Genomic DNA, 55,561 nt, shown 5'->3' with positions numbered 1-55,561 from the left:
GTCCAGTCAAGCGGCGGCCTGCGGATTTTGTGGGCTGCCGCAAAATTTCCCTGCGGATTTTTGCTAACCAAAAGGAACGTTGTTCCGATAACCAGAAGTGACAGGCCACGGACGGCCTGGAGTACCAAGAGACCCAATCACGGAGGAAACACCATGGGCATGGCAATCAACACAAACCTGATGGCGAACAACGCCTACCGCAACCTCAGCAACACCCAGAACGACGTGGCCAGCTCGATGCAGAAGCTTTCCAGCGGCCTGCGCATCAACAGTGCTGCTGACGATGCTGCCGGACTGACCATCTCCGAGGGCCTCAAGTCCCAGGTGTCCGGCTCGGCAATCGCGGCCCGCAACGCCCAGGACGGCATCTCGGTCATCCAGACCACCGAAGGCGCCCTCGGCGAAGTCACCTCGATCCTGCAGCGCATGCGCGACCTGGCTGTCCAGGGCTCGTCCGACACGAACAACGCCGACGCGCGCCAGGCCATCAAGACCGAAGGCGACTCCCTCGGCAAGGAACTGGACCGCCTGACCAACGGCACCAACTTCAACGGCATCGACCTGCTCAAGGGCAAGCTCGGAACCGGCGTTAACTCGACTACCGGCACCCTGAGCATCCAGGTCGGCACCGGCAGCACTGGCAACGACAAGATCGACGTCACGGTCGGCGACGTGGCTACCGCAGTCGGTGCTCTTTCCGGTGCTAACGGCGCTACCGACTTCAACGTGCAGGACACGTCCCTCAACTCCGGCGATGCCGCAACCAACGCTCAGGCGACGATCGCCAAGATCGACACGGCGATCAAGAACGTCTCCACCCAGCGCGCTGGCCTGGGCGCGACCCAGAACCGCCTGCAGCACGCGATCAACACCCTAAACGTCTCCGGTGAGAACCTGCAGGCCGCTCAGTCCCGCATCACCGACGTCGACATGGCCCAGGAAATGGTCAAGTTCACCAAGGCCAACATCCTGCAGCAGGCCGGTACGGCCATGCTGGCTCAGGCCAACCAGTCCGGCCAGGGTGTCCTGAAGCTCCTCGGCTAAACCCGGAACCGCCTGGCGGATCCATCATCGCCGGTGGCGGTCAGCTCGGGCCCTATACCCGACTGGCCGCCATTGGCGGTTAGCAGCAGCATAACTTTGGAAGGAACACCCGAGTGGGAACATCGATTGACGGCCTCGCCAGCGGTCTGAACACCACCTCCATGATCGACGCGCAAATGGCGGTGGAAGCACTGCCCCAGCAGCAGTTGCAGTCCAAGGTCGCCACCGACCAGTCGATGATCACCTCGCTCACCAGCCTCAACACCAATCTGACGGTGCTGAACTCCCTGGCCTCCTCGATCTCGGCGCCCGGCGCGACCAATATGTTCACGGCCACCACGAACAACCCCGCCGTGACGGCCACCGCCTCCACCACTGCGGCCGCAGGCTCAATCGATGTCACCGTGACCCAGCTGTCGTCCACGAAGATCGGCGTCACTCAAGCTCTCACCACCTGGCCCACCGATGCGACCGGGAATCCGGCACACCTGACCCTGGTGGACAAAACCGGCAAGGCCACCGAAATCACCCCTGCCTCGACCAGCCTTGACGATGTAGTCAAGGCCGTGAACGCCGCCGGCGGTCCAGCGACCGCGGTCAAAGTCCCGGCCGGAAACGGCACCTACCGCCTGCAGCTGACTTCCACTACGGGCGGCGCTGCGGGCGACTTCCAGGCGTACCAGGGCACCGCTGCCGATGTCACGGCAGGGACCGCAACGGACTTGTTTGCCGCACCCACGGCTGCCATCGTCAAACCAGCCCAGGACGCCCAGGCTGTCCTGTATGCCGGCACCGCTGCGCAGCAGACCATCACCTCCTCCAGCAACACGTTCAGCGAGGTCCTTCCCGGTGTCGCGGTGACCGCCACAGCCGTGAGCTCCTCGCCGGTCACCGTCACGGTCGCCAGCGATACCGCGGGAATCACGAAGAAAGCCAGCGACCTGGTCTCGTCCGTGAACAACCTCCTGGGCCTCATCTCCAGCAGCAGTGCAGTGAGCACGACCACCAACTCCGCCGGCGTCGCCAGCGCCCAAGGAGGTGTCTTCACCGGAAACAGCTCCGTCCGCGCCGTCAGCGATGCCGTCACCGAGGCGGTGGTCGCCCCGGTGAACGGCAAGTCGCCCTCCGACTACGGCATCGTCATCGAAAAGGACGGCACGTTCACCTTCGACAAGGACAAGTTCGCCTCGGCGTTGGCGGCCGACCCGGCCGGAACCCAGTCGGCCCTGTCCCAGATCGCCGCCCGCGTGGCGACGGCAACGACGAACGCCTCGGACCCGGTCAACGGCTCCGTTCCGCAGCTGATCAAAGGCCAGCAGTCCGAAGTGTCCGACCTGACCTCCCAGATCGCCGACTGGGACACCCGCCTCGCCGACCGCAGGGCCTCCCTCAAAGCCGTCTACACCAACATGGAAGTCATGCTCGGGAACCTCAAATCCCAGTCCTCCTGGCTTTCCGGCCAACTGGCTTCCCTCGCCCCCGCACCCTCCAAATAAGGATCATCCGTGACCGCCACAGCACTTCGAGCCAGCCAGCTCAGCAAGTACAACACCGACGCGATCCTCTCGGCCCCACCGGCCAGGCTCCTCACCATGCTGTACGACCGCCTCCTTCTGGACCTGGGCCGCGCCCAATTCGCCCAGGAGAACGCCGATTGGGGCGTCGCCAGGGAAAACCTCCTGCATGCCCAGGCGATCGTCACGGAGTTGTCCTCCACCTTGAAGACCGACGCTTGGGATGGCGCGCCCGGACTGCTGAGCATCTACCAGTACTCGATGGAAGCCATGATCGGGGCCAACATCTACCGCGACGTCAACCGGACCAAGGAATGCATCGCGCTGCTGGAACCGCTTCGGCAAGGCTGGCATGACGCCTCTTCGCAGCTTCCTGCCCAGGGTGGGACCGCCAGTACGATGGGCACCCTCGGTGTCGGCTGACCCGATGCGGGAATGGTCCGACATCCTGGACCGGCTGGAAGCCGATATCGCCGTCGCGGTCTCCGGGGGAGAGCCCGTGCCCTGGAATCCCCCTGCCGAGGCCGGGCCCCTTCCGCAGGCTTTGGTGGACAGGGCGCGGCGGCTCCTTGACGCGCAGCTGGAATCCGTGAACATCCTCGGCAAAATCCGGAACGACGCCCTTGCCCACCTGGATGCACTCAGCACAGTCCCTGGAAGCCGCGATGCCTCCCGTCCGTTGATCCTCGACGTCCAAGGCTGAAGAAAAGTACCGAAAACTATCCCTGAATCGACTAACGGATCCCCGGCGCGTGCCGATGGTGGAAGTTGAGCAGGGATTGCTCGATGCACGGCCACGGATCGGCCTCTTCATATCTATTCGCGAAGGCAGGCCGACGTGTTCGACTCAGTGACTTCTGTTGCGCTTGGCAGCGCCCTGGATGGGCTCTCCTTGCGCCAGAACACCATCGCCAACAACATCGCGAACATCAATACCCCGAACTACCACGCCAAAAGGGTGCAGTTCGAGGACGCGCTCGCGGCCTCGGTGAGCGCCGGTAATGGTTACGCTGCACCCACGGTGTCAACGTCGCAGGAACCCACCCAGCTCAACGGCAACAACGTGAACCTGGACACGGAAACCCTCTCCAACGTGGACACCGTCCTGCGCTACCAGTTCGCGGCCCGGGCCGTCGGAGACGAATTCACCGCGATCCGCACGGCACTGAGGACCAGCTGATGACTTTCGACGCGATCGGCATTGCCGGCACCGCCCTGACTGTCCACCGCAAGTGGCTCGATGCCGTCTCGGACAACCTCGCGAACATCAACGACGTGTCCCGCACCAGCGGCAAGGCCTTCCAAGCCCGCTACGTCGAAGCCGCCGAAGGCAGCGATGGAAACGGCGTGTACGTCAAGAGCACCCCCCAGGGCAGTGCCACCGGCAGGCTGGTGTACCAACCGGACCATCCGCTTGCCGACTCCCAGGGGTACGTGCGTTACCCGGACATCGACCTCTCCGAACAAATGGGTGCGCTGATTGTGGCGCAACGCGGCTACCAGGCCAACGCGCAAGTTGTCGACCGTGCCCGTGAGACTTACCAAGCAGCGCTCGAGATAGGAAAATCCTGATGGCTTTGGACCCGATCGGCGCAATTCAGGGCAGCGGGGGGTTTTCCGTACAGGGAGTCACCGGCACCGGCTACCTGGGCGGCACAGACAGCGTCAGCGGAACCACCGGGGCGGCGGGCGGCAACGGCTTTGCGACGGCGCTGACCGGTGCCGTGGACAACCTCCAGTCACTGCAATCGACGTCGAACCAGCTGGCGGTATCTGCGGTGACGGGCAACCTCGACGACATCCACAAGGCGACGATCGCTGCCACGCGCGCCCAGATCACCATGGAGCTTGTCTCCACGGTACGGAACAAGGGCGTTGACGCGTTCAACGAGATCATGAGGATGCAGGCCTGATGCCCCCACAGATTGCCGCCTTCTTCCGCAAGATAGGCGATGGATTCAAGGGCTTCACCGCCGGGCAGCGCACCATCGCCATCATCGGCATCGCCGTCCTGGTGCTCGGCGGAGTGGCCCTGTCAGCATGGTTGGGCAAGCCGTCCTACTCGCCGCTGTTCTCAGGCTTGAAGGACACGGACGCCAACAGCATCGTGGAGCAGCTGCGCAAGGACAATGTTCCGTACGAGCTCAGCAACGGCGGTTCCACCATCCTTGTCCCCGACGACAAGGTCAACGACGAACGGCTGAAAGCAGCCGCGGCGGGCCTGCCGGCGGCCGCGGCCACAGGCTATTCCCTGCTCGACAAGCTCGGGGTGACCTCGTCCGAGTTCCAGCAGACCGTGACGTACAAGCGCGCGCTTGAGGGCGAACTCGCCACCACCATCCAGGCGATGGACGGCGTGAAGACAGCCGCCGTGCAGTTGGCCCTTCCCGCCAAAACCGTCTTCGTGGACAATGCTCCCGACGCCACGGCATCCGTGTTCGTGGAAACGCAGCCGGGTATCACCCTGTCCGCAGACAAGGTCCAGGCAATCGTGCACTTGACCTCGGCGGCGATCGAAAACCTGAAGCCAACGAACGTGACCGTGGTGGACTCCCAAGGCAACGTCCTCTCCACTGTGGGAGGGGGAGCCACAGGGTCCTCGTCCAAGCAAGCCGCCGACTACCAGCAGCGCACCTCCGATTCGGTGAAGGCCGTCCTGGACCGGGTAGTCGGCCCCGGCAACGCCACCGTCGCCGTCGCGGCCGATGTGACGGGCGAGTCTGCGCAGCAGCGCAGCGAGACGTTCTCCACCGCCAAGGATGCCGCTCCGCTGAGCGAGACCACCAAGACAGAGAAGTACACGGGAACCGGCGGCGGCGCCTCCGGTGTCCTGGGCCCGGACAACATTGCCGTGCCGGGCGGCACCAACGGCAACGGGACCTTCGACTCCAGCGACACCACCAAGAACAACGCCGTCAACAAGGTCACGGAGGACCGCACCATTCCGCAAGGCGCCCTCAAACGCCAGACGATCTCCGTCGCCATCAACCAGGCCGCGGCGGCCGGACTCAACGTCAACTCCGTCAAGGCGCTCGTCACTTCCGCGGCCGGCGTCGATCCCACCCGCGGCGACGTGGTCACGGTTGAGGTGCTGCCCTTCAGCACTTCCGCTGCAGACGCAGCGACACAGGCGCTGGGCGCGGCAAAAGCGCAAGCCGATGCCAAGCAACAGTCGGATTTGATGAATACCCTCATCCTGGCCGGAAGCGTCCTGCTGGCCGTGGTCGCGCTGATTGTGCTGGTGCTGATCCTCCTGCGCCGCCGGCAGCGCCGCGAGCCCGTCGATCTTGGCGAGCGGATGGACTACGAGATGCTGCCCCAAGCGGTGTCCGTTCCGGCGCTCGAAGGGCCCCCCGCCACGTCGGCGATCGAACTGCCGCCTGTGCATCCGGTTCCGGCGTTGCCGATGTCCGGAGCCGAAGCTCTCGACGGCGAACGGCGGCGGGCGCAGATTGAGGCCATGGTTGCCGAGAACCCGGCACGGACCGCCGATTACCTGCGGGGACTCATGGATGAAAGGCAGCCGGTATGAGGGCCGGGGAGTTGGACGTAGGCGGCTTGACCGGTGCCCAGAAGGTGGCCGTGGTGCTGATGCAGATGAGCCCGGCCAGCGCAGCCTCCCTCATGACCCAGTTCTCCGAGTCCGAGGCCGAGGACATCGCGGGCGAGATCGTGCGCTTGCGCCGCGTCTCGTCAGCCGTGGCGGACCATGTCCTGACAGAATTCCACGACCTTGCGGTCAGCGGGCGCCGCACGGCCCGCGGCGGCCAGGAATTCGCCGTCGGGCTCCTGGAAGCGTCCTTCGGTGCGGACAAAGCCGCCGGTTTCATGGACCGTCTCGCATCCACGATGGCCGGGAAGTCCTTCGAATTCCTGGAAATGATGGATCCCGGCCAGCTCCTGGCCCTCATCGACGGCGAAATGCCGCAGACCATTGCCTTGATCCTGGCGCATTTGCGGCCAGGCAAGGCATCCGCCGTCATGGCCGGCCTGGGCGACGTGCAACGGAGTGAGGTGGCCCGTTGCATCGCCACCATGGGGATGGCTTCGCCGGAAGCCGTGGGCATCGTGACCGAGACCCTCAAGGTTCGCGCCGGAGCCGTCATGTCGCAAAGGAAGTCGAGTGAGATTGTGGGCGGCATCCAGCCCCTCGTCGACATCATCAACCGATCCGACATCAACACCGAGCGCTCCGTGTTGGAAGGCCTGGAAACCCTCGATCCGGAGCTGGCCACGGAAGTGCGCGCCCGGATGCTGACGTTCGTGGACATCGTGAAGTTGGAACGCCGCGACATCCAGCAGATCCTGCGCGGCGTCAATGCCGAAGTGCTCGCCGTCGCCATGAAGGGTGCGCCCTCCGCCGTGCTCGAGGCAGTGCGCACCAACGTATCCGGGCGCAACCTCGAAATCCTCGAAGCCGAGATGGCTTCCGCCGGGCCTGTGCGCGCCTCCCAGGTTGAAGAGGCGCGGGCAGAGATTGTCCGTTCCATCCGTGAGCTTGAGGCCGAAGGCGCCATCGTGGTCCGGCGCGGCGAAGAAGACGACTATGTCTACTGAAGCCGGACTCCGGAGGGTGGTCTTCCCGGACATCCAGCCGGCCACGAGCTCACGCAAGGAGGACCGGGGGTACACCCAGGGGCACGCGGCAGGCTACGCGGCCGGAATCCGGGCAGCGGCCGCCGAACAGCTGGGTCTCCGGGAACAGCTTCAAGCCGAACACCGCGCAATGCTCGACGCCGGGCGCCTGGCCGTGGGGCACGCTGTCCGTGCGCTCGAAGCGGCGGCCGCCGAGTCCCGGCAGCGCCGCGGCGCCGTGCTGGAGGAAGCACAGGACGTCTTGGCAGCCGGTGCGATGGAACTCGCCGAAGCCATCCTGGGCTACGAGCTCAACGACGGCGCGAACACCGCCCGCGCCGTCTTGGCCCGTGCCCTGGCAACGGTCTCCGACGTGCAAACAGTGACCACTGTCCGGCTCCACCCGGAGGACCTCGCCGCGCTGACCGCCGTCGACGTCGGGAGCGTGGCCGGCGTCGAACTCAAGGCCGATCCCGCACTGGGCCGCGGCGATGCGATCGCGGAGTATCCGCAGGGCTGGCTCGACGCCCGGCTCGGTACCGCGGTGGACAGGGCCAAAGCAGCCCTGTTGGGGAACGACGCATGAGCCTTACCGCATACCGGCCGCACGCAGGCCGTTTCCGCGCAGCCCTCGCCGCCGCGGCACCGCAGCGGGTGGGCACTGTGACGTCCGTGCTCGGCCTTGGCCTGGAGGTCTCCGGGTTGGACTGCGCGGTGGGAGATCTGGTCACCATCGGTGAGGCCCCGGGACTTGACGCCGAAGTGGTCGCCTCAGTCAGTGGCGCCGTGCGCTGCATGCCGCTGGGACGGTTGACCGGAGTGGCCGCGGGAGACCCGGCCCGTTCCAAGGGCGCTCCGATCCTGGTCCCTACCGGCCGCGGCCTTTTCGGGCGGGTATTGGATGGGCTCGGGCGTCCGATCGACGGCAAGGGCCCATTGCCCGCGAGTCCCATGGTCCCCCTGGACAACGAAGCCCCGTCCGCGATGCACCGCGCCCGGGTGGACACACCGCTCCAGACGGGCGTCCGTGTCCTGGACACCATGGCCACCCTTGGCCGCGGCCAGCGCATGGGGCTGTTCGCAGGCTCGGGCGTCGGCAAGTCCTCGCTGCTGTCCATGATCGCCCGCGGCACCGACGCCGAAGTCTCCGTGATTGCCTTGGTGGGGGAGCGCGGGCGCGAAGTGCGGGAGTTCCTGGAAGATGACCTCGGTCCCGAAGGCCTGGCCCGTTCAGTGGTGGTTATTGCAACGTCCGATGAACCTGCCCTGATGCGCTTGCGCGCCGCCGTCACGGCCACCCGGATTGCCGAATCCTTCCGCGAGGCCGGCCAGGACGTGGTGCTCATGATGGATTCGCTGACCCGTGTGGCCATGGCCCAGCGCGAAATCGGCCTCTCCGCCGGAGAACCTCCCGCCACCCGCGGCTACCCGCCGTCGACCTTTTCCGTGCTGGCCCGGCTCCTGGAACGCGCCGGCACCGCCGAAACCGGATCCGTGACCGGTATCTACACGGTGCTGGTGGACGGCGACGACCACAACGAACCGATCGCCGACGCCGCCCGCTCGATTCTCGACGGACACGTGGTCCTGGACCGGAAGCTCGCCGTCACGGGGCACTTCCCCTCGGTGGATGTCCTTGGATCGGTGTCCCGCGTGGCTTCCAAGGTCAACTCCGCTGATCGCACGGCGCTCGCGGCCTCCCTGCGCAGGGTCCTCGCCGCGCGGCGCAGCGCGCAGGACCTGATCGACGTCGGGGCCTACCACCGTGGCAGCAATCCCTTGGTTGACTCGGCGCTGGACCATGAAGCCGCCATCAACGGGTTCCTGCAGCAAAGCATGGACGATTCCACCCCGTACAGCGAGTCGTGGCCGGAACTCTTCCGGCTCTCCGCAAGCCTCGAAGGAGCCGCGTGAACCGTCAATTCTCCCTGGCCGGGCTGTTGCGCCTGCGCCAGACCCAGCAGGATGCCGCTGCCAGCGGCCTGGCGCGCGCCAACTCCCGGACCGCGTCCTTGCGATCCCGGCGCGCTACGGCCCGGGAAGAGCTGGCCGAATCCGCCGGAGATCCCGGAAGCTCCGCGTCGCTCCTGGCCATCGCGGCCTCCCGCGCGTCCGCGCAAAGCATGTTGGCTGAGCTTGACGCCTTGGCCGCCAGCGCGGAAGCTGAAGCCGCCGAGGCCCGTGCCGAATACACCGAGGCAAAGCGCCGGGCCGTGGGACTGGAGAAGCTCGAAACCCGTCACGGCGCCGCTTTCGAGGCTTACGCGCTGCACGCCGAACAAAGCGTGCTCGACGAGATCGCGTCCTCCGCGTGGCACCGGAAGGCCACCTCATGAGCATGGCGGAGGCCATCGGGCGCATCCAAAGCATCCAATCGATGTTGCAGCAACTTAGCCAGGGCATCAGCCCGCAAGCAACTTCCGCGACGGCCGACCCTTCCGCGGGTACGGCCTCTTCGACGGACGCGGCGTCCTTCGCGCAAGCGCTGAGCACCGCCGTCGGGGGATCGACGACGCCGGACGTCAGCCAGCTCGCTTCTTCCTTGGGCCTCGACGGCACCGCGGGTCTCGCGGGAACCGCGGGCCTCTCCGGCGTTGCAGCCCTCCCCGGCAATGCCGCGCTCTCCGGCATTGCGGGCCTCGGAGTGCTTTCGGGGGTCGGAACCGGCACGGCCGCCGGCGGTGTCACCGGCGATGCCGTAGTGGCTGACGCCAAGAAATACGTGGGCGTGCCCTACGTGTGGGGCGGCACGGACCCGGCCGTGGGCATGGATTGCTCGGGCTTCGTGCAGCGTGTCTTCAAGGATCTCGGCGTCAATCTGCCGCGCGTCGTCAGCGATCAAATGCGCCAAGGCACGCCAGTGGCGTCCTTGGCCCAGGCCAAGCCCGGCGACCTCCTGGTCAGTTTCGGCGGCGAACACATCTCCATCTACCTTGGTAACGGCAAAGCGATCGACGCTCCCGTCCCCGGCCAGACCATCCAGATCCGCGATGCGTGGGAACAGCAGTCCAACTTGACCGCGATCCGCCGCATAGTCCCGGCGGGAGGCTCGTGATGCAGTTGCCTCCCGCCGTTGCGGCCTCCCCGCGTCCGGCTGTTCCGGGCTCTCCGCTGGTGCCGCAGCTTGGCGCCTCCGCCGGTTTCGAGGCGGTGATGAACGGCGTGCTGGCGTCGGGTCCGAAGACCTCCGATGGGACCGCGCAGCAAGCGCCCGACGGCGGCGCGCAGGGGAAGCCCGCGGCCGACGCTACCGTGCCGCTCGCCCGAGCTGCCAAGCCGGAGGGGACGAAGGTCCCCAAGGACACGGTTGATGCGGCGGGTGCTGTGGATGCGGCAGGTGTCGTTGCGGGTGTTGTTGCCGCTGTTGCGGCAGGTGCTGTTGCGGGCGCGGCCGCCGTTGCCGGCGGTCCCTCAGCCGGGACCGCTGCTCCGCAGGCGAGCAGCTCGGGCGGCGCTGTGCCGGTCAAAGTCGGCGTGGTTGACGGTACGGCGCCGGCCAGAGTGGTTGCAGGCACGGTGGCAACGGCAGGCCTTGCCGTAGGGATGGATACGGGCAGCATTCAGGCGGCGCTGACGGCAAACCCGGTGCCTTCGAAGGCCTCCGGTACTTCGGCCCAAGCGCCTGCGGTCCCTCCTCTTTTGGTCCCTGCTCCGCCTGTGCCGGCAGTGCTGCTCGGAAAGCCTGGTCAAAGCTCACGCCAGACCGGTCAGATCCCGGCCAGCCTATTGCCGGCCAGTCTGCAGCCCGCCGGCACTCAACCGACGAGCCCGTTGCCCGCGAGCCCTCTTCCCGGAACCGCGCTGCCCACCAAACCGTTGCCCGCCGGCCCCGAACCCGGGGTCGACGCGACCGCGGCCCCGGCAGGCGAGTCCGCCACCGCCGTCGCACTTCCCGCCGGGAAACCTACGACGCCGCAGGAGCCACAGCGGATCCTCGGGGAGGACACCCCGGCGGCCGCAGCACCCCCGCTTCCTCCGGGGATTCCGGCTGGGATACCGGTGGTGGTGCAGCCAGCGTCGCCGCTCCAGGAAGCTCCTTCGGCGGCCCCCGCAGACATGGCACCCCTCACGCCCCAGGCAGACCCAGCGAAACTGCTGCCACAAGTGTCCGGGCCGCTGTTCTCCCTTGCCTCGGCGGCGCCCGGCGCCCATGTCATGACCTTGAAGCTGTCCCCGGAAGACCTCGGCCCGCTGACGGTCCGGGCCCATATCGACGGTTCAGGGGTGCGGATCGAATTGTTCGCCCCCGGAGAAGCAGGCCGCGAGGCAGTGCGTAGCGTCCTGCCGGAACTGCGGCGCGGACTCGGCGAAGCAGGCTTCGGCGCCAGCCTCGACCTGTCCGAACACAACGCTCCGGCCGGTGCCGGCGCGGGAGGCTCGGACCCCCGGGACCGACGCCCGGCCGATAGCTCCGCCTTCCCGCGCGGCAGCGACGGCGAGCCGGTTCGCCTGCCGCGGACCGCCGTCGTACTTCCCCGAAGCAGTACCAGCAGCCTGGACATTCTTGTCTGATGAAGGAGAGCCAATAGTGACCATCCAAGCCATCGCGGCAAGCAGCGGAGTCCAGCCTGGAACCACCGCAGCCGGAACCGCCGCGTCCGCGCCCGCGCAGTCCATGGACTCGAACATGTTCATGTCCCTGCTGGTGACACAACTGAAGAACCAGGATCCGAGCTCACCCATGGATACCAACCAGATGATGAGCCAGACCGTCCAGCTGTCCATGATGGAAAAAATGACGGAACTCACCGCCGACGCCAAGGAGAGCTTTTCGCTCCAGATGCGCAGCGCTGCGGCACAGGTCATCGGCCACAACGTCAGCTACGCTCTCCCGGACGGGACGAAGGGCTCCGGCGTCGCGAGCTCTGTTTCCTTCGCTGCCGGAACCCCCACGGTGGCGGTCGGGGGAGTGAACGTTCCGCTCGATTCCATCAGCGGGATGACGGCCGCAACGTCGCCCACACCGGCTCCTTCGCCCACCGCCTGACGCTCCATAAGACTCCCCGAACCACCCGAAGAAAGGCAACACCATGCTTCGTTCGCTGTACTCCGGAATTTCCGGCCTCCGTGCCCACCAGGCCATGCTGGACGTCACGGGAAACAACATCGCCAACGTGAACACCGCCGGCTTCAAGGCTTCCTCCACCCAGTTCCAGGACACGCTTTCCCAGATGACGCAGGGCGCCGGCGCCCCGCAGACTGAAACCGGTGGCACCAACCCCGCCCAGATCGGCCTGGGCGTGCGCGTGGCGGGAATCAGCACCAACTTCAGCCAGGGCTCGTCGCAGAGCACCGGGCGCGCCACCGACATGATGATCTCCGGCGACGGGTTCTTCATCACCAGCAAGGCCGGCCAGCAGCTCTACACGCGCGCCGGCGCCTTCGACATGGACGCGGCCGGCCGGCTCGTGAGTCCCGACGGCGGCATCCTGCAGGGCTGGTCCGCCGCCAACGGCGTCGTGAACCAGGGCGGTCCCATCGGCCCCATCGCCCTCTCGCCCAACACCACCTCGGCGGCGGTCGCCACCACCAAGGCCTCGCTTGACGGAAACCTGCCGTCCGACGCGGCCGTGGGGACCAGCGTGGAGCGCCAAGTCAAGGTCTACGACGCCGACGGCGCTTCCCGCAGCTTGACGCTCACGTTCAGCCGCTCTGCGGGCGGTTGGGATGTGGCCGGGGCAGACGCCAACGGCGCCGCAGGCAACACCACCCTCACGTTCGCGAACGGTGCGCTGACCTCGGGCGGTGCCATGACCGTCGGCGGCATCACGGTGGACATGTCTACTGTGACCGGCTTTGCCTCCATGAGCACGCTCACGGTCGGCAGCCAGAACGGATCCGAGGCAGGAAAGCTGGAGTCCTTCACCCTGGGCGGCGACGGCTCACTCATCGGCTCGTTCAGCAATGGTGCCAAGCAGGTGTTGGCACAGGTGGCCCTTGCCCGCTTCACCAACCCCGGAGGCCTTGAAAAAGCCGGTAGCTCGACTTACGTGGCTACCGCCAACTCGGGCGCGGCCCAGTTGGGTGCCCCGGGCGCCGCGGGACTCGGTACCCTGACTGCCGGGGCCCTCGAAATGTCCAACGTGGACCTCTCCCAGGAATTCACCAACCTGATCGTGGCCCAGCGCGGCTTCCAGGCCAACGCCCGCATCATCACCACCTCGGATGAGGTTCTCCAGGAGCTGACGAACCTTAAGCACTAGTGATGCTGCCCTTTAAAAGCAAGGTGGCCGGCATCCTTGGACGCCGGCCACCCTTCGGGCGATTACCGCATATTTAGAGTCCTGCGACCCCGTTCGGAGTGCCGACGCCTGTGGGCCCGTCCCATCCGGTGCCGGAGAGGCACCACTGGCTCGTGGAGCAAGTGCCCGTCGAACCCGAGGCGACGTCATTGAAGTGCCCCGAGTTTGTGTAGGGGAGGGAGTTGGCCAGTGCCGAGGAGCTGCCGGTGTTCCCGGAGAGCGCATACATGGCCGCGATCAGGGGCGAGGAGAGGCTAGTGCCTCCGTACTGGGCCCATGACGAGGTGGTGCTGCTGCTCGGTGCGTACACTGCCAAGCCGGTCTGCGGATCTGCGACGGCGGACACGTCCGCTGAGGCGCGCTTGCTGCAGCCGGTGCCGAAGGTGGCAGCCGCCGGCAACGCGGCGTTGACACTTGAGCATCCCGATCCAGAGCCGGACCAGGCAGATTCGCCCCACCCGCGTGAACTGGAGTTCTTGACCAACGAGGTGCCTCCCACCGCGGTGACGTAGCTCGAGGAAGCAGGATAGGACGAGCCGGTGTACCCGTTGTCACCGGTTGACGCTGTCACGGCGATGCCCGGGTGGTTGTAGTACGCACCGTAGCTGGAGTCCGCCGAATCCCCGCCGCCGTAGCTGTTGGAGATGGCCGCGACGCCTGGCTGCTTGGCAGCCGTCGATACGGCTGTACCAAGATTGGTGAGGCTGGCTGTTGTCGCCTGTACCACCAGGATTTTGCAGTCCGGGCACGCTGCCGAGATGGCGTCGACGTCGAGGGAGGTCTCGTCAGCCCACCCGGAATTGAACCTGGGGAGCTTGTTCCCGCCGTTTTGGTCCATGATCGTGAGGCAGCCGTTGCTGACCGTGCATGCCGGAAGGCCGAACTGTGAGCGGTAAACGCCGAGATCGCGTTCAAGGTTCGGATAGCCGTAGGCATCCACGACGGCGACCGTTCGGCCGCCGGACTGGAGGCCGGTGATGTTGTAAGCGCTCTGTATATCCGCAGGGGTCTTGCCGGTGGCGGGTGGCGTGCTCGAAGCAGGCTTGGCTTGTCCTCCATGCGCTTGGCCCGCGTTCGTTGAATCATCGACGTACTTGAGCGCAAAACACGAGGCAGAGCCGGCTGGGACATCGGCGCAGGCCTTCTCCGCATGCCAATTGGCGGACGGAGATGGTTGGGCAACTGCCGCCGGCGCTGTTGCTGAGACCGCACCCAGCAACAGCAACAACGCCCCGGAAACGCTAAGAATCTTCTTCACGAATTCTCCCTGAGGATCAAATGAGACCCGGGTTGACAGAATAGTCAACTCGCGTGACAAGCTTCGCACCAAACGTCACTATTGTCACCCATGTCACATCCACCTCCGCGGTCCCATGCGCCACGGCGATGCGGAGGTGCACCGTTGGGTTACCGGCACTTGCAGTACCCGTTTCAGCAGGCACGGCCAAAGCCCCGACGGAGAGGTTCACGGGAGACGTCTACCTCAACCCCCTCCACAACGGCGAGGCGCCGTCGCGTCTCGGGGCGGCGACGGGTCCGCTTCACCCCCGGCGCCCGCACCAACTGGCATTCCCACCCCTTTGGCCAGACCCGAACACTGGCACGGCGGCGGAACACGTGACAACATGATGTGCCACGTGGCCTTGGTGGAGCACGACAACGGAATGAGCGCCACGTGGATCGAGCCCGTCAGCGACCCGGACTACCAAGCCGCGCACGCCAACCTCAACCAACAGTCCGCCTCCACCCGCGTCACGTGAGGCAAATTTCTGGCAATGCGACTCCGCTGAAACCCCGGAATCCCGGGCTCGCGGTGGATGAGAGGGAACAAGAACCTGCTCCGCGTGACGCCGTGACAGACCCCGCCACACACCGAGGTCCCGCTCCGCGCTCTTACAGCAAACTTGCAGCTTCTGTCCGGTTCCCGTGCCGTATTCCAGTTCTATCCTGAGGGGATGGAGCAGAACACGGAGTCTGGGAGTGGCGATCGGGCAGACTCGCGGGAACACCGCGGGTCCCGCTTCAGGGTCAGCCGGCGTGGATTCCTCACCGGGGCGGGGATGGCAGGCGCGGGAATAGTCGCCGGACTCGGCATCGCGAGGACGGGCGTGTTGCCCGGCGGAACGGCCCCGGTCAGCGCGGCGACACCGACGCCGGCAGCGTCACCGACGCCGTCGGCGGGCAGCACAGCTTCCGCTCCGGCGATCCGTAGCTTCGTCTCAACCGCTTTGACCGCTGCCCGCGTTGCCAGCTGGGCCACCGGACCCACCGGCGCGGGCCTGCTGTTCGTGGGACCGATGGGCCATGGCTCGAACGGGCTGATCATGGACAACCATGGGGAACCGATATGGATGGAACCGACCGGCTCCGGCGTGACGGACCTTCGCGTGCAAGCCTTCGAAGGCCAGCCGGTACTGACTTATTGGACGGGAATCGGAACCGGCGGACACGGCGCGGGGAAGGGCGTCCTCAAGGACGTCCACTATCGCACCGTGGCCGAGGTCAACACAGGCAACGGGATGCAAGCGGATCTGCACGAGTTCACCATCACCCCCGCCGGGACGGCATTGATGATCTCCTACCCGACCGTCCAGCATGACCTGACATCAGTGGGCGGTCCAGCGCAGGGCTACATGTTTGATTGCCATGTCCAGGAAGTCGCCATCCGTTCCGGCAAGGTCCTCTTCGATTGGACGGCCTCGGACCATATCGACCTGACTGAGTCCCATTTGCGCCCGTCCGACAACCCCAAGGCCGACGGCTCCGATGCCACGAAAGCGTTCGATCCGTTCCATCTCAATTCCGTGGACGAGAGCGGGGACGCACTCCTGGTTTCGTCCCGCCACACGCACACCGCCTATTTGATCGGCCGTCCCGACGGGAAGATCCGTTGGCGTCTGGGCGGGAAGCGCAGCGACTTCTCGATGACCCCTGAATCGGTCTTCGCTTGGCAACATGATGTTCGGCGCCGGCCCAACGGCATCATCAGCATGTTCGACAACCACTACAACCAGGGCACCACCGGAACGTCGCGCGGGTTGCTCCTCGCCGTCGACGAAAAGGCTCGCACCGCCGTGGTGAAGCAGGAGTTCAGCCGGGGCGGCCACCGGGGCGACGCCGAAGGGAACCTGCAGTTCCTCGATAACGGGCATGTCCTGGTCGGCTGGGGCGCAGATCCGGCCGCCACCGAATTCACTCCCGATGGGAAAGCGGTATTCGAGGCGACCGGACTGGGTGACGCCTCCTACCGCACCTACCGCTCGCCGTGGACAGGCCGGCCGGACACCGTCCCCGACTTGGCCGCGGCTCCGGGCAACGGGTCCACGATGCAGCTCTACACGAGCTGGAATGGCGCAACCGAGGTCGCCAAGTGGAGGTTCCTGACCGGAGCCGGCTCCGGGCCGCTGTCCGAAGCAGTGACGGTTCCGCGTCGCGGCTTTGAAACCTCGACGGCGGTGGCCGCCGCGCCGAGGGCCGCCGTCGAGGCCTTGGACAAGTCCGGCAACGTTTTGGCGAGGTCGACGGTCATCGCAACCGCCTGAGATCGCAACGGCCTGAGTCTGTCGGGACGCGTTACGGCAGCAGGTGTTCGTGCGCTGCTGCCTCCACCTCCTCCGCTTCTGCCGTGGCCAGGCGGGTCTCTGCGTCGACGTCGATGCGCCGCGTCATCAGCCAGTACAGCCCGGCAGAGACGGGGAGTCCGATGAACAGCGAGATATCGGCGCCGTCGAGGGCGTGGGCTATGAATCCGACGAAGAGCTTGCCGGCAGAGAAGAAGGGGATCATCACCACAAAGCCGACCAGGTAGGAGATGATGCCGGGCCAGCCCCAGCGTCCGTAGATCCCGTCAGGCTTGAAGATCTCCGCGATGGCATAGTGGCCCTTGCGGACAATGAAGTAGTCGGTCAGGTTGACGGCAGTCCACGGGATGAAGAAGTAGAGCACCAACAGCAGGAAGTCGTTGAAGTTGGCGAGGAAGTCGGCCGAAGCAAGGTTTGCCAGGACCACGGAAATCAGGGCGGTGATGGAGATCGTGATGATCCGGATCCTCAGCGTCGGCCGGATCTGCCGCACGCTGTCGATGGACGAAATCAGGGTCAGCGAACCGCCGTACATGTTCAAAGCCGTCACGGACAGCAGGCCCAGGGCGGCGACGAACAAGGCGATTCCACCGAACCCGCCGAAGAGCTGGTCGGCGGTGGATTTGATCGAGCCGATGGTTTCGAAGTTCTCCCCGGCCGCAGCGCCGATGTACGCGCCCAGGAACATCACCCAGATACCGCCGAGTGCGCTGCCCCAGAACGTCCACCGGAAGGTGCCCCGTCCGCTTGCCGGCGGAAGGTAGCGGGAGTAGTCCGAGACGTAGATGGCCCAGGAGATCTGGTAGCCGGCCGCGACACCCAGCTGGCCCAGGAACGGCACCAAGTGGAAGTCAGCCAGGTTGTATGCGCCGGCAGGCATGACCAGTTTGACGGCTGCAATGGTGAGCAGCGCCAGCATGACAATGGTCAAGTACGTGAGGTATCGCTCAAAGGCGTGGATGAGGTCGTAGCCGAACAGGGCGACGACGACGGCGAGAATGGTGACCACCCAGAACCACAAGTTTTGGGAACCGAAGTTGACCGATTCCGAGATGGCTTGGCCGGCCAGGATGGTGTTGAAGATGTTGAAGCCAGCGTACTGAAGATAGGCAAAGAGCCACACCAGCAGGGCGCCGATATACCCGAATTGAGGCCGGGACTGGATCATCTGCGGCAAGCCGAGCTGCGGGCCCTGCGAAGAGTGCGCCGCCATGAAAAGCGTGCCGACAAGCACGCCGATGGCGATCGCGAGCAGGGACCAGATCAGGTTGCCGCCGGTGGTAATGCTGATCAATCCCACCGCCAAGGTGGCGATCTGGGCGTTGCTGACGAACCACAGCGGTCCGATGTGGGAGACCTTGCCGTGCCGCTCGTTCAAGGGAACATAGTCGATCGAGCGGACCTCCAGCCCTCGGCCTGCTCCTTTGTCCGTTGTAGTGCTCATCGCGTTTCTCCTTCGGAGCATCGTGCATCTTGACTTTGGTTTAGCACAGAGTGGGGCGGCCTAGAAGAGGTCGCGGGATTACCAGGGGAGCCGGTGGTGCCGCCACGTAGGGAACTGGTCCCGCGCTGCTTGGACGGCATCCGGTGAAAGGTCAAGCGTCGCGAAGGCCGGCTCCGTGCCGAGGCCATGCAGGACAATGCCCAGGGGATCAATGAGCATGCTGTAGCCGATGGACACCGGAGGAGTCTGGGAGACCGCCGCCACGTACACCCCGTTCTCGATGGCCCGGGCTTTGGCCAGGGTTGCCCATTGCTCCGTCTTGGCCGTGCCGGGAACCCAAGAGGAACAGACGAGGAGCACCTCGGCGCCGGCGTCGGCGAGGATGCGCGCCAACTCGGGGAAGCGGAGGTCGTAGCAGGTCATCAATCCGAAGGTCATGCCGCCGCAGGAAAAAGTGACGGGCACGGGCTCCTGCGCCGGTTTGATGTAGTCCGATTCGCGGAAGCCTTGGCAGTCGAACAGATGGATCTTCCGGTAGCTGGCAAGGCGGGAACCGTCCGGACCGATCGCCACCAAGGTGTTGAACGCCCGGTCCGGCTCACCGGACGCTTCGGGCTCACCGGACGCTTCCAGGAGGCCCGCGACGACGGCGATCCCGTCACGTGCCGCCGTCGCGTAGAGTCGTGCGGCCACCGGGCCGTCAAGGGGTTCGGCCATGTCCACGAAGCTCCGGTCCACCCGGCTTTTCTCGTATGTTGAGTACTCCGGGAACACCACGAGTTCAGAGCCCTCGTTGGCTGCCCGTGCGCAGTAATCCGCGATGAGGTCGAGGTTACGGCTGACGTCCGTGCCGGAATCGATCTGGGCTAGGGTGATGCGCACGCACTCCTCATTTCTCCCTATGTGCTGTGACCCTGGAAACACTGTGGCCAGTCTTCACACCAGTGCGGGTTCTTTTTCCTCCATCACCATCTCCGGCGGCGCCTTCCGGAACCCCTTGGTGATGATGCCCAGCACCACGACGCCGACGCAGAGCCAGATCAGGCCCAGCGTGATGGCATTCGAATCGAGCTGGGAGAGCAGGAACCCGTCGATGATGGCTCCCACCGCCGGCATGACCACATAGAACAATACGCTGAGCCGGTGGCCCGAGCGACGTTGGCGCAGGTAGTAGGCAATGACCGAGACGTTGACGAGGGTGAAGGCGGTGAAGGCGCCGAAGTTGATGAACGACGTCGAGGTGGCGACATCCAGGAACATGGCGATGAGTCCCACAGCGCCGGTGATGACGAGGTTGAATACCGGCGTGTGGAAGGACTTGTTCAGCGCCCCGAAGATCTTCTTCGGCAGGACGGAGTCCCGGCCCATGGCGTAGAGCAGTCGTGAGGCGCTGGCCTGTGCCGCGAGTCCGGAGGCAAACTGGGACACCACGAGGCCCGCCAGGAAAACGGCGCCGAAGAACTGCCCGCCGATCTTCAGGGCAATGTCAGACGCCGCCGACGCCGAATCGTCGAACACCCCGCCGGGATGGATCAGCTGGGTCGTGTAGGACACGACCACGAAGATCGCGCCGCCGATGAGTGCCACGAGCATGATCGCCTTCGGCACGGTCTTCTTTGGCTCGATGGTCTCCTCGGTGAGGGTGGACACGGCGTCGAAGCCGAGGAACGAGTACGCGGCGATGGCGGCGCCGGCCGTGATCTTGTCGAAGCTCGACGTGTCGTTGAAGAACGGAGCGGTGCTGACCAGGGCGCTCGCGCCGGAGGTCGAGACCAAGGTTCCAACCGACAAGGCCACGAAAAGGACTATCACCAGAAGCTGAAATGCCATCAGGAGGTAGTTGGCCTTGTCAGCCACCTTGACGCCAACCACGTTGAGCAGCGTGGTGATCGCGATGAATGCGACAATCCAGACCCCGATGGGAATGTCCGGGAACTGCGCCGTGAGGTAGGAGCCCCCGATGAGCCAGATGACCATCGGCAGGAACAGGTAGTCCAGCAGGACGGCCCAACCGGCCAGGAAGCCGATCCGGGAGTCGATGGAGCGCCTGATATAGGTGTACGCGGAGCCGGCCACCGGATAGGCAACCGCCATGCGGCCGTAGCTTTGTGCGGTGAAGAGCATGGCGACCATGGCCACCAGATAGGCCGACGGGGATGCTCCGCCGGTGGTTTCTGCGATCACACCGAAGATCGCCAGCACGATGAGCGGGGTCAGGTAAGCGAGGCCGAACAGGACCAGCGAGGGCAGTTTCAGGGCGCGCGTGAGGCTCGGTTGTGTTGTCACCGGTGGTTCCTTAGGAGTTGGAGGACCGCGGGGTCCACGTGGTCGGGTCGATGCGGCCTTGGTAGACGGGCAGGTCAATGGGCGGCTCGCCGGGGCGGAATTGGGACCAGGGACGGTTGAGGTTTTCGGTCCCGTGCGTGCGGACATGCTCGACGGCGGAGAGGTCCAGTTCCGCGGCGAGAAGGGTTGGGGCGTCGTCGTCGGCCTCGGCTATCGTGTTTCCCTCGGGGTCGACGATCAGGCTGAGTCCTGTGCCGGTGGGGCCCGCGCAGTTGACGCTGACCATGAAGACCTGGTTCACAATCGCGTTTGCCTTGGCGAGGACGAGTTCCTGCTTGCGGTCCGGCGTCGTGGTTTTGACGACGTTGAGGATGACTTCGGCGCCCATCCACGCCAGCTGGCGGGTCACCTCGGGGAACCAGGCGTCGTAGCAAATGTTCAGGCCCACCCGGCCGATCCCTTCCAGGTCGACGGTCGTGAACCGGTCGCCGGGGTCGTAGGGCTCAAAGGGGCGCCAAGGGAAGATCTTGCGGTAGTACCCGGCAAGGTCGCCTTCCGGGGAAAGGACCAACTGGGTGTTGAACAATTGTCCCTCGGGTCCGCGCTCGCAGACGCTGCCCGGAACCAGCCAGATCCCCAGGTCCGCGGCGAGCTGCCGTAGCTCGCTGACGCTGGGACCGTCAAGCGGCTCGGCCGAGTCCTGCAGCACTTCCGTGCGCTGCAGGTCCGGGTTGGAATCCCCGAAAAGGTGCAGTTCCGGGAAGACCACGAGCTTGCTTTGCGGTTGGATCGCGACGGCGGCCGCGACCTCGTCCGCGAAGGCCTGGATCGGCTCGCCGATCAGTCGGGGTGCCGCTTGGGCGGCGATGAGGGGAAGGATGCGTTGCACTGGTTTCTCCACGTTGTCGTTGTGACTCGCCTCATATTAGATCATAATGATCAAATAAAAGGAAGGTGGATTTTGCCACGTAAAGTAGCGGATATGACCCGTCAGCTCGAGGACGCCACCGGCGACTCTCCCATCGATGCTGCTCCTTTGCTCGGTATCGACCGCCGGAGCGCCATCGACGCCGTGCGGTTGCGGATCGGCATGGCCATATCCTTGGGGCTGCTTCAGCCGGGGGAGAGGCTGCCCGACCAGCAAGACGTCGCGCTGGGCCTGTCGGTCAGTCCGATCACCGCGCGGAGGGCCCTGGCCAGTCTGGCTGACCAGGGCGTCGTTGTCCGCCGTCGAGGGCGCGGCGGCGGAACCTTTGTCGCTGATGAGCCGCCGCAGAAGGTGCTTGAGCAGCTCGCTGCTTCGCCCGCGGAATCCCTTGCCGTGAACCGGCTGGTGGACCGCCGGCTGCTGTTCGAATGCGCGGTCACCCACTTCGCCGCAGTCAATGCCACAACGGCCCAACTGGACGAGCTGGAGCGGCTTACCCGGGAAATGGCCGGATCAAGCAATTGGTCCGAATACCACCAGGCCGACGAGCGGTTTCACAGGTTGGTCGCGGCGTCGTCGGGCCTTGGAGCGGCGGTCGACGTCTACAACGAGGCGTTGGCGGAACTCTATGCCTACTTCATCCCGTACCCTATCGAGTTCCTCCACGAATCCAACCGGGACCACATTGCGCTCGTCAACGCCCTGCGGGACGGCGACGATCGCGCGGCCGTGGAGGTATCGCGGCGGCACGTGGACGTGTTGCACAAGACGATGTTCATGGGCCTGGCCGGCGGCGATGGCCGCAAAATGGGGTAAACGACGGCGCTTGCCTTATCGTCCGGGATCTCGGACTAATCCTGGACGCCTTTCCGTGATCGGTATCACTTGGCGTGCTCTGATTGATTCTCAGTTGGGGACATCGGACTTCGGTTGTCAAAGTGAGGATTAGGCATGCAGGCCACAGGAAAAACGGGATCGGGCGGGCCACGCGTTGAGCGTCGTTCCATCGACTTTGTCCCGGAAAATGAACGCCATGGTTCGCCGGGCCAGCAGTTCACGCTCTGGTTCGGGGCGAACATGCAGATCACGGCCATTGTCGACGGCGCCTTGGCCGTACTGTTCGGCGCCGATGCGCTGTGGGCGATCATCGGCCTCCTGGTCGGAAACCTCTTGGGTGGCGCGGTCATGGCGCTCCATGCGGCCCAGGGGCCGAAGCTGGGCTTGCCGCAGATGATTTCCAGCCGTGCGCAGTTCGGGATCTTCGGGGCGGTGATTCCCTTGGTGCTCGTGGTCGTGATGTACCTCGGCTTCGCAGCGACCGGAACGGTCCTCTCAGGACAAGCAATCGGCCTCATCCTCCACACGGACACCCCGGCGGTGGGCATGGTGGTCTTCGGGGTGCTGACCATCGTCGTGGCGACCCTGGGCTACAAGTACATCCACATGTTGGGCCGCATTGCGACCGTCGTGGGTGTCCTCGGCTTCACCTACCTGGGCATCAGGTTGTTGACCAGCCAGGACGTCGGCGCACTCCTAGGTGCCGGCGGCTTCGAGTTCCCCACCTTCCTGCTCGCCATCTCGCTGGGGGCCGGATGGCAGCTGACCTACGGCCCGTACGTGGCCGACTACTCCCGGTACCTGCCGTCCAAAACACCGGCACGCAAGACCTTCATGTCGGCGTACCTCGGCACGGTGATTGGGTCCCAGTGGTCCATGACCCTGGGAGCGCTCTTCGCCGCCCTCGCATTGCCCAAGGGGGCACGGTTCCTGGACGGCCAGGTCGCTTTCCTCGGGAACCTGAGTGGTGGCGGACTGGTCGCGGTGGTCATCTACCTGGTGATCGTGATCGGAAAACTTACCGTCAACACGCTGAACGCTTACGGCGGCTACATGACCATGCTCACCTCGGTCACGGCGTTCACCCGCAAGTCCGCAGTAGCTTCATGGACCCGGTTTGCCTACGTGATCGGCTTTATCGGGCTCTCGGTGCTCATCGCCGTCCTTGCTTCCCCGGATTTCATCGCCAACTTCAAGAACTTCGTCCTTCTCCTGCTGATGGTCTTCATCCCGTGGAGCTCCATTAATCTGGTGGACTACTACCTGGTTTCCAAGGAGAAGGTGGACATTCCGGCTCTGTACGACCTGAACGGGCGCTACGGGCGCTGGAACAAGACCGCGCTGCTCAGCTACGCGATCGGTATCGTCGTCCAGATCCCGTTCCTGGCGCAAAGCCTCTATACGGGACCGATGACCGACCTTCTGGGCGGGGCCGACATCTCCTGGCTCGTAGGCCTCGTGGTCACCGCAATCGTGTTCTATCCGCTGGCCAAGAGGAACTCCAACGCTCCGGCCGAGATGGTCTACCCGACGGAACCCGACTCGGAGGCAGAAGCTCCGCTAGCCGGTTCCGTGGCGAACGCCGCGTCAGTTTAGTCTCTGCCCCCTCCGACGCTCGCTCACCTTTGGGGTGTTTTCGGCGGACGCTCGCTCACCTGAGGTGAGCGGGCGTCCTTTCTTTTGGCCGTATATGTGAGCGGGCGTCCCGACGCCAAGGAGGGAACGACGTCGGGATCAGGCTTGGGTGCCTAGCCTGCGGGAGATCTCCCTGGCGCACCGGGTCACTTCCGGAATCCACTCCCTGGCGACGTCTTCGATGCGGACCGCCCGTTCCTCTGGCGTCTCGGCGTCCTTTGCCCTGTGCCTCGTGCTCCCGCCGGGGAATGCCCGGTTCGACACCGTCAATGTCACGCTGGCCACGGGATAGCGTTGCCGGTCGAGGACGGCGACGGCCACTGAGGAAAATCCCGCTGTGACCTCGTCCTGCTCCCAGGCGTATCCGAGCGACCGTGCCCGCGCCAAGAGATCCTGCAGCGCTGGCAAGGATTGCGGGCCGTTGCTGTGGCGCTCCGCGAAGGCCTCCGGTCCTGGGAAAAGCGCGGCCACCTGCGCGGGGTCCATTTGGGCCATCATCGCCCGGCCGCTCGCCGTGAGATGGGCGGGAAGGCGCACTCCTGTGTCGGTGACCAAGGGGCTTTGCCGCGGGGCCCGCTCCTCGATCACGTAGACGACGTCCCGCCCGTGCATCACGGCAAGGTGTGCAGTCCGGCGGGTCCGGGCGACGAGCCGGGACAGGGGGAACCGGGCGATCCGCTGAATGGGAGCCTGCCGCGAATACCCGGTCCCCAACTCATGGGCGGTCACCCCCAAGGCATACTTCCGCTCCTCGGGAAGGTGGACCAGGAAGCCGTCGTCGATCAATGAGGCAATGAGCTGATATGTGGTGGACCGAGGCAGGCCAACATCGCGCGCAATGATTGATGCGCTGACCGGGCCGGCCTGGCCGGCGACGTATCTAAGAACCGCCAGCACCTGGGCCGCGGCCGGCGCCTTGGGCCGCACGGAGTGACTGTACATCGTCCCAGAATACGCCTCGGATTGTCCGGTATACCGGACGTTCGACCCGCTAAGACAACCCCGCCAGCCGGGCCCGCGCCGTCTCCGCGGCCCGACGCTCCCGCTCGGCTAGCCGGGCTGCCAGCTTGCGGTTCCGCTCGGCCAGGGTGATCGCCCACTCCGTCTCGGCAAGCTCCTGTTGCAATGCGGCCAGCTTGTCCTTGGCGGCTTTGACGTCGACGGCGAGTTGTTCGCTCCGGCGCACGGCCTCCGATTTTTCGCGCTCGGCCTGGGCGAGTTCCAGGTCGGCCTTGTCCGCGCTGCGCTCTGCTTCCGCGAGTGCGGTTTGCGCCTTCTCGCGTTCGCGCTCCGAGTCGGCGCGAGCCCGCTGTGAGTCTGCCCTCCCGCGTTGCCGCCCGCCGTCGTCGGGCTCTTCTTTGCTCGGGCCCACCACGGGAAGCGCGCCCGCAATCGCCACCGCGCCCGAGAGATCCACGGGTTCCAATCCATTCGTGGCGAGCGAACGCACAAGCTGCCCGCCGCGGAGCGCCGCGGCAGCGCCGGGATCGGTCATGGCGGCCCTCAAGGTTGCCTCGATCTCCATGGCGGCAGCGCCACTGACCTTGACGCCGAGGCCTTCCGCCACTGTCCGGGCCTGCTCGACGGCGGCACCCAGGACGCGGGGGCGCTGTTGGCCGAGAGTGCGGAGACGGTCGTGATCCTGCTGCTCCTGTGCCTCCCCGAGCGATGCCCCCAGCTCCAACACCCCCGCGAATTCCTTGGTGCCGTGCCGGACGAGCATGTTCACCGCCCACGCCGCGGTCGAGGGCTTGGGCAAGTGGGCGATGTGTTTCGCCAGTTCGGCGTCCCCCGCGGACTTGGCTTCCTTGGCCCGCGCTGTGCGGGCTGCCGTGAAGGCCGAGGGAACCAGCGTGTAGAGCTCGACGGCGACCGCGGCCAGTTCCATGGTGGAAGCGGTTGCCGTACTACTCGGCGAGGAACTCGGCCAAGGCGTCGGCCATGACGCTAGGTTCCCAGCCGTGGTTGGCGCCTGGAATGGTGGCCTTTCGGGCGCTGGGGATGTTGGCCACGATGGAGTCGGCCGCTTTCGGCATGATCGGAATGGTTTGCTCGCCGACGATCGCGAGAGTGGGCTGGGTGATGCCGGACCACAATTCAGCGCGAGGCGCGGACTGGGACCACGCGAGGGATTCGGCATCGGCCAAAAGGCTTGGGCCCAATTCGATCATGATGGGCCATCCTGGACTGTTCTTGGCGCCGGCCAGCCACTCCGGCGGCATGTCCTTCATGTAGTACTCGATGGTGCCGGCCTTGTCGCCGGAGTTGACCCGTTCCTGGAGCCCGGCGAAGAATTCAGCCCCGCCGGTGCCGAGTTCTTCGCTCAGCGGAGTCTCCCAGAGCGCGAGCTTCGTGACGGGCAGGCCTGCTGCCGCGGCGGCCAGGGAAATAGAGCCGCCGGAAGAGCTCCCGAAGAGCGCGGCCTGGCCGCCCGCAATATCGATGAGCGTGGCGAGATCGTCGATGTTGTCCTTCAGGGTGAATGACGGAGCCTCGGCGCTTTCCCCTCGGCCGCGCCGGTCGTAGTTCAGCACCGTGAATCCCTTGGCGGCCAGGAGTTTGGCCATTTCCACCGTGTTGGCGTCGAAGCCCCTGAATTGCATCGCACCGCCGACCAGAATCACGGCAGGCCCCTCGCCGTGTTGGTCGTAGCCGATGCGGGTACCGTCTTTCGAGATCGCAAATTCGGACATTCCAGACCCTTCGATGTGGCGGACAGTCGGTCCCTAAACTCTGCGGCCCAGCCACGTGCGGGTCAAGGGGAAGGGCGGTGACAAGGAGTTCTTAAGAGCTTCTTAAGTGCTGCGCGCCAGAGTGGAAGCAGGCCGTACCACGGCCGTCACCCCCGAACCGGAGACACCATGCGATCACACCCCAAGCACAACACTTCCACGGAAGGCCGCCCTTCCGCCGTCGTCCGTCACAGTGTGCCGCTGCTTCCCCAGCCCAGGTACTGGCTTCTGTGGGGCATTGTCCTGGCCGCGGCAGTACTGGCCATTGGCTTCAGCGTTCAGTCTGTTGCGGGCCTGACCACCAGTGAATTCGGTGTGGACCAGGAACTCAGCCGGCATCACGTGGGTGCACTGACTACCGTGGCCATGGCACTGAATTTCCTCTTCGCCCCTGTAGCGGGAGCTTGCATTGTCCTGGTGATCGGCTTGTACCTTCTCCTGGTCCGCAAGTCCTTCGTGCGTGCGGTCATGTTTGTGCTCTTCGCATGTTCGGGCTGGGTTGCCAGCGAGGCATTCAAACTGATCGTTGCCCGCCACCGGCCCAACCCCGCGCTTCTTTTCGACCCCCTGGCTCCGGAGACGGGTTCCAACAGCTTTCCCAGCGGCCATACCGCCTTTGCCGTGGCGCTCGCCTTCGCCCTGTACTTCCTGGTCCGGGGAACCCGGTGGGGAGTCATCACCGCTTGGGCCGGTGCCGTGCTGGCAGTGGTAGTGGCGTGGTCCCGGATCTACATCGGAGTCCATTACCCCAGCGATGTTGTGGCGTCATTCCTGGCCACCAGCGCCGCAGTGATCGTCTTGGCAGGGCTTTGGAACCGGTACTCACCGCGCGTTTTCGCGCGGTTGCCGTTTGGTGCTGGTTCTGAAGCCCGCCCGGAAGCAACCGCGTCGGAAGCCACCGCAACCAACGCACACGGATCCTGAGGAGGACCCCATGCACGTACTTTCTGCCATGCCCGCGTTCCTCGATCCCACCACCCTCCTCCAGGGCATGGGCCCCGCGGCGCTGGGCGTCGTGGCACTGATCGTTTTTATCGAGTCCGGTCTCCTGTTCCCCTTCCTGCCCGGTGACTCGTTGCTCTTCACTACCGGCTTGCTTCACCAGCAATTGCAGCTTGAATTGCCGGTATTGATCGCCGTCGTATCGGCCGCCGCCATCGCCGGAGACCAGATCGGCTACATGCTCGGGCGCAAGTTCGGACGGCGCTGGTTCAAGGACGACGCACGCGTGCTGAAGACCGCCCACCTCGACACGGCCGAAGATTTCTTCAAACGCCGCGGCGGCCCGGCGATCGTCTTGGCCCGCTTTGTCCCCATTGTGCGGACATTCGCGCCGCTGAGTGCAGGCATCGCCCGCTACAACTACAAATCCTTCACACTATGGAACATCGCCGGTGCCGTCATTTGGGCGACCTCCGTGACGCTCCTGGGCTCCTGGCTGGGACACTACGAGTTCGTTGCCAAGAACATTGATGCGATCGCCGTCATCATGGTCCTGATCTCAGTCCTTCCGTGGGGAGTCGAGTTCCTCAAAAAGCGACGCAAGGTCAAAGTGGGGGCCGCAAACGGGCACGCCGGGGAACAATAGACAGCATGACAACAGCTGAGCGGCCGTGCCTCCTCCTGGTCGAAGACGACGCCGCTTTGGGGCCGCTTATCAGCGAACTCCTGGAGCCGGACTTCGCTGTCCACTTGGCTGTGAATGGGGGCGATGGGCTCCACCTCGCGTTGACCCAGGGTTGGGATGCGATGGTCATCGACCGGGGGCTGCCGGTCATGGACGGCATCGCACTGATCAAGGCCATCCGTGCCAAAGGGATTGCCACCCCGATCCTCATCCTGACGGCGCTCGGTGCCACCGATGAGAAGATCCGGGGCCTCGACGCGGGTGCGAACGACTACATGAGCAAGCCGTTCGATGCCATGGAACTTGCCGCCCGCTTGCGTGCCCTCACCAGGACGTACGCCCAGCCGCCCCAGTCCCTGGAAATAGGGGATTGGGAGCTCGACGCCGGTGCACGCTCCATGCGCTCCGTGTACGGTTCAGTCGTTACGCTGACGGCGAAGGAAGCCGGGCTCCTCGAAACCTTGGCGGGCGAACCCGAACGTGTCTTCACCCGTGAAGACCTCATCAACACCTTGTTCCACCCCACGGACCAGCCCGGCGTGATCGACACCTACGTCCACCACTTGCGCCGCAAGATCTCCAAAACGGTGATCCGGACGGTCCACGGCCTCGGATACCAGATCGGCGAGCCCCATGATTGAGGACCATTCCCATGAGTGAGAACCCGGACCAGGCGACGCTCCGCAAAGCGTCGCTCAAGATCGCGGTGCGTATCAGCGCGGCGTGTGCGGTTTTGGTTCTTTGCCTGCTGGCGGCCGCGGCGATCTACCTCTTCAACCAAGCACAGCATCCATCCCTGCCTGGACCAGGCGAATCCGACTCCGTCTACGCGTATCTGGACACCAAGGACCTCCTGAAGGCCATGATCGTTGCCGGGATTGCGGGGATCCTTCTTGCCGGGGCCATCGGCTGGCTCAGCGCTCGGAGTGCCATCAGGTCCCTGGGAGAAGCGTTGGCCTTGCAACGAAGGTTCGTGCAGGACGCCAGCCACGAATTGCGCACACCCCTCGCCATCCTCGACGCACGCGTCCAGCTCGCCCAGCGCGATGCCCCCGCGGACTCCAAAACCGGGGAAGCACTCGCTCGCATCCGCAATGACACCGCGACCCTCACCGGCATCGTCAACGAATTGCTTGTCGCGGCGACAGGCTCGCCGGCGGCTGCCCCCGCAGAGCCGAGCGATCTCGCCAAGGTGGCGCGCGCCGTCGTCGAGAGCCTGCAACAACTCGCAGGGGAGAAAAACGTCCGCGTCATCCTGACGGAAAAGGACCGCCCGTTCGCGCTCATAGACGGCAATGGCTTCCGCCGCGCCCTCCTTGCCCTGGCCGACAACGCGCTGGCGCACACCCCTGCCGGCGGCGAAGTAGGAATTACGACGGCGGTACTCGGCAACCGTGCGGTGGTCACGGTCGCGGATTCCGGGGCCGGGATCAAGGGAGTGGACCAGACCCGGATCTTTGACCGCTTCGTGAGGACACACAGTCCTGAGGGCGCACCTGGGCAGCGCAGCTTCGGAATCGGCTTGGCGTTGGTCCGTGAAATCATCACGGCAGCCCGCGGTGCCGTGGAGGTTGAACGCAGCGGGCCAAAGGGAACGGTCATGAAGATCACGCTGCCGCTTGCTGGGAAAGATACGGCTGCGAAAGACGCCTCTCCGAAAGACACGGCGCCGGGCCCGGCATAGTTTACTCACGCGGCCTGCGGTTTGGCGGGTTGGCCGTATTTGAGCGCTTTGGCGTGGTGCCGTAGCTTGCGTCGGTGGCGCCTGGAATCTGAAGCGACGGTATAGGGCGGATCTGTGCCCTGCATCCCGTCTCCTGGCAGGGGCGGGGCTGTTGATTGGTAGGTATGGCCGGTGGGGGTGCGGATGTCGAGGACGTGCCGTGTTCCGGGGCTGGTTGTTGCTGTCCCGTTTTGCGCTGTCCGGGTTTGTGTTGTCCAGCCGGGGAGTTCTTTGGTGTGGTTGCAGGCTTCGCAGAGTCCTGCCCCGTTGGCCAGGCTGGTGGTGCCGCCGTGGTGCCAGGGGATGATGTGGTCGATGTGCCTGATCGGTGCGTCGCAGTAGGGGGTGCGGCAGGTGTCGTCGCGGGCCTGGATGAAGCGCCGCAGCCCGGCCGGGTACAGCCGGGCACGGGAATCGGCGCCGACCAGTTCGCCGGTTGCGGGGGCGGTGTAGAGGCGCCGGAGCCAGACCTTCAAATCGTGATTTTGGCCGGGACCTGTTTGGCCGTCCTCGGACTGACCTTGTGCGGACGTTCCATGGCCGCTGCTGTCGTTGAGGAGTTTCCGTGCCCAGCCGGCGGGGACGATGCCGTAGCCGCGGAGCCTGGCCGGTTCGGCGTCGCCTTGGAAGAGGGTGCGGTCGGTCATGACAAGCTGGATTTCGACGCCGCCGATTCCTGCGGGGGTGCCGGTGGTGCGTTCGACGAGGGCGTCGGCCATGATCTGTCCCCGGGTGCGGGTCTCCCCGCCGGCGTTGCGGAGGGTGTCGGCGTGCCGGGACAGAGGGCCGCGTGCACGGCCACGCCGTGGGCGACGGGAAGCAGCGCGGTCAGGTAGGTCATGGTGTCCGGTGCCGGGCGGAGGCTGACGTGCCGTTCGGTGGCGGCGTGGCTGGCTCGTTGGGTGACGGTGCGGGGGTCCCGCCGGTAGGCCGCGGCCCGGGGCGCCGCGAGGATCGCCCGATCTCCCATGCCGTCGAAGGTGCCGGTGTCGGCGGCCAGTTCCTCGTCCACGGCGCAGCGGTCTTCGGCGGACAGGCAGGCTGTTTCCTTCACGAGCAGGGTCGCGCGCCATTCGTTCAACCGTCCCGATTCCAAGGCGGCGAGGGTGCGCGGCATTTCGGTGACCAGCGCCTTCGCGAGTCCGAGGAGCCGGGATCCTTTGGCGGGGGACTCCCGCCGGGCCAAAGCCACCTGGGCTGCGACGCCGCGTCCGCGTTCGTCGGCCGGGACACCGGCCGCGGCGTCGGCGCTGCGCTGGACGGCGTCGAACGCCACGGCGATCCTCGCCTGCGCGCCGGCGATGGCCGACTTCAAGTCCTCCAGGCCACGCAACTGGTTGATCAGGTCAGTACTGTCGGCGCCTGGCCGAAGCGATCTCACGGAGTCGATCAGCTCGTGCACGCGGACGCCCGGCACGGCAGCATCCGGACCCGCGCTGCCCGAGGGCGCGCCGGTTCCGATCAGCTGCGTTCCCCGAATACCGGCCATAAGAAAGCCTCGCAGGGACCTACGACATTATTAGCTCGAAGATCGTCTGCCCGCCGAAAATCCCGGAATTCGACGGAATTTTTCGAGAACGGACCTTGCGGGGCCGCCGTCCGGGCTCACCTATGGGGTTTCGCGGTATCGCCGGCTAGCGGACCAGCCTCCTCGGGCTCTGGCGCGCGCTGCCGAAGCGGACGAGAATGGCCACGTGGTTGCCCCTCGTCAAGGCGGGGACGTCGCCCCGATGAACCCTGCCGCCCGAAAGATCCAAAGCATCTTTCTCACGTTGACCCTTGGCAATACCCTTGCGGCCTCGTTCATCTGGGGTATCAACACCCTCTTCCTGCTGGATGCGGGACTCAGCAACCTCGAGGCCTTCTCGGCGAACGCCTTCTTCACGGCCGGAATGGTGGTGTTCGAAGTGCCCACCGGAGTGGTGGCCGACGGTTGGGGACGCCGCGTTTCGTTCCTCCTGGGCACCGTGACGCTGGCCGGTTCCACCTACCTTTACTATCTGCTGTGGCAGTTTTCGGCCCCGTTCTGGTGGTGGGCCGTGGTGTCGCTGCTGCTCGGCCTGGGCTTCACCTTCTTCTCTGGTGCGGTGGAGGCTTGGCTCGTGGACGCGTTGCGCTTCACCGGATATGAGGGCGGCCTGGAGACGGTGCTCGGGCGCGGGCAGATGGTGTCAGGTGCTGCCATGCTTGCGGGCTCGGTGGCTGGCGGGGTGATCGCGCAGGCCACCAATCTCGGAGTGCCGTTCCTGATTCGCGTCGGGGTGCTCCTCGCTATGTTCGTCGTCGCCTTCTTTCTCATGCGCGACGTCGGATTCACCCCGGAGCATTCTGCCCATCCGCTCAAGGCGAGCCGCGCCGTCGTCGACGCCTCGATCGAGAACGGTTTGAAAAATCCTCCCGTACGCTACGTGATGCTGGCAGCCCCGTTCAGCGCCGGCGTCGGGATCTACGTGTTCTATGCCCTGCAGCCGTACCTGCTTCAGCTCTTCGGAGACCCGCACGCATACTCCGTTGCGGGCCTGGCGGCGGCCATCGTGGCAGGAGCACAGGTGCTGGGCGGGTGGATTGCACCGCGCATCCGGCGCCTCGTTCGCAAACGCACCACAGTGTTGATTCTGAGCGGAGTGGCCAGCGCATCGATTCTGGTGGTGCTCGGGCTCACGGGTGTCTTCTTGGTCGCTTTGGCGCTGTTGACGTTCTGGGCCATGGTCGCCTCGGCGGCCACACCGGTGCGGCAGGCCTACGTGAACGACATGATCCCGTCGAAGCAGCGCGCGACAGTCCTTAGCTTCGACTCGCTCATGGGATCAAGCGGGGGAGTGGTGGTGCAGCCGCTGCTCGGCCGGGCCGCCGATGTGTACGGCTACCCCGCCTCGTTGGCGATCAGCGGGGTCATCGAGTTGATCGCGGTGCCGTTCCTCTTGGCGAGTCGTCGGCAGCGTTCATTGGCTGATCAGGCCAACGCCTCGATCGCTGCCTCCGACGCGGGACCCCCGGCAGGAACTGAGCTAGGGAAGCCGTGAAGCCCGGAGGAGCGTGGCCGTACCGGCCTTGTCGGGATCAAGGGGCACAGGGCTAATTAACACGGCTGGGCCACGACGCAGGATGCCATCCGAAAGTGGTTGGCAGCGCACGCCGCCGCGCCCGCGCATGGCGGCGTGCGCGCCCGGAGCAAGGACCTGGTCCATCCAGGCGCACGGATGGGCAGGCCGCCCGCCCCGAAGCCGCACAAGGCCGCCACCCGATTCCAACGCGAACTCCTCGCCCAGCAGGGGAGCCAAGTGGGCTCCCCTGACGACTACATTGCGGCGGGTGAGGAGCGGGTCAAAAGGTGCGACCCCCAGCTCAGCAGCCATCGCTTCGAGCGACTCGATGGCTATCAGGGTGACTGCGGCATCCATGTGCGCGGCCTTGCCGAAGAACCGATCACCGACGATGCCCTTTCCGCTGACGACGTCGACCTGCTCGGCATCCGTGGTGGGCACCTCGGCGGCACCATCACGTGCACGGCCGAAGTAGGCGTGGCCGGATGACACGAGCAGATGCAGGATCTCCACGTCGTATCTGTAGCTTGCGGTCATGCCATAAGGCTATGCCTCTCCCGGGTCAGCAACCCAAGGCGCTCAGCTCCAGAACCCGGTGAGCTGCCCGGCAAGGGTTTTGCCTTGCTCGTAACCCGCCTTGGCGGCGGGCGGACGCAGTGACAGATCCATGGCATTGGCACCGAACATGTGCCCGGAGTTGCTGTCCGGGAAGATCGTTTCGACCCGGCTTCCGCGTGCCCGGAGTTCGTCGACCTGCGTTGCTAGATGCGTGCCCCACTCGAACGGTTGCAGGGATCTGCCACCGAAGGGCGAGAGCACCAGGACGCGCTCGTATCCGGCAGCCAGATCGGCATTCTCGGCGTTGGATCGGTAACCGCCGTCGAGGTAGAGGTTGCCTCCGATCTTGTAAGGCAGGCCACTGGAACAGCTGGCGGCGATTGCGTCCACCAAATCGACCCCACAATGGCGGTCGAATGCGACCGGCTCACCGGTTCGCGCATCGACCGCGGTAATGAGCACCGCCCGTTCAGGCCAGTGTTGGCTGGGTAGCCGCGTGGCGACCGTGTTGCGCCACTGTGTTGACCAGGCGCCGTCCGACGCCGCATCCATATCGAGCGCCGCCGCGCCCAGTCGCCGACGCATGTCAGCCACATCCTGGGCATCGGCGATGATCTTGTTGATCCGCTCAAGGTGGTTCACCACCGGCCTGGCTGATGCGCGTCCGGCTCCGGACCCGACCGGCGCGGGCCTTTGCGGTGGGACGGCGTCAAGGATGTTGGCGAACAGTTCAGTCGGGCTTGCGCCTGCAACCTGGGCCGCGGCCGTCGATCCGGCCGACGTGCCGATGGTCAGATCGGCATCGGTCACATCCAGTCCGGCCTCGAAGAGGCCAGCAAGGACGCCGATCAGCCAGGCATTGCCTGTCGATCCGCCGCCACCGAGGACCAGCGCTCGCTCGCGGGAGTGCAAAGGTAAGGAAGATGTTGTGTTCATGGGAGTCGCCTTTCGCGAATTGCCTGTTTGGCGCTCCCGAGTGGCGACTATTTCGGTCGCGAGATCGTGGACTGCAGGGGAGCACCCATTGCGGATACTGCGTTCATGGGACTCACCTCCTGCCGATTGATCACGATCGGCACGATGCTAGCACGGCGCGCGGCGGCGCGCCATCGGCGTCGTGCTGTCTTCCTAGTCCTCCACCGGGAAGGCCACGCCTTCGCCTACAACGCGGAGGCTCAGTTCAGTGCCTGGCCTGGTGATGGACGCGTTCCAGTGGCGGATGGTGATGACCTCTCCGCCTCCTGGGTAGGTCCGGGCGGCACCTTCGGCGGGAACGCGGGGAGCGAGCTTGATCCGCACCGTGGTCTCCGGGCCGAAGTAGTCCGTATCGACCACGACGCCGCGGATGGGACCATCCGGAGCAATCCGGATCTGTTCCGGACGGAGCATCAATTGCACCAGGCCCTGCGCGGGGGGACGGCGTACGGGTATGCCCCCCAGGGAACACGTGGCGAGGGAGCCTTCCATCCAGGCGTCCAGGATGACCGCATCACCGAGGAATTCGGCCGTGGCCCGGTCGGCGGGACGCGTGTACACAACGAACGGATTGCCGATCTGCGCCAGCTTTCCGCCGCGCATGATCGCCACCTGGTCCGCGAAGGAAAGGGCCTCGGCTTGATCGTGGGTCACCAGGATGGTGGTGACCCCGGCTTCGTTCAGGACCTTGGCCACGGCACGCCGGGTGGCCACGCGAAGGCCGGCGTCGAGCGCGGAGAATGGCTCGTCGAGCAGCATCAGTTGCGGTTCGCGGGCCAAGGCACGGGCGAGAGCCACCCGCTGCTGCTGGCCTCCCGAGAGCTGGTGGGGCCGCCTTTTCGCCATGTCCGCATCGAGGGAAACCATGTCGAGCAGTCCCTGGACGCGCGTCTTGACGGCGCGGCGGCCGCCGTCGAGCGCCGACCTGTCCAGTCCGAACGCGATGTTCTGCCCCACCGTCAGGTGCGGGAAGAGCGCGCCGTCCTGGGCAACATAGCCAACGTGCCGCTTGTGGGCAGGTACCCAAATACCGTCGCCGGCTACCTTGTTTCCACCGAGGCTGATGGAACCGGTGTCCGGGTGCTCGAATCCGGCGATCAGGCGCAACAGGGTGGTCTTGCCGGAACCGGAGGGCCCGACGATGGCGGTTGTTCCGCCCTTGGCCACGGAAAGGTTCACGCCCTTCAGCACAGCCTGGGAGCCGAAGTTCTTGGTGACCTCGGCGATGTCCAGATGCGTGTTGGTAGTGGGAGCCACAGAGGCCGCCACACGCGGTGACGGAAGCCTTGAGGGGGATTGTTCAGTCACTGTCCGGCTACTTTCTTGGACTGTTGGAAAAGCAGGTACGTCATGGGTGCAGACAACAAGATCATGAGCAGGGCATAGGGTGCCGCGCCCGCATAGTCGATCTCGCTGCTCTTGCTCCAGAATTCCGTGGCGAGGGTATGCGTGCCGTTGGGGGACAGCAGCAGCGTGGCCGTCAGTTCGTTCACGATGGCGAGGAACACCAGCGCGGCACCGCCGGCGGCGGCTGGAGCCGTGAGGCGGAGCGTCACTTTCAGGAAGGACACCAGAGGAGCCTTGCCGAGCGATTGCGCGGCTTCGTCGAGTTCCTTGGGGGCTTGGGCCAGTCCGGTGCGGATATTGACCAGCGCCCGCGGGAGGAACAACAGAACGTAGGCGGCAATCAGGACCCCGGAGGTCTGGTAGATCCCAGGCACCATGCGGATGCTCACCGTGACGAAGGCGAGGCCCACCACGATGCCGGGCAGGGAGCTTGTGACGTAGTTGGACAGTTCCAGCATCTTGGTGAACCAGCTCGGGTGCCGCACGGCCAGATAGGCCATGGGGAAGCCGACGACGATTGTCGCCGCGGCGCCCACGGTGCCGTATGCGAGGGTCTGGAGCAGCGCCGGAAGGAACTCGTCGGCCGACCAGACCTGGGCGCCTCCAGCTATCACCCAGCGCAGGACAAAGAAAATCGGCAATCCGAAGGCCAACACCGTAAGGGCAAGCAGGCCGAGCTGTGAGGGAAGTTCGTAGAGGCCCAGGGGCAGCTTGGTCGGCTTGGCCTGGGCGCCGGAACCGACGCGTGCGTAGCGTGCGGTTCCCCTGCTCCTGACCTCCGCGAGGAGCAGGATGAGGCAGAAGAACACCAGGACGCTTGCCAACATGTTCCCGGCCGTGCCGTTGAACGTGGACTGGAACTGGGTCATGATCGCGGTGGTGAACGTGTCGAAGCGGATCATCGCGAACGCACCGTATTCGGCCAGCAGGTGCAGCGACACCAGGAGGGCGCCACCCGTCATGGCGATCCGCAGTTGTGGCAGCACCACCCGGAAGAAGATGGCCCACGGACCCAAGCCAAGGGACGCCGCCGACTGCTCAATCGCGGGGTCGAGACGCCCCAGGGTCGCCGCGGCTGGAATGTAGACGAGGGGGAAATAGGACAGCGTGGCGATGAGCACGCCGGACCAGATGCCCTCCAAGGAGGGAACGGCGGTTACCCACGCATAGCTGTTGACGAACGCCGGGATGGCCAGCGGGGCTGCCAAGGCCACGGCCCACCAGCGATGCCCGCGCAGCCTGGTCCGCTCCACGAGCCACGCTCCGCCAACCCCCAACACCAGGCATATGGGCACCGTGAAGACCACCAGCATGACGGTGTTGAGGAGCAACTCGCCGACGCGCGGCCGGACGATGAGCGCGACGGCGGTGTCCCACCCGGTCGCGGCCGTCATGTACGCGACGTACCCCAGCGGGATGAGCGAAAACAGCGCGATCAGCACCGCCAGGAGGGATATTACGGAAACGCCGAAAGGCGGGCGGGGGCGCTTGCCCCTGCCCGCCGTCGTCGTGCTCGCCGAAGCTTCCGGGATGTTCGGAGAGATGCGAGCCGATAGATCAGTGGTCACGGAATTACAGCAGTCCTGCCTTGGTCATCAGGTCGGTGACCTTTGCGGAGTTCAATTTGGCCGGATCGACGGTGGGAGCCTGCAGATCCTTGATGGGAACGAGTTTAGCGTTCGAGTCCACGTTGGAAGCGATCGCGTATTCGTAGGAGGTGCCGTTCTTGAGGACTTCCTGGCCTTGCTTGCCGGTGATGAACTTGATGAAGGCCTGGGCAGCCGCCGAGTTCTTGGAGGATTTCAGCACGCCGCCGCCGGAGACGGACAGGAAGGCGCCCGGATCCTGGTTCTTGAAGAAGTACGGAGTGACCTTGTTGGAGTTCTCGCCGGTCTTGGCCTGGTCGCCATAATAGTAGTAGTGATAGATCAATGCGGCGTCGACTTCGCCGGCATTGACTGCCTTCATGGCTGTGCTGTTGCCCTTGTAGGCCTTGAAGTTGTCCTTCATGCCCTTGAGCCACTCAGTGGTGGCTGCCTCGCCCTTTTGTTCGAGGAGGGCTGCAACGATGGCCTGGAAGTCAGCCCCGGAGGGCGAAGCGGCCCACCGGCCCTTCCACTCCGGCTTGGCCAGGTCCAGCATGGACTTGGGCAGCTTGTCGTCGCTGATCTTGGTCTTGTCGTACACCAGGACGGTGGAGCGGGCGGCGATGCCGGTCCACTTGTTGGTGGACGGGCGGTATGCGGCCGGGACCTGGTCCACGGTGGCCTTGTCGATGTCCGCGAAGAGGCCGGCGTTCTCAACCTGGGCCATGGCGGGGGAGTTCTCCGTGAGGAAGACGTCGGCCGGGGATGCCGCGCCTTCCTGGATGATCTGGTTCGAGAGCTCGGTGTCGGAACCCTGGCGGATGGTGACCTTGACGCCGGTCTGCTTGGTGAACGCGTCCACCCATTCCTTGGTCAGCGTATCGTGCTGGGCGTTGTAGACGGTGATTTCGCCAGCCACTTTAGTGGAAGTAGCAGCGTCGGCTGCAGCGGACTCGGGGGCTGCGGAGGAGGCGGTGCCGTTGCCGCACGCGGCCAGGCTCAGGGCTGCAGTGGCGGCGAGTGCGATGCCGGCCAGCGCGTTAGCGCGAATCTTCATGAGGGCTTCTTTCTGCGAGCAAATCCGAGGGAGCCCGGGGGAAGTAAAAGCGGGCTCACAGCTTGAAACTTTAGGTTAGCCATACCTAAATTTCCATCCAGAAAGCCCCATCGTGACCGGAATCACATGTATTACGCAAGATTTACGTGCCCTAATACGCGGATAGTGGATGTGCCCCCTTGGGCGGGTGCCCTTGCGGCAGTCGATAAGCTGGCTCCATGCCCGGTCTCGCCGAATTCCTGCCGACCTTCCTCGGCGTCGGCATTCTGATGGTGGCCACGTTGGCGCTGCTCCTGGTGTTCCGGACCCCGCACCCTTTCGCGCCTGCACTGGCCATCCTCCGCGGGGCCATTCAGCTCGCCGCGATCAGCTTTGTTTTGGGGGGTGTGATCACCAGCCCGCTATGGGTGGCCGTCGCACTTCTGGTGATGTTTGCGGTAGCCGCGATAAGTGCCACGCGACGCATTGGCTGGAGCCTGCCGCATTTGGGCCTTGTCAGCGGCTCAATGGCCACGGGCATCGGAATAACCCTCGCCGTCATTTTCGCGACGGGAGCCATCGCGTTCACTCCCCGCTACGCGCTCGCGATTGGCGGGATCGTCATCGGCAACGGCATGACCATCGCAGTCCTGGCCGGCCGGCGCTTCAAGGAATCCGTTTACGAGCACTGGGAGGAAGTCGAGGGGTGGCTTGCGCTCGGCGCCACCCCGAGGCAGGCAACCCTTGATCTTGCCCGGCGGACCGTCTATTCGGCTCTGATCCCGTCAACCGATCAAACCAAGACGACTGGACTTGTCACCCTGCCCGGTGCGTTCGTCGGGGCGATCTTTGGCGGAGTCTCTCCCTTTGAGGCAGGCCGTTTCCAAATAGTGGTGCTCGCGGCGATCATGGCGGCAGGTTCGATGACCGCCGTCATGATCATCGGAATCCTCGCGCCAGTACGCGTGCGTCCAGCGACGTTGCGCTGATGAGAAGAGGGCTGAGGCCGAGTTTCCTGAGCTGCGTGCATGGTGAGCCTGCGAGTGTGACTGCTCGGCTTATTCGGCCTATTTGACGGCGGCATCCAGCAGTTGCCGGAATTGTCCCTCACTGTTGAGGGTTAGCTTTTCGCCGTTGAGGAAGAATGTCGGAGTTCCTGTCACGCCCAGGGCGGTGCCGTCGGCGACGTCCTTGCGGATCCGATCCCGGGTTTTGTCGTCCGCTACGGCGGCGTCGTACTTGTCCATGTCCAACCCGAGTTCTTGGGCGAAGGTGCGGAACAGTGTTGCCTGGGAGTCCTGTTTTTCGCCCCACTCGGGTTGGGTTGCGAACATCTTGCCGGACATCTGCCCATATTTGCCTTGCTGCGCCGCGGCTTCGACGGCGAGGGCTGCCGTGCCGGAGTTCCGGTGCCCCGGCAGGGGGAAGTATCTGTTGACGAAGGTGATCCGGTCCCCGTATTCCTTTTTCAGCTCCTCCACCAAAGGCGCGGCGGCTCGGCAGGATTCGCATTCGAAATCGAGGAACTCGACGAGCTGGGCCTTTTCGGTGGACGTTGCGGTGACACGGTGGCTATCCTCCCTGACCAGCTGCGCCTCGGAGGCGGGCTGTGCGGCTGTTGGGGCGGGTTTCGTGGCCAAGAATACGGCGTACCAGATCAGGCCACCGCCGACGATAATGCCCACGATGATCCAGAGGATGATCCGGACTCTTTTGGCTGGGTCCCTTGCGGTGTCGCGTGGTTTCCCGTTGCTCGGTGTTTGTCCTATGAGGTTCACGCGTCAGTCCCTCCGCAAGGGAAGGGAGTGGATAACGGGTTTGCAGGCTCCGTTCCGGATCCGCACTCAGCGCAGCAGCCATCCGCGCCGGATACCCGGGCTTCTTGCCCGCGCGGCACCGCGCCGCAGCCATCTCCGCGCCAGGCGTTGAAGCCTTCCCGCGCCGCTATTGCTGCGATCACCAGGGCGGCGCCGGCGTCTGCCCACCACCAGCCCAACAAGCTGTTCAGGATCAAGCCCGCGAGCAGGATGGCGGCGAGGTAGGTGCACAAAAGAGTTTGCTTGGAGTCGGCCACGGCGGACTTGGAGCCTAGCTCCCGGCCGGCCCGTCGCTGAGCCCACGACAGAACGGGCATGATGGCCAGGCTCAGGCCGGCGATGATGATCCCGGGTGTGGAGTGCTGGGCTTCGCCCGCGCCAGTGAGGGAGCGGACCGCGTCGACCGCCACGAACGCTGCAAGGGCGAAGAACGATACGGCGATGATCCGCAGGGTCAGGTGTTCGCGCCGTTCCGGATCCTTCGCGGAGAACTGCCAGGACAGCGCCAGTGCAGAGGCGACCTCGATCACCGAATCCAGCCCAAACCCGATGAGCGCCGAGGAATCGGCAACACCACCAGCCCAGAGCGCCACGACGGCTTCAATGAGGTTGTAGGTGATGGTGGCCGCGGCGAAAAGCCGGATCCTCAAGCCCAAGACAGCCCTGCGCTGCGGCGTCGGGGCGAGCAGTTGACCCGTCATGCCAGGCAACGCCCGTCCGGGGCGCAGCAGGAGGGGTCCACCGCGAGCACCACTCCGATCAGGTCCTTGATCGCGTGGCCCAACCGCTGATCAGCCAGCTCATAGCGGCTGCGCCGCCCGTCCGGGACGGCGATCACGAGTCCGCATCCCCGCAAGCAGGTCAGGTGATTGGACATGCTCTGTCTCGAGACGCCCAGGGACTCGGCGAGGTCGGACGGATAGGCGGATGCCTCCGCCAAGGCCAGGAGGATGCGCGCGCGTGTCGGATCCGACACCGCGTACCCGAAGCGCGCCAGGACGGGCGCATGAGTCAAAGTCTGCATTGCCTCAAAGTACAGCGTCGGATGTATTCACGCAATTCTGTATGAAAGTGATGCGCGCGGATGGAGGCTGGCTGCAGGAACATTTCCGCTGATTCCGGTCAACGCGCGGGCTGCAAGCTAACGCAAGCGTGCGGCTGGCCGACAGTAGGGACTGAACCGCCCTCCTCGCAGCGCCTCCCTACCTAAAGCAGAAACGGCCCATGATCGTTGTCACCCGCCTGAACGGCACCCGCTTTGCCGTGAATCCGGACATCATTGAACGGATCCACGAAAGCCCGGACACCCATCTGGTGACGCTCGACGGCGCCACGTATGTCGTGCGGGAAAGCCTCGCGGAGGTCGTGGACCTGATTGCGAACTACCGGGCCTATATTCTTCGGCGGGCACAGGATCCCCCCATCGTGACGGGCTATCCCCTGAGCCTCGTGCGCACCCCGGACACGGACGGAAGGTAAGCCATGGATCCCTCGACAATAATCGGCCTGTTCCTGGCCTTCGGTTCGGTGGTCGCCATGGTGACCCTCGAAGACGCCAACCTCATGGCCCTCCTGCTTCCCGCGCCCATGGTCCTGGTTTTCGGGGCCACCTTGGCCGTGGGACTGGCCGGGAACACGTTCCGCGATACCGTCCGGGCGTTCAAGGACCTCCCCAAGGCGTTCAAGGGAAAGACGGACAAGCCCCAGGACAGCATCGACCAACTGATCGGCTTCGCCGAGAAGGCGCGCAGCGAGGGTCTCCTCTCCCTCGAAGAGGCGGCCACGGAGGAGAAAGATCCCTTTCTGGCCCGTGCACTGCAGAACATCGCCGACGGCACGGATGCCGAAGAGCTGCGCATCCTCATGGAAGACGAGATCGACTCCAAGATGCGCAGCGACCACGTCTCCGCCAAATTCTTCGCGAGCCTGGGGGGCTACGCGCCGACCATCGGAATTATCGGCACCGTGGTATCGCTGACCCACGTCCTTGAGAACCTTTCCTCGCCCGATCATCTGGGGCCGATGATCGCCTCCGCTTTCGTGGCAACCCTGTGGGGTTTGTTGTCCGCGAACTTCATCTGGCTGCCTTTCAGCTCGAGGCTCAAGCGACTTTCCGAGCTGGAAATCGAACGTATGACCCTCCTGATGGAGGGCATGCTGGCGGTGCAGAACGGGACCCAGCCCCTCCTCCTCGCCGAACGGCTCCGCGCCATGGTTCCCCCGGACCGGCTCGGCAACGCGAAAACAGCAAGCAAGAGCGACGACGACGAAACGCGCCCCGGCAAATTCGCTTCGTCCAAGGCCGCATGAGGTCCCGACGCCGCCGCGGCTCACCTCCCGCGGAAGAGCACGTCGACGAACGCTGGATGGCGTCCTACATGGACATGGTCACCGTGCTCATGTGCATGTTCATCGTGCTCTTCGCAATGTCCACCGTGGACCAGGCCAAATTCGACAAGCTCCGCAACTCGCTGGCCACGGGATTCGGCACGGTGGTCAGCCAGAAGGTGGACACCGCCACCGGGACCGTCGTTCCGCCGGAATACACCAGCGCCGACGCCCAGGGATTCTCCAACTTGGACCTCGCGCTCAAGGAAGCGGCCCGGCTCACCGCTTTGCGCGACGACATGAAGTCCAAGCTCGACGCCGCGGGGCTGGGCGCCAATGTGCAGTTCCAGATCAACGAACGCGGGCTCACGGTGAAACTCGTAGGATCGCAGACCTTCTTCGAACCCGACCGGCCGGACCTCACGCCCCGCGCGAGCCAGGTTCTTGGCATGATTGCCCCGACCATGGCCAAGGCGGCCCTCGAAATCATGGTGGAAGGCCATGCAGCCAACGGGGTCACCTCGTACCCCTCCACGTGGGAGCTTTCGTCCGCGCGTTCCGTCAACGTCCTCAGGTACCTCGTCGACCACGGGGGCATTTCGGCAGGGCACATCGGCGCAGTCGCGTACGGATCCGCCCGGCAGGTCAACGACGATTCCACCGAGGCGCTCATGGAACTCAACCGCAGGGTCGACGTCGTCGTCCTCTCGGACAAGCCCGAAGTGGTCCGCGCACTGATCCCCGAGGCGCTCAAGGCGAGGGCCGGTGGCCAGTAGCGGCCGTGTGCCATGAGCGGTCGGTGACCGAGCGGCGTCGCGCACCATGGAAGTGGTCGGCGTGCCGAGGTACGCTCGTGGCATGACTCCGGAAGACATCGCCCGGCTCACGTACTTGCGAAAGGCCCGTGACCTGATCGACCGCGAGTACGCCAAACCCCTCGACGTACCCACCATGGCCAGCCATGCGTTCATGTCACCGGCACACTTCTCCCGGCAGTTCCGGGCCGCTTATGGCGAGACCCCTTACAACTACCTGATGACCCGCCGCATCGAGCGCGCGATGGCAATGCTGCGCGGCGGAATGAGCGTGACCGACGCGTGCATGGAGGTCGGTTGCACGTCACTTGGCTCTTTCAGCTCGCGGTTCACCGAACTTGTGGGGGTGCCGCCCAGCACGTACCGCGCCCGCGAACACCTGGCCGTGGCCGCCATGCCCGCGTGCGTGGCGAAGATACGCACGCGGCCCAGCCGGAACGAAGCCAGCAAGAACCGCGAAGCGCTTGCGGTTGCCGCCGACTGACTACTTGATGCGCCGTCGCCGGCCGATATACGCCAGAGGTTCCGTCCTGACAGGGCGGAACCTCTTTTGCGTCCTGGACGCTTGCCGGGCGGGACACCATCACCGCGGGAAAACGGGCCACATTTGATTTGCGGAAGATACATGCCGTCATTACCGCATTTGAGGATTATTCTGATGCCATGCCAAATATTCGAGTATCTGAAGCAGCTCGTTTCCTGGGTGTCAGCGACGATACCGTCCGGCGCTGGACCGAGAACGGCATCCTGACCCCGGTCAAGGATGATTCCGGGCGGCTGGCCGTGGACGGGCTGGAACTTGCCCACCTCGCGCGGGACCAGGCCCAGCTGCCCGAGGATCCCACCAGGGTGGGCCGCTCTGCCCGCAACCGCTTCGTCGGACTGGTCACCGGCATCACGGCCGACACGGTCATGGCACAAGTGGAACTGCAATGCGGTCCCTTCCGTGTCGTATCCCTCATGAGCAGCGAGGCCGTCCGGGAGCTCGGACTCGAACTCGGCTCGGTCGCCACAGCCGTGGTCAAGGCCACCACAGTCATCATCGAAACACCCCAAGGAAAGAGCGCCATATGAGGATCACCCGCAAGCCCTTCGCCGCATTGCTCGTTGCGGGCGCCCTCGCGGCCAGCCTGGCCGGCTGCGGTTCAGGAAGTCCCGCCAGCACTGTCAGCAGCGGATCCGACAGCGCCGGCGCGACGCCTAAGCTTTCGGGCACGGTGACGGTCTACGCGGCTGCCTCGCTGAAGGCAACATTCACCAAGCTGGCGAGCGAATTCGAGGCAGCGAACCCGGGTACCAAAGTGGCGCTGAGTTTCGCGGGGTCATCTGATCTCGTCACGCAGATCACCCAAGGCGCTCCGGCGGATGTCTTTGCCTCGGCCGACACCAAGAACATGGCCAAGCTGTCCGACGCCAAGCTGCTCGACGGAGCGGCCAAGAACTTCGCCACCAACGTCCTGACCATCGCCGTCCCGCCGTCGAACCCGGCGTCGATCAGTTCCTTCGCGGATCTGGCCAAGCCGGGCGTCAAGGTGGTGGTCTGCGCCAGCCAAGTGCCGTGCGGCTCCGCAGCGCAAACCATCGAAAAGGCCACCGGTACAACCTTGAAGCCCGTCAGTGAAGAATCATCCGTGACTGACGTCCTGGGCAAGGTGGCCTCCGGCGAGGCCGACGCCGGACTCGTCTACGTCACCGACGTCAAGGGCGCCGGGGACAAGGTCAAGGGCATCACTTTCCCGGAGTCGAACAAGGCCGTCAACACGTACCCGATCGGCACCGTGGGCACCAGCAAGAACAAGGACCTGGCTGCGGCATTCATCGCACTGGTGACGGGAAGCGAAGGCAAGAAGGTTCTCGGCGACTCCGGCTTCGGAACTCCGTAGCCTCCCGCGGGAAGCGAGCAGGATTCGAGAAGCGCGTGTGGGCGCAGCGGACTAGCGTCGTTGCCATGACTATTTCACTGCAGTACTCACACATCACTGTCAACGATCCCGACGAAGCACTCACCTTCTATCGGGATGCCCTCGGCCTCGAGGTGCTCAACGACGTGGCACAAGGCGGATTCCGTTGGGTGACGCTCGGCAGCACGGACCAGCCGGGTGTTGAAATCGTGCTTTCCGAACCGCACGCCGGCCGGTCCAAGGCCGACGGCGACTCCCTCCAGGAGCTGCTCACCAAGGGCGTCCTGGGGCCGATCGTCTTCCGTTCCGACGACGTCGACACGCTCTTCGAGAAGGTCAGGGCTTCCGGCGCTGAGGTCATGCAGGAGCCAATCGACCAGCCATGGGGTCCCCGCGACTGCGCCTTCCGCGATCCTTCGGGCAACATGGTGAGGATTTCCCAGGCTCCGGCCGCATAGCCTGCGCCCGCGCTGGTGGGTGCGGCCCCGGGCCACACCCACCAGCCGCCCGAAAACTCGTCACTTACGCCTGCACTTTCCTTGCCGATAGTGGCAACCGTGAGTGAACAGGAAGATCAATCGGCGGTACGGCAGCGCACCGTGGACGTCTATGACTTCCGCAGGCCCACCACCTTGCCTCGCCAGCACAGCCGCGTCCTGGAAGTCGCGTTCGAGACGTTCGCCCGCCAGTGGGGAACACAGCTCACGGCCAAGGTCCGCGTGAAGTCCACCGCGACCCTTGAACAGCTCATCATGCAGAGCTACGACGAATACGCCGCGTCCCTCCCTTCCGTCACCTCGATGGTGCTGTGCCGCATCGACGGAAGCGAGTCGCGGCTGGTCATGCAGTTTCCCGCCACCGCGGCCTTGTCTTGGGTCACCCGCATGCTGGGCGGGGCCAGCGAAACGGCAGTCCCGGACCGCAAGTTCACCCAGATCGAGCAGGCCCTCATCAGCCGCATGGTGGAAGACGGGCTGGAGGATCTGAGCTATTCGCTTGGTGCCCTGCTGACCACCCCGGTGCGCATGGACGTCATCCAGTACAACTCCCAGTTCGCCCAAGCCGCGGCTCCGGCGGAACTGATGATCGTGGCCTCATTCACCGTGAAGGTGGGCGAAAGCCTTGCTGCGGCCAGTCTCGCGATTCCCGCCGACGTCCTCCTTTCCGGGCTCGGCGACGTGAACCCCACCGTCCACAGCCGCGACGCCGAGGCGCTGGTCCGCGCCCAGGTCACCCAGGTACCGGTAGACATAGCCATCCAGTTGAGCCCCACTCCGGTGACGCCGGCACAGATCCTGGGCCTCGCCGTCGGGGACGTCATTCAGCTGCCGCACCTGGAGAACCGGCCGTTCGACGTAGCCATCAATGGCACCCGCCTGGCCACCGCGGCACCTGCCCGCAACGGCTCCCGTGCAGCCGCCGTCATCGTCACAATCGAGGAGAACCAGCGATGAGCATCACCCTGACCCTGCACGAGTCCGCGGCCGAGCGTTTGGCCACGCAGCTGCCGGCTCCTGCCACGCTGCACGTCGCCGGCATTGTCCCGCCCCACGCCGCAGCGGCATACGCACCGCTCGCGGTCACCGCCACGTTCGTGGGCTCCGTGACGGCGGACTTCGCGCTCATCCTCACGGACGGTTCCTTCCTGGCCGCTGCCGGCGGCACCCAGCAAGGGCACGCCGCCGTCGTGTCGGCCATCGACGTCCTGCGTCCCGCGATGGAACACGCGGCCGCCGCGTTCGACGCCGGCGTGCTGGGGGAGTTGCGCGAGGAAGACGCCGCCGGGCTGCTGTCCGACCCCGAGACCGCTGTTTTTGAACTGCGCCAGCGGCAAGCGATGGACGGCGGGCAGGCGTTTGGCTGGTTCGCCGTCCGGGTCCGCGAACACGGGACCGTGCAGGACGCTGCCGCCGCGCGAAGCATTCAACCCGGGGCGGTTTCGTCCCGCCTCGGATTGATCAGCAACGTCGAAATGGCCCTCACCGTGGAAATCGGCCGCACCCGCATGTCCGTGCGCGACGCACTCGCCCTGGAACCGGGCAAGGTGATCGAACTGGACCGCTCGGCCGGTGCACCGGCGGACGTCCTCCTCAACGGGCGCCTGATCGCGCACGGTGAAGTGGTCGTCGTGGACCAGGACTACGCAGTGCGCATCACCCGCATCCTGGACGTCGCCGAGGGAATCTACTAGATGGATTCCGTCATCCTCGGGCTGCGCGTGCTCGTGGCCCTGGGTGCGGTGCTGGGGCTCATATGGGTCCTGCAGCGCCGCCTGCTCAAAGGAAAGGCCAAGGGACGACGCCGGGCCAACACCACCCTGACGGTGGTCAGCCGGCAGACTGTCGGCCAAAAGGCCTCCGTGGTGGTGGTCGACGCCGGTGACAAGCGATTCCTTTTGGGCGTCACTGAACACGCCATCAACGTCCTGCACAGCGGTGACGTCCCCGTGGAACTTCCTGAAGTCGCGACGGCACCCGAGAGCTTCGCCGATATCTTCCGTGACGCCGGGGGAACGTCGCTTCCGGACAACGGGCCCCAAACGTCATCCCAAGGCAGTGGACTCCAAGCTGCCGGACACACCCGCCGCAGCGAGATCCACCGGCGTAGCGGGCTGGACAAAGCACAGCCCATGCACGGATCCATCCTTGCCGGTTCCACGTGGCGGCAGGCCGCCGAGGCCATCAGGGGACGCCGGAATTGATCGCGACTCTGGGGCCTGCCGATGCCCACCGCACCGGCAGGAAGTTGCTGGCTGTGCGCAGGACGCTGCCAGCGGTGCTCTGTGTCCTCGTGCTGACGGCCCTGTTCCTGTGGCTGGGCACGGCAAGTGGACATGCGGCACCGGTCAGCCCCCCGCCACCCACGGCGCCCGCAGTTCCCACGGCACCTGCCCAACCCTCCAACGGCAACGTCAGCATCAACATCAATGGGCTGGACGGAAAGCCATCCACCGCAGTGGTTACGCTGATCGGGATCACGCTGCTCTCCGTAGCTCCTGCCCTGCTGCTCATGATGACCTCGTTCACCAAGATCTTCGTGGTGCTGGCCATGACCCGCAACGCCTTGTCCCTCCCGTCCATCCCGCCCAACCAAGTGCTGGCCGGGCTGGCGCTCTTCCTTTCCCTGTTCGTGATGTGGCCCGTGATTTCGGAGATCAACAACGTCGGCATCCAGCCCTACCTGAACGGCACGCTGGATTTCAACGGAGCCGTTTCGGCCGGATCCGCGCCACTCCAGCACTTCATGGTGGCCCACACCCGGCAGGAAGACATTGCCCTCATGACCCGGGCCGCCAAGCTGGATAACCCGGCCAACCCGCAATCGGTCCCGTTGCAGACCCTCATCCCCGCGTTCATGATCTCCGAACTCCGGGCGGCATTCATCATCGGCTTCGTCATTTTCATCCCGTTCCTGGTGATCGACCTGGTGGTCTCGGCCGCCCTGATGTCCATGGGCATGATGATGCTCCCGCCGGTCATGATCTCCCTTCCCTTCAAGATCCTGTTGTTCATCCTGGTGGACGGCTGGGGACTGGTGATCACCGCCCTGATCCAGAGTTATGCGAGCGGCTGATGGATACCAACGCAGTCCTGGACATTTGCCTCCAGGCCCTGATTCTTGCGGCCAAGCTGGCCGCGCCCGCCTTGGTCACCGCGCTGGTGGTGGGCCTCGCCATTTCCCTCCTGCAGTCCATCACCCAGCTCCAGGAAGCCACCCTCTCCTTCGTGCCCAAGGCAGTCGCCGTGGCCGTGGCCTTGGTGGTGTGCGGGCACTGGATGATCACCGAGGCTGTTTCCTTCACGAACGAGCTCTTTGCCCGGATACCCGGGCTGATCGGCGGAGCGTGAAGTGGATCTTCCCTTCAACCAGTCCTGGCTTGAGGTCCTGTTGTTGGCCTCCGTCCGGATGACGGCCTTCCTGGTGGTGGCCCCTCCCTTCTCGCACCAGGCAATTCCACTGCGCATCAAAGGGATGCTCAGCATCGGTTTAGGGCTGGCCGTCTCCCAACGCCTCTCCGTTGGCTACACCTCCAAGGACACCGCGGGCTTCATCACGGCCGTGGTGCTTGAACTCGTGACCGGCGTGGTCCTCGGCTTCCTTGTCCTGCTCGTCTTCGCGGCCATCCAATCGGCCGGCAGCCTGATTGACCTCTTCAGCGGCTTCCAGATGGCCCAGGGCTTCGATCCCCAGATGATGATCAACGGCGCCCAATTCACCAGGCTTATGCAGATGGCCGCACTGGCACTCCTTTTCGCTTCGGACGGCTACCAGCTGGTGATCGGCGGCCTGACCGGCAGTTTCACGGCCTTGCCGCTGGCCGGTGGACTGGACATGGCACAGCCTGTCCAAGCGATGATTTCGGCTGTCACGGGGATGTTCCTTGCCGCGGTTCAAATCGCCGGGCCCTTGCTAGTGGTGCTGGTACTCGCCGACATCGGGCTCGGGCTCCTCACCCGTGTTGCGCCCGCCCTGAATGCCTTCGCCCTCGGCTTCCCGCTCAAAGTGTTCATCACCCTCGGGCTCGCAGGATTCCTGTTCCTGGCGCTGCCCCGGCTCGTTGCCATGCTCGCCGAGCAGGCGGCGAACACCCTGATGGGGGTGGGCTGATGTCGGATTCACAGGAGAAAACCGAGCAAGCCACCGACAAACGGATGCGGGAGGTCCGGTCCAAAGGGCAGCTTTCCCGCTCGCAGGACCTCACCGCCTGGCTCGCCGTCGGCTCCGCGGCGGCCATGATCCCCTCCACCATCGAGCGTGCCTCCAACGTTGCCGCGGACCAACTGTTCACCGTCCGCGCAGTGATCGCGAACCCCGAACCGGCCAAAGCGGTAGCGGCGCTCGAAGCCGGGTTCGGCTCCTTGGCCCAGGTGCTGGGGCCTTTGTTCGTGGTGGTCATGGTGATCGTGGTGGCCGGATCCGCCGTGCAGGGCGGCATCCATTTCAAGAAATTCCGCGTTGAGTTTGAGCACTTCAACCTTGTGGGCGGCCTCAAGCGGGTCTTCGGCGCGCAGGCCCTGTGGGGCGGGCTGAAAGCGCTCCTGAAGACCGCCGTCGTCGGGCTTGTCCTCTACTCGGTGGTGCAGGGGCTCGTCCCGGTGCTGCTCACCGCCGGGGGACTGCCGGTGTCCGGCATCCTTGCGGCAGCGACCGGAGGCATCGGTTCGTTGATCCAGTTCGCGGTGCTGGCGGGCCTGGTCCTGGCCGCCGCGGACATCTTCGTGGTCATGCGCCGCAACCGCAAGAAGACGCGCATGTCCAAAAAGGAAATCAAGGACGAAAACAAAAACAGCGACGGCGATCCGCTCATCAAGTCCCAGCGCCGCTCGCGGCAATTGAGCATGAGCCGGAACCGCATGATCGGCGCGATCGCAGACGCCGACGTCGTGATCGTCAACCCGACGCACGTCGCCGTGGCGCTGAAGTACGACGCCGGCAAAGCGGCACCGCGCGTGGTGGCCAAGGGGGCCGGGGTGATCGCTGCCCGGATCAGGGAGGAAGCGGAGGCGAAGTCGGTCCCGATGGTCCAGGACATTCCGCTGGCCAGGGCACTTCATTCGGCGTGCGAACTGGGCCAGGAAATCCCTGTGGAGCTGTACCGTGCCGTGGCGGGAGTCCTGGCGTTCGTCATGTCGCTCAAGGCGAGGGGAGCGGCACGCGGAATCCATCGTGTGCCTGGAGTGGCTGGAACCATGGCCGGAGCCCCGGCATGAGCCCGTGCATTGGCCACCGCATTGACCGGAGCCCCCGAACCGCACCCAACAACCACGCCATCCCGGACAGGACACCGCAATGAACAACAGATTCGCCAGGCTCACCGTGCCGGTGGGAATCGTGGGCATCGTGCTGCTCCTGGTGGTTCCCGTGCCCGCGCCCCTGCTGGACTTCCTGATCGTCTGCAACATCCTGCTGGCCCTGCTGGTCCTGCTCACCAGCATGTTCGTCAAGAAGCCCCTGGACTTTTCCGTCTTCCCGTCCTTGCTGCTCGTGGCCACGCTGTTCCGGTTGGGGCTCAACGTGGCGTCCACCCGGCTGGTGCTGGGACAAGGGTTCGCCGGCCAAGTGATCGACGCTTTCGGCAAGGTCACCGTGGGCGGCTCCATGATCATCGGCGCCGTGGTGTTCCTCATCCTGGTGGTCATCCAATTCGTGGTGGTCACCAAGGGTGCCGAACGCGTCGCCGAAGTGGGGGCAAGGTTCACCCTGGACGCCATGCCCGGCAAGCAGATGGCCATCGACGCGGACCTCAACGCCGGCCTCATCACCGATGTCCAGGCCCGCAAGCGCCGCGCCGAGGTTTCCGCCGAGGCCGACTTCTACGGCGCCATGGACGGTGCCTCGAAGTTCGTCAAGGGCGATGCGATCGCCGGCATCATCATTATCATCATCAACTTCGTTGGCGGCATTGCCATCGGCGTGCTGCAGCGCGGCATGAACGTGGGCGATGCGCTGAACTCCTATGGCCTGCTGACTATGGGCGACGGTCTCGTCACACAGATCCCGGCCCTCCTCATGGCCGTGTCCACGGGCATGATCGTCACCCGGTCGAATGCCGAGGAGGACATGGGCCGGACGGCCTCCTCGCAGCTCATGCAGTCGCCCAACGCCTTGCTCATCGCGGGACTGGCCGCCGTCGCCATGGCGCTCATCCCCGGCATGCCCATCATTCCCTTCCTGCTGGTGGGCACCTTCCTGCTGTTCGGTTCCAGGCGCCTGGCGGCCCGGCAAAAAAAGCAGAGCGAGGCGGAGGACGCGCAGGAAGCAGCCACCCTGAGCTCCGAAGAAGATCCCAACGAGCGGCTCATGCAGGACATGCGCATCCACCCCGTCGAGATCCTGCTGGCTCCGGACCTTGTTGACATGGTTTCCGGTGCCTCGGACGACCTCCTGGCCCGCGTCCGCTCCCTCCGCCACAAGATCGCCATGGAATTGGGGATCGTGATTCCGCCCGTCCGCACGCGCGACAACGTCGAGCTGCCACCGGCCACCTATGCCATCCGCATTGCCGGAGTGGAAGCCGGACGCGGCACGGCGCCGTCGGGCAAGTTGCTTGCCCTCGGCGATTACCTTGACGCGCTGCCCGGTGCCTCCACGGTGGAACCGGTCTTCGGGCTGGCCGGAAAATGGATTCCCACCGAGATGCGCCACAGTGCGGAAATGACCGGGGCAACCGTGATCGACCGGGTTTCCGTGCTGGTGACCCACTTGTCATCGATTGTTTCCGCCAACGCCGCGAGGCTCCTCACCCGCGAAGACGTCCGGGTGCTGACGGAAGGCGTGCGCAAGCAGAGCCCGGCCGCCGTCGAGGAACTCATTCCCGGGCTGATGTCCCTCGCCGAGGTGCAGCGCGTGCTGCAGGGCCTTCTCGAAGAACAGGTCCCCATCAACGATCTTCCCCGCATTTACGAGGCCCTTGCCTTGCGTGCCAAGGTTTCCACCGAGCCCGAGGCCCTGATCGAAACCGCCCGGCAATCCCTCGGTCCCGCGCTCGCAGCCAAGTTCCTGGACGGCACGATGCTCAATGTGATCATGATCGATCCGCTCCTGGAACAGTCCATGCTCGAAGACATGCGCCCGGCCGAAGGGGGTACCCAGATTGTCATGAGCCAGGCTCGCCTGGACGCTGTCCTGGCCTCCGTGCAGGCTTCGGTGGAGACCGCGGCGAATGCCGGACGGCAGGCCGTTCTGGTGTGCGCTCCGGCGCTGCGGCCGGCGGTCCGGCGCCTCGTGGCAGCTCCCGACGGCGGCGTTCCCGTGTTGTCCTACCGTGAAGTAACGTCCGCGAACATCCAGATCGAGACCGTGGGGGTGGTCCGCAATGCCGAAGCAATACAAGCTTAAGGGCACGTCCCTGGACGACATCCGGGTGAAGGCCGAGCAGCAATACGGGCCCGGCGCGCGGATCGTCTCAGCCGAGAAAGTCACCAACCCGGGGATCGCCGGACTCTTCGCAGCCAATCGCTACGAGGCCACCATCGAGGTTCCATCCCAACTAGCTGGCAATAGTTGTCGTTCTGAGGGCCCAGAACGACGACAACTGCGAGTCAGTTGGGAGGCGCAAGCGGGCGGGGAGGTGCACGCTGCCGGGGAGGCGCACGCGTTGCAGGGGCCCGCGATCGCCGCGCTCCTGGAGCAGGCCGACGCGGCCGAGATGGACATGCACCGGCCGGAGGCAGTTTCTACTGCCTCCCCGGATTTCGCCGGGATATTGGAGCAACTGGGCAACGAATTCCGGGTGCCGGCGTCCGGAGCACCAACGCAAGGCGCGCTGACTGCGTTGCCGCACGCCGTGGTCGGGCACGCCGTTCCAGCGACCCCTCCGGCCGCCGTGCCGGTGCCATTGGCCGGCAGCGGCAACCTCGTCATCCTGCTTGGCCTCGGCGACGACGCCTTGGGGACAGCACTGGAATTGTCCATCGCTGGGGGCGGCTTCGACGTCCGGACGGCCGGAGCCCTGACCGCTTTCGGGCACCTCCATGTGACGGGGCGCCAGGGCGCGACGGCGGCCCGTGCCCAGGCGGTCGTCACCGGCCAAACCGTACTGGTGGCCTACGGGCTCGGCAGGCAAGGCGAAGCCGTGACGCGTGCGGCGGACATCGCCACCCTCGCGGCAGACCAGTTGTGGCTGGTTGTCGACGCCGGGCGGAAGGCTGAAGACACGGCATCCTGGGTGCGGGCGCTCTCCGCAGCCCTGGCCGCCGAGCGCGTCCGTGTCGACGCGCTTGCCGTTTTCGGCGCGTCGGAGACCGGAAGTCCCGAGACGGTCAACGGACTCGGCCTACCCATCGGGTGGGTGGACGGCAAGCCCGCCCGCGTTGCGGTGCTTGGAAAGGTAGATTGAGAGCATGCTGGTACTGACACGCAAGCCGGGCGAACAGATCATGATTGGTGGGGACATCGTCATCACCGTCATGGAGGGCCGCGGCGACGGCGTGCGGATCGGGATCGAGGCGCCCCGCGGGGTGTCCATCCAACGTCGCGAAGTGGTTGAGGCGATCGCCGCGGCCAACCTCGCTGCTGCCCAGGCCGGCCCCGACGCCGAGGAGCTCGTTGCCGGGCTGCGTCCGCCCGTGCGGAAGCCCCCCAAGGAAGAGGCCGGGTCTTAAGCCAAGCCCAGGAACTCTGCGAGGAGCGGCAGCGAGCAATCCCTCGTCACGGCCAGGGCCCGCTCGATGTTGGCGCTTTCGGCAAGGAGTGTCACGTCATCCACGGTGCCGGCGTGCGCCACTGCTTCCGGCACTCCCGGCGCCATGCTGTCGCCCGGCTGTACTAAGCCAAGCCCCTGGACCCCGGCGCCTTGTGGCCCCATCCGGAGGGCTTCGACATTGGCGGCCGCGGTTGATTCGACCTGCTTGAGCAGACGGACCAGGCCATGGTGGTGTTCATGGAGCAGTTCCGGCCAGATTCCGGACGGCGCCACTGAGGCAATCATGGGCAGCGTTGCGTTGGCCGACAGGCGCCATTCAATGGCCAGTGCAGACGACTCGATGTTCCGGGCAAGCGTGTCGAACCGGAGGTTTTCCAGGACCTTTTCCACGTCGGCGGCAGTGAATTTCAGCCAATGCCAATTGCCTGCCCGGACGTGCAGCAACTGTGTTTCGAGTCGGTACAACAGCAGTTCCAGCTGTCTCCGCTCACGCCACAGCATCGCTGATAGCTCGTCCGCCCCCACGGTTCCCCATTCCCCGGTTCGGCCTGCGAAAACGTGTTTTCCGAGGCCCGATTTGTATCTTTTTCATGAGCGTACACGCATTGTTATTTTTCAGATGGTATGTTCACTGAATACATGTCTGGTCCATGTAATCTTCGGCACGCTGTACCGTCTCAGCAGCTGGCCCATGAAGCCCCTGGAACCAGGCTTTTGCAACTCAATAAACGGGTCTCATGGGGGGACTAATTTTGAATCGCGATGAACGCAACGAGCTGGTGCTGCAGCACTTACCGCTCGTTGGCTATTTGGTGTCGGAGCTCTGCGCGAGAGCTTCTCA

The 55,561-nt window shown here is 65.2% G+C and carries 60 protein-coding genes and 1 pseudogene; 43 read left to right on the top strand and 18 right to left on the bottom strand.

Annotated features, from left to right (window positions below):
• Positions 1-153 precede the first annotated feature (153 nt).
• The 16 genes from BMF89_RS07010 to BMF89_RS06935 all read left to right on the top strand — a co-directional run bounded on the left by BMF89_RS07010 (position 154) and on the right by BMF89_RS06935 (position 13,336).
• Entirely contained in the window at positions 154-1,044 is an 891-nt protein-coding gene (locus tag BMF89_RS07010; RefSeq protein WP_171983422.1) for a flagellin, read from the top strand.
• Between the two features lie 113 nt (positions 1,045-1,157).
• Positions 1,158-2,540 (top strand): flagellar filament capping protein FliD, encoded by a 1,383-nt coding sequence (gene fliD / locus BMF89_RS07005; RefSeq protein WP_078106353.1) that lies wholly within the window; start codon positions 1,158-1,160, stop codon positions 2,538-2,540.
• 9 nt (positions 2,541-2,549) lie between these two features.
• The gene (locus tag BMF89_RS07000) at positions 2,550-2,981 is read left to right on the top strand and encodes a flagellar export chaperone FliS (protein WP_078106352.1); all 432 of its coding nucleotides are present in this window, start codon (positions 2,550-2,552) and stop codon (positions 2,979-2,981) included.
• A gap of 4 nt (positions 2,982-2,985) precedes the next feature.
• Complete coding sequence (locus BMF89_RS06995; RefSeq protein WP_078106351.1) at positions 2,986-3,261, top strand: hypothetical protein; 276 nt, start codon at positions 2,986-2,988, stop codon at positions 3,259-3,261.
• A gap of 135 nt (positions 3,262-3,396) precedes the next feature.
• On the top strand, positions 3,397-3,738 hold the full coding sequence (locus tag BMF89_RS06990) for a flagellar basal body protein (RefSeq protein WP_078106350.1): 342 nt from the start codon (positions 3,397-3,399) through the stop codon (positions 3,736-3,738).
• Complete coding sequence (locus BMF89_RS06985) at positions 3,738-4,130, top strand: flagellar basal body rod C-terminal domain-containing protein (RefSeq protein WP_078106349.1); 393 nt, start codon at positions 3,738-3,740, stop codon at positions 4,128-4,130. Before BMF89_RS06990 ends, BMF89_RS06985 begins: the two co-directional genes overlap by 1 nt.
• Positions 4,130-4,471, top strand: coding sequence for a flagellar hook-basal body complex protein FliE (fliE, locus tag BMF89_RS06980; RefSeq protein ID WP_078106348.1), 342 nt, complete (start codon positions 4,130-4,132; stop codon positions 4,469-4,471). Before BMF89_RS06985 ends, fliE begins: the two co-directional genes overlap by 1 nt.
• Positions 4,471-6,090 carry a flagellar basal-body MS-ring/collar protein FliF gene (fliF, locus tag BMF89_RS06975; RefSeq protein ID WP_078106347.1) on the top strand — a complete coding sequence of 540 codons (1,620 nt, stop codon included), beginning with the start codon at positions 4,471-4,473 and terminating at the stop codon, positions 6,088-6,090. Before fliE ends, fliF begins: the two co-directional genes overlap by 1 nt.
• Complete coding sequence (gene fliG, locus BMF89_RS06970; RefSeq protein ID WP_078106346.1) at positions 6,087-7,115, top strand: flagellar motor switch protein FliG; 1,029 nt, start codon at positions 6,087-6,089, stop codon at positions 7,113-7,115. Before fliF ends, fliG begins: the two co-directional genes overlap by 4 nt.
• The gene (locus tag BMF89_RS06965) at positions 7,105-7,719 is read left to right on the top strand and encodes a FliH/SctL family protein (RefSeq protein WP_078106345.1); all 615 of its coding nucleotides are present in this window, start codon (positions 7,105-7,107) and stop codon (positions 7,717-7,719) included. Before fliG ends, BMF89_RS06965 begins: the two co-directional genes overlap by 11 nt.
• The gene (locus tag BMF89_RS06960) at positions 7,716-9,047 is read left to right on the top strand and encodes a FliI/YscN family ATPase (RefSeq protein WP_078106344.1); all 1,332 of its coding nucleotides are present in this window, start codon (positions 7,716-7,718) and stop codon (positions 9,045-9,047) included. Before BMF89_RS06965 ends, BMF89_RS06960 begins: the two co-directional genes overlap by 4 nt.
• Complete coding sequence (locus tag BMF89_RS06955) at positions 9,044-9,469, top strand: flagellar FliJ family protein (RefSeq protein WP_078106343.1); 426 nt, start codon at positions 9,044-9,046, stop codon at positions 9,467-9,469. Before BMF89_RS06960 ends, BMF89_RS06955 begins: the two co-directional genes overlap by 4 nt.
• Positions 9,466-10,188: a C40 family peptidase gene (locus BMF89_RS22590; protein WP_078106342.1), complete on the top strand. Its 723-nt coding sequence runs from the start codon at positions 9,466-9,468 to the stop codon at positions 10,186-10,188. The genes BMF89_RS06955 and BMF89_RS22590 overlap by 4 nt, the downstream gene beginning before the upstream one ends.
• Positions 10,188-11,645 carry a flagellar hook-length control protein FliK gene (locus tag BMF89_RS06945; protein WP_078106341.1) on the top strand — a complete coding sequence of 486 codons (1,458 nt, stop codon included), beginning with the start codon at positions 10,188-10,190 and terminating at the stop codon, positions 11,643-11,645. Before BMF89_RS22590 ends, BMF89_RS06945 begins: the two co-directional genes overlap by 1 nt.
• A 16-nt stretch (positions 11,646-11,661) precedes the next feature.
• Positions 11,662-12,120 (top strand): flagellar hook capping FlgD N-terminal domain-containing protein, encoded by a 459-nt coding sequence (locus BMF89_RS06940; RefSeq protein WP_078106340.1) that lies wholly within the window; start codon positions 11,662-11,664, stop codon positions 12,118-12,120.
• Positions 12,121-12,163: 43 nt separating this feature from the next.
• The gene (locus BMF89_RS06935) at positions 12,164-13,336 is read left to right on the top strand and encodes a flagellar hook protein FlgE (protein ID WP_078106339.1); all 1,173 of its coding nucleotides are present in this window, start codon (positions 12,164-12,166) and stop codon (positions 13,334-13,336) included.
• 73 nt (positions 13,337-13,409) lie between these two features.
• Here BMF89_RS06935 and BMF89_RS06930 read toward each other — a convergent pair whose 3' ends face one another.
• Positions 13,410-14,633: a hypothetical protein gene (locus BMF89_RS06930; RefSeq protein WP_078106338.1), complete on the bottom strand. Its 1,224-nt coding sequence runs from the start codon at positions 14,631-14,633 to the stop codon at positions 13,410-13,412.
• A 367-nt stretch (positions 14,634-15,000) separates the two neighbouring features.
• On the opposite strand from BMF89_RS06930, the gene BMF89_RS22585 reads away from it, so the two are divergent.
• Both BMF89_RS22585 and BMF89_RS06920 read left to right on the top strand, forming a co-directional pair.
• On the top strand, positions 15,001-15,135 hold the full coding sequence (locus BMF89_RS22585) for a hypothetical protein (RefSeq protein WP_290439667.1): 135 nt from the start codon (positions 15,001-15,003) through the stop codon (positions 15,133-15,135).
• Positions 15,136-15,330: 195 nt separating this feature from the next.
• Positions 15,331-16,917, top strand: coding sequence for an arylsulfotransferase family protein (locus BMF89_RS06920; protein ID WP_078106337.1), 1,587 nt, complete (start codon positions 15,331-15,333; stop codon positions 16,915-16,917).
• Positions 16,918-16,948: 31 nt separating this feature from the next.
• On the opposite strand, the gene BMF89_RS06915 is transcribed toward BMF89_RS06920, so the two are convergent.
• The 4 genes from BMF89_RS06915 to BMF89_RS06900 all read right to left on the bottom strand — a co-directional run bounded on the left by BMF89_RS06915 (position 16,949) and on the right by BMF89_RS06900 (position 21,587).
• Complete coding sequence (locus tag BMF89_RS06915) at positions 16,949-18,400, bottom strand: cytosine permease (RefSeq protein WP_078106336.1); 1,452 nt, start codon at positions 18,398-18,400, stop codon at positions 16,949-16,951.
• 78 nt (positions 18,401-18,478) lie between these two features.
• Positions 18,479-19,282: a carbon-nitrogen hydrolase family protein gene (locus BMF89_RS06910; protein WP_078106335.1), complete on the bottom strand. Its 804-nt coding sequence runs from the start codon at positions 19,280-19,282 to the stop codon at positions 18,479-18,481.
• A gap of 54 nt (positions 19,283-19,336) precedes the next feature.
• Positions 19,337-20,686 carry an APC family permease gene (locus tag BMF89_RS06905; protein ID WP_139359579.1) on the bottom strand — a complete coding sequence of 450 codons (1,350 nt, stop codon included), beginning with the start codon at positions 20,684-20,686 and terminating at the stop codon, positions 19,337-19,339.
• A 10-nt stretch (positions 20,687-20,696) separates the two neighbouring features.
• Entirely contained in the window at positions 20,697-21,587 is an 891-nt protein-coding gene (locus BMF89_RS06900) for a carbon-nitrogen hydrolase family protein (protein ID WP_253190736.1), read from the bottom strand.
• An 81-nt stretch (positions 21,588-21,668) separates the two neighbouring features.
• Here BMF89_RS06900 and BMF89_RS06895 point away from each other — a divergent pair, with 81 nt between their 5' ends.
• Positions 21,669-22,430, top strand: coding sequence for an FCD domain-containing protein (locus BMF89_RS06895; protein ID WP_078106333.1), 762 nt, complete (start codon positions 21,669-21,671; stop codon positions 22,428-22,430).
• Positions 22,431-22,565: 135 nt separating this feature from the next.
• On the top strand, positions 22,566-24,047 hold the full coding sequence (locus BMF89_RS06890; RefSeq protein WP_078106332.1) for a cytosine permease: 1,482 nt from the start codon (positions 22,566-22,568) through the stop codon (positions 24,045-24,047).
• 138 nt (positions 24,048-24,185) lie between these two features.
• Here BMF89_RS06890 and BMF89_RS06885 read toward each other — a convergent pair whose 3' ends face one another.
• From BMF89_RS06885 to BMF89_RS06875, 3 genes are read right to left on the bottom strand one after another with little or no spacing between them, the layout of a single operon-like run.
• The gene (locus BMF89_RS06885) at positions 24,186-25,028 is read right to left on the bottom strand and encodes an IclR family transcriptional regulator (protein WP_078106331.1); all 843 of its coding nucleotides are present in this window, start codon (positions 25,026-25,028) and stop codon (positions 24,186-24,188) included.
• Between the two features lie 49 nt (positions 25,029-25,077).
• Complete coding sequence (locus BMF89_RS06880; RefSeq protein WP_078106330.1) at positions 25,078-25,974, bottom strand: hypothetical protein; 897 nt, start codon at positions 25,972-25,974, stop codon at positions 25,078-25,080.
• Between the two features lie 19 nt (positions 25,975-25,993).
• Positions 25,994-26,779 carry an alpha/beta hydrolase gene (locus BMF89_RS06875; RefSeq protein ID WP_078106329.1) on the bottom strand — a complete coding sequence of 262 codons (786 nt, stop codon included), beginning with the start codon at positions 26,777-26,779 and terminating at the stop codon, positions 25,994-25,996.
• A gap of 168 nt (positions 26,780-26,947) precedes the next feature.
• Between BMF89_RS06875 and BMF89_RS06870 the strand changes: the two genes are divergently transcribed.
• The 4 genes from BMF89_RS06870 to BMF89_RS06855 are packed head-to-tail and all read left to right on the top strand — an operon-like array spanning position 26,948 to position 30,129.
• Positions 26,948-27,742, top strand: a complete 795-nt coding sequence (locus tag BMF89_RS06870; RefSeq protein WP_078106328.1) for a phosphatase PAP2 family protein — start codon at positions 26,948-26,950, stop codon at positions 27,740-27,742.
• A gap of 10 nt (positions 27,743-27,752) precedes the next feature.
• A complete protein-coding gene (locus BMF89_RS06865) occupies positions 27,753-28,406 on the top strand; it encodes a VTT domain-containing protein (protein ID WP_078106327.1) in 654 nt (217 codons plus the stop codon).
• Between the two features lie 5 nt (positions 28,407-28,411).
• Positions 28,412-29,086 carry a response regulator transcription factor gene (locus BMF89_RS06860; protein ID WP_078106326.1) on the top strand — a complete coding sequence of 225 codons (675 nt, stop codon included), beginning with the start codon at positions 28,412-28,414 and terminating at the stop codon, positions 29,084-29,086.
• 11 nt (positions 29,087-29,097) lie between these two features.
• Positions 29,098-30,129: a HAMP domain-containing sensor histidine kinase gene (locus BMF89_RS06855; RefSeq protein WP_078106325.1), complete on the top strand. Its 1,032-nt coding sequence runs from the start codon at positions 29,098-29,100 to the stop codon at positions 30,127-30,129.
• Positions 30,130-30,134: 5 nt separating this feature from the next.
• Here the strand turns inward: BMF89_RS06855 and BMF89_RS06850 are convergent.
• Positions 30,135-31,657: pseudogene (locus BMF89_RS06850) on the bottom strand (DUF222 domain-containing protein).
• 241 nt (positions 31,658-31,898) lie between these two features.
• Between BMF89_RS06850 and BMF89_RS06845 the strand changes: the two are divergent.
• A complete protein-coding gene (locus tag BMF89_RS06845; protein WP_078106324.1) occupies positions 31,899-33,191 on the top strand; it encodes an MFS transporter in 1,293 nt (430 codons plus the stop codon).
• On the opposite strand, the gene BMF89_RS06840 is transcribed toward BMF89_RS06845, so the two are convergent.
• The 5 genes from BMF89_RS06840 to BMF89_RS06820 all read right to left on the bottom strand — a co-directional run bounded on the left by BMF89_RS06840 (position 33,177) and on the right by BMF89_RS06820 (position 38,735).
• Positions 33,177-33,749 carry an MOSC domain-containing protein gene (locus BMF89_RS06840; protein ID WP_078106323.1) on the bottom strand — a complete coding sequence of 191 codons (573 nt, stop codon included), beginning with the start codon at positions 33,747-33,749 and terminating at the stop codon, positions 33,177-33,179. The two genes, BMF89_RS06845 and BMF89_RS06840, sit on opposite strands and share 15 nt — an antisense overlap.
• Before the next feature lie 42 nt (positions 33,750-33,791).
• Positions 33,792-34,706: a patatin-like phospholipase family protein gene (locus tag BMF89_RS06835; RefSeq protein WP_078106322.1), complete on the bottom strand. Its 915-nt coding sequence runs from the start codon at positions 34,704-34,706 to the stop codon at positions 33,792-33,794.
• A gap of 192 nt (positions 34,707-34,898) precedes the next feature.
• On the bottom strand, positions 34,899-36,053 hold the full coding sequence (locus BMF89_RS06830) for an ABC transporter ATP-binding protein (protein WP_171983421.1): 1,155 nt from the start codon (positions 36,051-36,053) through the stop codon (positions 34,899-34,901).
• Complete coding sequence (locus BMF89_RS06825) at positions 36,050-37,660, bottom strand: iron ABC transporter permease (RefSeq protein WP_078106321.1); 1,611 nt, start codon at positions 37,658-37,660, stop codon at positions 36,050-36,052. Before BMF89_RS06825 ends, BMF89_RS06830 begins: the two co-directional genes overlap by 4 nt.
• Positions 37,661-37,664: 4 nt before the next feature.
• Positions 37,665-38,735, bottom strand: coding sequence for an iron ABC transporter substrate-binding protein (locus BMF89_RS06820; RefSeq protein WP_078106320.1), 1,071 nt, complete (start codon positions 38,733-38,735; stop codon positions 37,665-37,667).
• Positions 38,736-38,953: 218 nt separating this feature from the next.
• Between BMF89_RS06820 and BMF89_RS06815 the strand changes: the two genes are divergently transcribed.
• Positions 38,954-39,703 carry an ABC transporter permease gene (locus BMF89_RS06815; protein ID WP_078106319.1) on the top strand — a complete coding sequence of 250 codons (750 nt, stop codon included), beginning with the start codon at positions 38,954-38,956 and terminating at the stop codon, positions 39,701-39,703.
• 78 nt (positions 39,704-39,781) lie between these two features.
• Here BMF89_RS06815 and BMF89_RS06810 read toward each other — a convergent pair whose 3' ends face one another.
• Genes BMF89_RS06810 through BMF89_RS06800 form a run of 3 tightly spaced genes read right to left on the bottom strand, consistent with a single transcriptional unit; the run spans position 39,782 to position 41,555 of the window.
• Complete coding sequence (locus BMF89_RS06810; RefSeq protein ID WP_078106416.1) at positions 39,782-40,483, bottom strand: thioredoxin domain-containing protein; 702 nt, start codon at positions 40,481-40,483, stop codon at positions 39,782-39,784.
• A gap of 5 nt (positions 40,484-40,488) precedes the next feature.
• Positions 40,489-41,232 (bottom strand): cation transporter, encoded by a 744-nt coding sequence (locus BMF89_RS06805; RefSeq protein WP_078106318.1) that lies wholly within the window; start codon positions 41,230-41,232, stop codon positions 40,489-40,491.
• Complete coding sequence (locus BMF89_RS06800; RefSeq protein WP_078106317.1) at positions 41,229-41,555, bottom strand: metalloregulator ArsR/SmtB family transcription factor; 327 nt, start codon at positions 41,553-41,555, stop codon at positions 41,229-41,231. Before BMF89_RS06800 ends, BMF89_RS06805 begins: the two co-directional genes overlap by 4 nt.
• A gap of 200 nt (positions 41,556-41,755) precedes the next feature.
• Between BMF89_RS06800 and BMF89_RS06795 the strand changes: the two genes are divergently transcribed.
• The 17 genes from BMF89_RS06795 to BMF89_RS06715 all read left to right on the top strand — a co-directional run bounded on the left by BMF89_RS06795 (position 41,756) and on the right by BMF89_RS06715 (position 54,679).
• The gene (locus BMF89_RS06795; RefSeq protein WP_078106316.1) at positions 41,756-42,010 is read left to right on the top strand and encodes a flagellar FlbD family protein; all 255 of its coding nucleotides are present in this window, start codon (positions 41,756-41,758) and stop codon (positions 42,008-42,010) included.
• 3 nt (positions 42,011-42,013) lie between these two features.
• Entirely contained in the window at positions 42,014-42,841 is an 828-nt protein-coding gene (locus BMF89_RS06790) for a MotA/TolQ/ExbB proton channel family protein (RefSeq protein ID WP_078106315.1), read from the top strand.
• The gene (locus BMF89_RS06785; protein ID WP_078106314.1) at positions 42,838-43,635 is read left to right on the top strand and encodes a flagellar motor protein MotB; all 798 of its coding nucleotides are present in this window, start codon (positions 42,838-42,840) and stop codon (positions 43,633-43,635) included. Before BMF89_RS06790 ends, BMF89_RS06785 begins: the two co-directional genes overlap by 4 nt.
• Before the next feature lie 82 nt (positions 43,636-43,717).
• Positions 43,718-44,158, top strand: coding sequence for a helix-turn-helix transcriptional regulator (locus BMF89_RS06780; RefSeq protein WP_078106313.1), 441 nt, complete (start codon positions 43,718-43,720; stop codon positions 44,156-44,158).
• Positions 44,159-44,337: 179 nt separating this feature from the next.
• Positions 44,338-44,748, top strand: coding sequence for a TOBE domain-containing protein (locus BMF89_RS06775; RefSeq protein WP_078106312.1), 411 nt, complete (start codon positions 44,338-44,340; stop codon positions 44,746-44,748).
• A complete protein-coding gene (modA, locus tag BMF89_RS06770; RefSeq protein ID WP_078106311.1) occupies positions 44,745-45,557 on the top strand; it encodes a molybdate ABC transporter substrate-binding protein in 813 nt (270 codons plus the stop codon). Before BMF89_RS06775 ends, modA begins: the two co-directional genes overlap by 4 nt.
• Positions 45,558-45,622: 65 nt before the next feature.
• Positions 45,623-46,033 carry a VOC family protein gene (locus BMF89_RS06765; RefSeq protein WP_078106415.1) on the top strand — a complete coding sequence of 137 codons (411 nt, stop codon included), beginning with the start codon at positions 45,623-45,625 and terminating at the stop codon, positions 46,031-46,033.
• A 99-nt stretch (positions 46,034-46,132) separates the two neighbouring features.
• The gene (locus BMF89_RS06760; protein ID WP_078106310.1) at positions 46,133-47,029 is read left to right on the top strand and encodes a flagellar motor switch protein FliM; all 897 of its coding nucleotides are present in this window, start codon (positions 46,133-46,135) and stop codon (positions 47,027-47,029) included.
• Positions 47,026-47,766 carry a flagellar motor switch protein FliN gene (gene fliN / locus BMF89_RS06755; RefSeq protein ID WP_078106309.1) on the top strand — a complete coding sequence of 247 codons (741 nt, stop codon included), beginning with the start codon at positions 47,026-47,028 and terminating at the stop codon, positions 47,764-47,766. Before BMF89_RS06760 ends, fliN begins: the two co-directional genes overlap by 4 nt.
• Positions 47,767-48,276 carry a flagellar biosynthetic protein FliO gene (fliO, locus tag BMF89_RS06750; protein ID WP_078106308.1) on the top strand — a complete coding sequence of 170 codons (510 nt, stop codon included), beginning with the start codon at positions 47,767-47,769 and terminating at the stop codon, positions 48,274-48,276.
• 44 nt (positions 48,277-48,320) lie between these two features.
• Positions 48,321-49,148: a flagellar type III secretion system pore protein FliP gene (gene fliP, locus BMF89_RS06745; protein WP_253190742.1), complete on the top strand. Its 828-nt coding sequence runs from the start codon at positions 48,321-48,323 to the stop codon at positions 49,146-49,148.
• Positions 49,148-49,423, top strand: coding sequence for a flagellar biosynthesis protein FliQ (gene fliQ / locus BMF89_RS06740; RefSeq protein WP_078106307.1), 276 nt, complete (start codon positions 49,148-49,150; stop codon positions 49,421-49,423). Before fliP ends, fliQ begins: the two co-directional genes overlap by 1 nt.
• Before the next feature lies 1 nt (position 49,424).
• A complete protein-coding gene (locus BMF89_RS06735) occupies positions 49,425-50,183 on the top strand; it encodes a flagellar biosynthetic protein FliR (protein ID WP_078106306.1) in 759 nt (252 codons plus the stop codon).
• Positions 50,183-51,286, top strand: a complete 1,104-nt coding sequence (locus tag BMF89_RS06730) for an EscU/YscU/HrcU family type III secretion system export apparatus switch protein (RefSeq protein WP_078106305.1) — start codon at positions 50,183-50,185, stop codon at positions 51,284-51,286. The genes BMF89_RS06735 and BMF89_RS06730 overlap by 1 nt, the downstream gene beginning before the upstream one ends.
• A gap of 79 nt (positions 51,287-51,365) precedes the next feature.
• Positions 51,366-53,414, top strand: a complete 2,049-nt coding sequence (locus BMF89_RS06725) for a flagellar biosynthesis protein FlhA (protein WP_078106304.1) — start codon at positions 51,366-51,368, stop codon at positions 53,412-53,414.
• Positions 53,392-54,414, top strand: coding sequence for a hypothetical protein (locus tag BMF89_RS06720; protein WP_078106303.1), 1,023 nt, complete (start codon positions 53,392-53,394; stop codon positions 54,412-54,414). Before BMF89_RS06725 ends, BMF89_RS06720 begins: the two co-directional genes overlap by 23 nt.
• A gap of 4 nt (positions 54,415-54,418) precedes the next feature.
• Complete coding sequence (locus tag BMF89_RS06715) at positions 54,419-54,679, top strand: carbon storage regulator (RefSeq protein WP_078106302.1); 261 nt, start codon at positions 54,419-54,421, stop codon at positions 54,677-54,679.
• On the opposite strand, the gene BMF89_RS06710 is transcribed toward BMF89_RS06715, so the two are convergent.
• Entirely contained in the window at positions 54,676-55,221 is a 546-nt protein-coding gene (locus BMF89_RS06710; protein ID WP_078106301.1) for a hypothetical protein, read from the bottom strand. The genes BMF89_RS06715 and BMF89_RS06710 overlap by 4 nt on opposite strands.
• Between the last annotated feature and the right edge of the window lie 340 nt (positions 55,222-55,561).

It is taken from the genome of Arthrobacter sp. SRS-W-1-2016 (assembly GCF_002009585.1).
Taxonomy (GTDB): Bacteria; Actinomycetota; Actinomycetes; order Actinomycetales; family Micrococcaceae; genus Arthrobacter; species Arthrobacter bambusae_A.
This window is presented reverse-complemented; position numbering and strand designations above follow the sequence as displayed.

Bases quoted from the DNA above. Each gene is read 5' to 3' on its own strand.
- BMF89_RS06935 (WP_078106339.1), top strand. From the start codon at position 12,164: ATGCTTCGTTCGCTGTACTCCGGAATTTCCGGCCTCCGTGCCCACCAG.
- BMF89_RS22590 (WP_078106342.1), top strand. From the start codon at position 9,466: ATGAGCATGGCGGAGGCCATCGGGCGCATCCAAAGCATCCAATCGATG.
- BMF89_RS06720 (WP_078106303.1), top strand. From the start codon at position 53,392: ATGCCGAAGCAATACAAGCTTAAGGGCACGTCCCTGGACGACATCCGG.
- fliF (WP_078106347.1), top strand. From the start codon at position 4,471: ATGCCCCCACAGATTGCCGCCTTCTTCCGCAAGATAGGCGATGGATTC.
- BMF89_RS06715 (WP_078106302.1), top strand. From the start codon at position 54,419: ATGCTGGTACTGACACGCAAGCCGGGCGAACAGATCATGATTGGTGGG.
- BMF89_RS06885 (WP_078106331.1), bottom strand. From the start codon at position 25,028: ATGTACAGTCACTCCGTGCGGCCCAAGGCGCCGGCCGCGGCCCAGGTG.
- BMF89_RS06995 (WP_078106351.1), top strand. From the start codon at position 2,986: ATGCGGGAATGGTCCGACATCCTGGACCGGCTGGAAGCCGATATCGCC.
- BMF89_RS06840 (WP_078106323.1), bottom strand. From the start codon at position 33,749: ATGACCGCAAGCTACAGATACGACGTGGAGATCCTGCATCTGCTCGTG.
- BMF89_RS06880 (WP_078106330.1), bottom strand. From the start codon at position 25,974: ATGGAACTGGCCGCGGTCGCCGTCGAGCTCTACACGCTGGTTCCCTCG.
- BMF89_RS06780 (WP_078106313.1), top strand. From the start codon at position 43,718: ATGACTCCGGAAGACATCGCCCGGCTCACGTACTTGCGAAAGGCCCGT.
- BMF89_RS06860 (WP_078106326.1), top strand. From the start codon at position 28,412: ATGACAACAGCTGAGCGGCCGTGCCTCCTCCTGGTCGAAGACGACGCC.
- fliN (WP_078106309.1), top strand. From the start codon at position 47,026: ATGAGCATCACCCTGACCCTGCACGAGTCCGCGGCCGAGCGTTTGGCC.
- BMF89_RS06870 (WP_078106328.1), top strand. From the start codon at position 26,948: ATGCGATCACACCCCAAGCACAACACTTCCACGGAAGGCCGCCCTTCC.
- BMF89_RS06875 (WP_078106329.1), bottom strand. From the start codon at position 26,779: ATGTCCGAATTTGCGATCTCGAAAGACGGTACCCGCATCGGCTACGAC.
- BMF89_RS06855 (WP_078106325.1), top strand. From the start codon at position 29,098: ATGAGTGAGAACCCGGACCAGGCGACGCTCCGCAAAGCGTCGCTCAAG.
- BMF89_RS06965 (WP_078106345.1), top strand. From the start codon at position 7,105: ATGTCTACTGAAGCCGGACTCCGGAGGGTGGTCTTCCCGGACATCCAG.
- BMF89_RS06845 (WP_078106324.1), top strand. From the start codon at position 31,899: ATGAACCCTGCCGCCCGAAAGATCCAAAGCATCTTTCTCACGTTGACC.
- fliO (WP_078106308.1), top strand. From the start codon at position 47,767: ATGGATTCCGTCATCCTCGGGCTGCGCGTGCTCGTGGCCCTGGGTGCG.
- BMF89_RS06710 (WP_078106301.1), bottom strand. From the start codon at position 55,221: ATGCTGTGGCGTGAGCGGAGACAGCTGGAACTGCTGTTGTACCGACTC.
- BMF89_RS06815 (WP_078106319.1), top strand. From the start codon at position 38,954: ATGCCCGGTCTCGCCGAATTCCTGCCGACCTTCCTCGGCGTCGGCATT.
- BMF89_RS06795 (WP_078106316.1), top strand. From the start codon at position 41,756: ATGATCGTTGTCACCCGCCTGAACGGCACCCGCTTTGCCGTGAATCCG.
- BMF89_RS06805 (WP_078106318.1), bottom strand. From the start codon at position 41,232: ATGACGGGTCAACTGCTCGCCCCGACGCCGCAGCGCAGGGCTGTCTTG.
- BMF89_RS06765 (WP_078106415.1), top strand. From the start codon at position 45,623: ATGACTATTTCACTGCAGTACTCACACATCACTGTCAACGATCCCGAC.
- BMF89_RS06890 (WP_078106332.1), top strand. From the start codon at position 22,566: ATGCAGGCCACAGGAAAAACGGGATCGGGCGGGCCACGCGTTGAGCGT.
- modA (WP_078106311.1), top strand. From the start codon at position 44,745: ATGAGGATCACCCGCAAGCCCTTCGCCGCATTGCTCGTTGCGGGCGCC.
- BMF89_RS06800 (WP_078106317.1), bottom strand. From the start codon at position 41,555: ATGCAGACTTTGACTCATGCGCCCGTCCTGGCGCGCTTCGGGTACGCG.
- BMF89_RS06945 (WP_078106341.1), top strand. From the start codon at position 10,188: ATGCAGTTGCCTCCCGCCGTTGCGGCCTCCCCGCGTCCGGCTGTTCCG.
- BMF89_RS07010 (WP_171983422.1), top strand. From the start codon at position 154: ATGGGCATGGCAATCAACACAAACCTGATGGCGAACAACGCCTACCGC.
- BMF89_RS22585 (WP_290439667.1), top strand. From the start codon at position 15,001: ATGATGTGCCACGTGGCCTTGGTGGAGCACGACAACGGAATGAGCGCC.
- BMF89_RS06835 (WP_078106322.1), bottom strand. From the start codon at position 34,706: ATGAACACAACATCTTCCTTACCTTTGCACTCCCGCGAGCGAGCGCTG.
- BMF89_RS06895 (WP_078106333.1), top strand. From the start codon at position 21,669: ATGACCCGTCAGCTCGAGGACGCCACCGGCGACTCTCCCATCGATGCT.
- fliQ (WP_078106307.1), top strand. From the start codon at position 49,148: ATGGATACCAACGCAGTCCTGGACATTTGCCTCCAGGCCCTGATTCTT.
- BMF89_RS06915 (WP_078106336.1), bottom strand. From the start codon at position 18,400: ATGAGCACTACAACGGACAAAGGAGCAGGCCGAGGGCTGGAGGTCCGC.
- BMF89_RS06920 (WP_078106337.1), top strand. From the start codon at position 15,331: ATGGAGCAGAACACGGAGTCTGGGAGTGGCGATCGGGCAGACTCGCGG.
- BMF89_RS06960 (WP_078106344.1), top strand. From the start codon at position 7,716: ATGAGCCTTACCGCATACCGGCCGCACGCAGGCCGTTTCCGCGCAGCC.
- BMF89_RS06820 (WP_078106320.1), bottom strand. From the start codon at position 38,735: ATGAAGATTCGCGCTAACGCGCTGGCCGGCATCGCACTCGCCGCCACT.
- BMF89_RS06865 (WP_078106327.1), top strand. From the start codon at position 27,753: ATGCACGTACTTTCTGCCATGCCCGCGTTCCTCGATCCCACCACCCTC.
- BMF89_RS06790 (WP_078106315.1), top strand. From the start codon at position 42,014: ATGGATCCCTCGACAATAATCGGCCTGTTCCTGGCCTTCGGTTCGGTG.
- BMF89_RS06725 (WP_078106304.1), top strand. From the start codon at position 51,366: ATGAACAACAGATTCGCCAGGCTCACCGTGCCGGTGGGAATCGTGGGC.
- fliG (WP_078106346.1), top strand. From the start codon at position 6,087: ATGAGGGCCGGGGAGTTGGACGTAGGCGGCTTGACCGGTGCCCAGAAG.
- fliE (WP_078106348.1), top strand. From the start codon at position 4,130: ATGGCTTTGGACCCGATCGGCGCAATTCAGGGCAGCGGGGGGTTTTCC.
- BMF89_RS06775 (WP_078106312.1), top strand. From the start codon at position 44,338: ATGCCAAATATTCGAGTATCTGAAGCAGCTCGTTTCCTGGGTGTCAGC.
- BMF89_RS06730 (WP_078106305.1), top strand. From the start codon at position 50,183: ATGTCGGATTCACAGGAGAAAACCGAGCAAGCCACCGACAAACGGATG.
- BMF89_RS06785 (WP_078106314.1), top strand. From the start codon at position 42,838: ATGAGGTCCCGACGCCGCCGCGGCTCACCTCCCGCGGAAGAGCACGTC.
- BMF89_RS06985 (WP_078106349.1), top strand. From the start codon at position 3,738: ATGACTTTCGACGCGATCGGCATTGCCGGCACCGCCCTGACTGTCCAC.